This window comes from Salipaludibacillus aurantiacus (genome assembly GCF_900111295.1).
Classification (GTDB): domain Bacteria; phylum Bacillota; class Bacilli; order Bacillales; family Salisediminibacteriaceae; genus Salipaludibacillus; species Salipaludibacillus aurantiacus.
Window position 1 is genome coordinate 1 of record NZ_FOGT01000023.1, and the last position, 55,881, is coordinate 55,881.

48 protein-coding genes, 1 tRNA gene and 1 riboswitch are annotated in these 55,881 nt (G+C 44.4%); of the genes, 19 read left to right on the forward strand and 30 right to left on the reverse strand.

Features of this window, described 5'->3' with window-relative positions; genetic code table 11:
• Nucleotides 1-184: 184 nt before the first annotated feature.
• Complete coding sequence (locus BMW59_RS19490) at nt 185-1,834, reverse strand: glutamine--tRNA ligase/YqeY domain fusion protein (RefSeq protein ID WP_093055679.1); 1,650 nt, start codon at nt 1,832-1,834, stop codon at nt 185-187.
• 325 nt (nt 1,835-2,159) lie between these two features.
• Nucleotides 2,160-2,244, forward strand: a riboswitch (cyclic di-GMP riboswitch).
• 126 nt (nt 2,245-2,370) lie between these two features.
• Between BMW59_RS19490 and BMW59_RS19495 the strand changes: the two genes are divergently transcribed.
• Both BMW59_RS19495 and BMW59_RS19500 read left to right on the forward strand, forming a co-directional pair.
• Nucleotides 2,371-4,029 (forward strand): pyridoxal phosphate-dependent decarboxylase family protein, encoded by a 1,659-nt coding sequence (locus BMW59_RS19495; protein WP_093055681.1) that lies wholly within the window; start codon nt 2,371-2,373, stop codon nt 4,027-4,029.
• Nucleotides 4,023-5,708, forward strand: a complete 1,686-nt coding sequence (locus tag BMW59_RS19500; protein WP_093055683.1) for a methyl-accepting chemotaxis protein — start codon at nt 4,023-4,025, stop codon at nt 5,706-5,708. Before BMW59_RS19495 ends, BMW59_RS19500 begins: the two co-directional genes overlap by 7 nt.
• Nucleotides 5,709-5,864: 156 nt before the next feature.
• Here the strand turns inward: BMW59_RS19500 and BMW59_RS19505 are convergent, their stop codons facing one another.
• The 3 genes from BMW59_RS19505 to BMW59_RS19515 form a co-directional block, all read right to left on the reverse strand.
• Nucleotides 5,865-7,058, reverse strand: a complete 1,194-nt coding sequence (locus BMW59_RS19505) for a class I SAM-dependent rRNA methyltransferase (RefSeq protein ID WP_093055686.1) — start codon at nt 7,056-7,058, stop codon at nt 5,865-5,867.
• A 68-nt stretch (nt 7,059-7,126) separates the two neighbouring features.
• On the reverse strand, nt 7,127-7,951 hold the full coding sequence (gene fdhD / locus BMW59_RS19510; protein WP_093055688.1) for a formate dehydrogenase accessory sulfurtransferase FdhD: 825 nt from the start codon (nt 7,949-7,951) through the stop codon (nt 7,127-7,129).
• Between the two features lies 1 nt (nt 7,952).
• The gene (locus tag BMW59_RS19515) at nt 7,953-10,307 is read right to left on the reverse strand and encodes an FdhF/YdeP family oxidoreductase (protein WP_093055690.1); all 2,355 of its coding nucleotides are present in this window, start codon (nt 10,305-10,307) and stop codon (nt 7,953-7,955) included.
• A gap of 466 nt (nt 10,308-10,773) precedes the next feature.
• Here BMW59_RS19515 and BMW59_RS19520 point away from each other — a divergent pair, with 466 nt between their 5' ends.
• Together BMW59_RS19520 and queF are read left to right on the forward strand one after the other, a co-directional pair.
• Complete coding sequence (locus BMW59_RS19520) at nt 10,774-11,430, forward strand: queuosine precursor transporter (RefSeq protein ID WP_218142002.1); 657 nt, start codon at nt 10,774-10,776, stop codon at nt 11,428-11,430.
• Nucleotides 11,420-11,914, forward strand: a complete 495-nt coding sequence (gene queF, locus BMW59_RS19525; RefSeq protein WP_093055692.1) for a preQ(1) synthase — start codon at nt 11,420-11,422, stop codon at nt 11,912-11,914. Before BMW59_RS19520 ends, queF begins: the two co-directional genes overlap by 11 nt.
• A gap of 552 nt (nt 11,915-12,466) precedes the next feature.
• Here the strand turns inward: queF and yidC are convergent.
• From yidC to BMW59_RS19545, 4 genes are all read right to left on the reverse strand, one after another.
• Nucleotides 12,467-13,288, reverse strand: coding sequence for a membrane protein insertase YidC (gene yidC, locus BMW59_RS19530; protein ID WP_093055694.1), 822 nt, complete (start codon nt 13,286-13,288; stop codon nt 12,467-12,469).
• Entirely contained in the window at nt 13,234-13,596 is a 363-nt protein-coding gene (locus BMW59_RS19535) for a hypothetical protein (RefSeq protein WP_093055697.1), read from the reverse strand. Before BMW59_RS19535 ends, yidC begins: the two co-directional genes overlap by 55 nt.
• A gap of 88 nt (nt 13,597-13,684) precedes the next feature.
• Nucleotides 13,685-14,677, reverse strand: coding sequence for a Gfo/Idh/MocA family protein (locus tag BMW59_RS19540; RefSeq protein ID WP_093055699.1), 993 nt, complete (start codon nt 14,675-14,677; stop codon nt 13,685-13,687).
• Between the two features lie 31 nt (nt 14,678-14,708).
• Nucleotides 14,709-15,638 (reverse strand): acetamidase/formamidase family protein, encoded by a 930-nt coding sequence (locus BMW59_RS19545; protein WP_093055701.1) that lies wholly within the window; start codon nt 15,636-15,638, stop codon nt 14,709-14,711.
• A gap of 222 nt (nt 15,639-15,860) precedes the next feature.
• Between BMW59_RS19545 and BMW59_RS19550 the strand changes: the two genes are divergently transcribed.
• From BMW59_RS19550 to thrB, 3 genes are read left to right on the forward strand one after another with little or no spacing between them, the layout of a single operon-like run.
• Nucleotides 15,861-17,162 (forward strand): homoserine dehydrogenase, encoded by a 1,302-nt coding sequence (locus BMW59_RS19550; RefSeq protein WP_093055704.1) that lies wholly within the window; start codon nt 15,861-15,863, stop codon nt 17,160-17,162.
• Nucleotides 17,162-18,220, forward strand: a complete 1,059-nt coding sequence (gene thrC, locus BMW59_RS19555) for a threonine synthase (protein ID WP_177174447.1) — start codon at nt 17,162-17,164, stop codon at nt 18,218-18,220. Before BMW59_RS19550 ends, thrC begins: the two co-directional genes overlap by 1 nt.
• Nucleotides 18,217-19,137 (forward strand): homoserine kinase, encoded by a 921-nt coding sequence (gene thrB, locus BMW59_RS19560; RefSeq protein ID WP_093055708.1) that lies wholly within the window; start codon nt 18,217-18,219, stop codon nt 19,135-19,137. The genes thrC and thrB overlap by 4 nt, the downstream gene beginning before the upstream one ends.
• Nucleotides 19,138-19,233: 96 nt before the next feature.
• On the opposite strand, the gene BMW59_RS19565 is transcribed toward thrB, so the two are convergent.
• Nucleotides 19,234-19,309 (reverse strand) — tRNA-Arg (locus tag BMW59_RS19565).
• A gap of 144 nt (nt 19,310-19,453) precedes the next feature.
• Between BMW59_RS19565 and BMW59_RS19570 the strand changes: the two genes are divergently transcribed.
• Nucleotides 19,454-20,692: an NAD(P)/FAD-dependent oxidoreductase gene (locus tag BMW59_RS19570; protein ID WP_093055710.1), complete on the forward strand. Its 1,239-nt coding sequence runs from the start codon at nt 19,454-19,456 to the stop codon at nt 20,690-20,692.
• A gap of 235 nt (nt 20,693-20,927) precedes the next feature.
• Here BMW59_RS19570 and BMW59_RS19575 read toward each other — a convergent pair whose 3' ends face one another.
• A complete protein-coding gene (locus tag BMW59_RS19575) occupies nt 20,928-21,701 on the reverse strand; it encodes a Cof-type HAD-IIB family hydrolase (RefSeq protein WP_093055771.1) in 774 nt (257 codons plus the stop codon).
• 179 nt (nt 21,702-21,880) lie between these two features.
• Here BMW59_RS19575 and metA point away from each other — a divergent pair, with 179 nt between their 5' ends.
• The 3 genes from metA to BMW59_RS19590 all read left to right on the forward strand — a co-directional run bounded on the left by metA (nt 21,881) and on the right by BMW59_RS19590 (nt 25,855).
• Complete coding sequence (gene metA, locus BMW59_RS19580; protein WP_093055712.1) at nt 21,881-22,795, forward strand: homoserine O-acetyltransferase MetA; 915 nt, start codon at nt 21,881-21,883, stop codon at nt 22,793-22,795.
• A gap of 115 nt (nt 22,796-22,910) precedes the next feature.
• Nucleotides 22,911-24,368 (forward strand): alpha-amylase, encoded by a 1,458-nt coding sequence (locus tag BMW59_RS19585; protein WP_093055714.1) that lies wholly within the window; start codon nt 22,911-22,913, stop codon nt 24,366-24,368.
• Between the two features lie 77 nt (nt 24,369-24,445).
• A complete protein-coding gene (locus tag BMW59_RS19590; RefSeq protein WP_093055716.1) occupies nt 24,446-25,855 on the forward strand; it encodes a sodium/glutamate symporter in 1,410 nt (469 codons plus the stop codon).
• A gap of 108 nt (nt 25,856-25,963) precedes the next feature.
• Here BMW59_RS19590 and BMW59_RS19595 read toward each other — a convergent pair whose 3' ends face one another.
• Together BMW59_RS19595 and BMW59_RS19600 are read right to left on the reverse strand one after the other, a co-directional pair.
• On the reverse strand, nt 25,964-27,325 hold the full coding sequence (locus BMW59_RS19595; RefSeq protein WP_093055718.1) for an aspartate kinase: 1,362 nt from the start codon (nt 27,323-27,325) through the stop codon (nt 25,964-25,966).
• Nucleotides 27,326-27,977: 652 nt separating this feature from the next.
• Entirely contained in the window at nt 27,978-29,621 is a 1,644-nt protein-coding gene (locus BMW59_RS19600; protein ID WP_093055719.1) for a glutathione ABC transporter substrate-binding protein, read from the reverse strand.
• A 438-nt stretch (nt 29,622-30,059) separates the two neighbouring features.
• On the opposite strand from BMW59_RS19600, the gene nikC reads away from it, so the two are divergent.
• Genes nikC through BMW59_RS19620 form a run of 4 tightly spaced genes read left to right on the forward strand, consistent with a single transcriptional unit; the run spans nt 30,060 to nt 33,940 of the window.
• A complete protein-coding gene (nikC, locus tag BMW59_RS19605) occupies nt 30,060-30,956 on the forward strand; it encodes a nickel transporter permease (protein ID WP_093055721.1) in 897 nt (298 codons plus the stop codon).
• Between the two features lie 15 nt (nt 30,957-30,971).
• Nucleotides 30,972-31,892, forward strand: coding sequence for a nickel ABC transporter permease (gene nikB / locus BMW59_RS19610; RefSeq protein WP_093055723.1), 921 nt, complete (start codon nt 30,972-30,974; stop codon nt 31,890-31,892).
• A 31-nt stretch (nt 31,893-31,923) separates the two neighbouring features.
• The gene (locus BMW59_RS19615; RefSeq protein ID WP_093055725.1) at nt 31,924-32,961 is read left to right on the forward strand and encodes an ABC transporter ATP-binding protein; all 1,038 of its coding nucleotides are present in this window, start codon (nt 31,924-31,926) and stop codon (nt 32,959-32,961) included.
• Nucleotides 32,927-33,940, forward strand: a complete 1,014-nt coding sequence (locus tag BMW59_RS19620) for an ABC transporter ATP-binding protein (protein WP_093055727.1) — start codon at nt 32,927-32,929, stop codon at nt 33,938-33,940. The genes BMW59_RS19615 and BMW59_RS19620 overlap by 35 nt, the downstream gene beginning before the upstream one ends.
• A gap of 47 nt (nt 33,941-33,987) precedes the next feature.
• Here the strand turns inward: BMW59_RS19620 and BMW59_RS19625 are convergent, their stop codons facing one another.
• From BMW59_RS19625 to BMW59_RS19680, 12 genes are all read right to left on the reverse strand, one after another.
• Nucleotides 33,988-34,359 carry a hypothetical protein gene (locus BMW59_RS19625; RefSeq protein ID WP_143051263.1) on the reverse strand — a complete coding sequence of 124 codons (372 nt, stop codon included), beginning with the start codon at nt 34,357-34,359 and terminating at the stop codon, nt 33,988-33,990.
• Nucleotides 34,356-34,988: an FMN-dependent NADH-azoreductase gene (locus tag BMW59_RS19630; RefSeq protein ID WP_093055731.1), complete on the reverse strand. Its 633-nt coding sequence runs from the start codon at nt 34,986-34,988 to the stop codon at nt 34,356-34,358. Before BMW59_RS19630 ends, BMW59_RS19625 begins: the two co-directional genes overlap by 4 nt.
• A gap of 185 nt (nt 34,989-35,173) precedes the next feature.
• Entirely contained in the window at nt 35,174-35,575 is a 402-nt protein-coding gene (locus BMW59_RS19635) for a rhodanese-like domain-containing protein (RefSeq protein ID WP_093055733.1), read from the reverse strand.
• Nucleotides 35,576-35,749: 174 nt separating this feature from the next.
• Nucleotides 35,750-36,331, reverse strand: coding sequence for a CDP-alcohol phosphatidyltransferase family protein (locus tag BMW59_RS19640; protein WP_093055735.1), 582 nt, complete (start codon nt 36,329-36,331; stop codon nt 35,750-35,752).
• A gap of 20 nt (nt 36,332-36,351) precedes the next feature.
• The gene (locus tag BMW59_RS19645) at nt 36,352-37,377 is read right to left on the reverse strand and encodes an ABC transporter ATP-binding protein (RefSeq protein WP_093055737.1); all 1,026 of its coding nucleotides are present in this window, start codon (nt 37,375-37,377) and stop codon (nt 36,352-36,354) included.
• Between the two features lie 14 nt (nt 37,378-37,391).
• Nucleotides 37,392-38,195, reverse strand: a complete 804-nt coding sequence (locus BMW59_RS19650) for an ABC transporter permease (RefSeq protein ID WP_245733240.1) — start codon at nt 38,193-38,195, stop codon at nt 37,392-37,394.
• Nucleotides 38,192-39,103, reverse strand: a complete 912-nt coding sequence (locus BMW59_RS19655; RefSeq protein WP_093055741.1) for an ABC transporter permease — start codon at nt 39,101-39,103, stop codon at nt 38,192-38,194. The genes BMW59_RS19650 and BMW59_RS19655 overlap by 4 nt, the downstream gene beginning before the upstream one ends.
• A complete protein-coding gene (locus tag BMW59_RS19660) occupies nt 39,057-40,268 on the reverse strand; it encodes an ABC transporter substrate-binding protein (RefSeq protein WP_093055743.1) in 1,212 nt (403 codons plus the stop codon). Before BMW59_RS19660 ends, BMW59_RS19655 begins: the two co-directional genes overlap by 47 nt.
• Before the next feature lie 406 nt (nt 40,269-40,674).
• The gene (locus tag BMW59_RS19665; RefSeq protein WP_093055745.1) at nt 40,675-41,373 is read right to left on the reverse strand and encodes a TVP38/TMEM64 family protein; all 699 of its coding nucleotides are present in this window, start codon (nt 41,371-41,373) and stop codon (nt 40,675-40,677) included.
• A 24-nt stretch (nt 41,374-41,397) separates the two neighbouring features.
• Entirely contained in the window at nt 41,398-42,390 is a 993-nt protein-coding gene (locus BMW59_RS19670) for a sulfurtransferase (RefSeq protein WP_218142003.1), read from the reverse strand.
• Nucleotides 42,391-42,532: 142 nt separating this feature from the next.
• The gene (locus BMW59_RS19675) at nt 42,533-43,306 is read right to left on the reverse strand and encodes a heterodisulfide reductase-related iron-sulfur binding cluster (protein ID WP_093055747.1); all 774 of its coding nucleotides are present in this window, start codon (nt 43,304-43,306) and stop codon (nt 42,533-42,535) included.
• Between the two features lies 1 nt (nt 43,307).
• The gene (locus BMW59_RS19680; RefSeq protein ID WP_093055749.1) at nt 43,308-45,092 is read right to left on the reverse strand and encodes an FAD-dependent oxidoreductase; all 1,785 of its coding nucleotides are present in this window, start codon (nt 45,090-45,092) and stop codon (nt 43,308-43,310) included.
• A 637-nt stretch (nt 45,093-45,729) separates the two neighbouring features.
• Here BMW59_RS19680 and BMW59_RS19685 point away from each other — a divergent pair.
• From BMW59_RS19685 to BMW59_RS19695, 3 genes are all read left to right on the forward strand, one after another.
• Complete coding sequence (locus BMW59_RS19685; RefSeq protein WP_245733241.1) at nt 45,730-47,469, forward strand: sensor histidine kinase; 1,740 nt, start codon at nt 45,730-45,732, stop codon at nt 47,467-47,469.
• A gap of 1 nt (nt 47,470) precedes the next feature.
• A complete protein-coding gene (locus BMW59_RS19690; RefSeq protein ID WP_093055753.1) occupies nt 47,471-48,214 on the forward strand; it encodes a LytR/AlgR family response regulator transcription factor in 744 nt (247 codons plus the stop codon).
• 147 nt (nt 48,215-48,361) lie between these two features.
• A complete protein-coding gene (locus BMW59_RS19695; RefSeq protein WP_093055754.1) occupies nt 48,362-49,804 on the forward strand; it encodes a carbon starvation CstA family protein in 1,443 nt (480 codons plus the stop codon).
• Nucleotides 49,805-49,921: 117 nt separating this feature from the next.
• Here BMW59_RS19695 and BMW59_RS19700 read toward each other — a convergent pair whose 3' ends face one another.
• The gene (locus tag BMW59_RS19700; protein WP_093055756.1) at nt 49,922-50,269 is read right to left on the reverse strand and encodes a CHY zinc finger protein; all 348 of its coding nucleotides are present in this window, start codon (nt 50,267-50,269) and stop codon (nt 49,922-49,924) included.
• Between the two features lie 174 nt (nt 50,270-50,443).
• Here BMW59_RS19700 and BMW59_RS19705 point away from each other — a divergent pair, with 174 nt between their 5' ends.
• Nucleotides 50,444-50,959 (forward strand): acyl-CoA thioesterase, encoded by a 516-nt coding sequence (locus BMW59_RS19705; protein WP_093055758.1) that lies wholly within the window; start codon nt 50,444-50,446, stop codon nt 50,957-50,959.
• 58 nt (nt 50,960-51,017) lie between these two features.
• Here BMW59_RS19705 and BMW59_RS21920 read toward each other — a convergent pair whose 3' ends face one another.
• The 5 genes from BMW59_RS21920 to BMW59_RS19725 form a co-directional block, all read right to left on the reverse strand.
• Nucleotides 51,018-51,161: a hypothetical protein gene (locus tag BMW59_RS21920; protein WP_177174445.1), complete on the reverse strand. Its 144-nt coding sequence runs from the start codon at nt 51,159-51,161 to the stop codon at nt 51,018-51,020.
• A 146-nt stretch (nt 51,162-51,307) separates the two neighbouring features.
• Nucleotides 51,308-51,568, reverse strand: a complete 261-nt coding sequence (locus BMW59_RS19710; protein WP_093055761.1) for a hypothetical protein — start codon at nt 51,566-51,568, stop codon at nt 51,308-51,310.
• Between the two features lie 114 nt (nt 51,569-51,682).
• Nucleotides 51,683-52,423: a 3-oxoacyl-ACP reductase FabG gene (gene fabG, locus BMW59_RS19715; RefSeq protein ID WP_093055763.1), complete on the reverse strand. Its 741-nt coding sequence runs from the start codon at nt 52,421-52,423 to the stop codon at nt 51,683-51,685.
• 71 nt (nt 52,424-52,494) lie between these two features.
• Nucleotides 52,495-53,784 carry a GntP family permease gene (locus BMW59_RS19720; protein ID WP_093055765.1) on the reverse strand — a complete coding sequence of 430 codons (1,290 nt, stop codon included), beginning with the start codon at nt 53,782-53,784 and terminating at the stop codon, nt 52,495-52,497.
• Between the two features lie 37 nt (nt 53,785-53,821).
• Nucleotides 53,822-55,393, reverse strand: coding sequence for an acyl CoA:acetate/3-ketoacid CoA transferase (locus BMW59_RS19725; RefSeq protein ID WP_093055767.1), 1,572 nt, complete (start codon nt 55,391-55,393; stop codon nt 53,822-53,824).
• Between the last annotated feature and the right edge of the window lie 488 nt (nt 55,394-55,881).

Genomic DNA, 55,881 nt, shown 5'->3' on the forward strand with positions numbered 1-55,881 from the left:
GGGAACAAGTATTGGTCTCTCCTCTACAATAGGAGCTTTTTTTGTGTTTGTAAACTTAAAATTACAATATATTCCATTCGTGCAAGGCTACTGGGTCAGACCCCCCAGCTATTTCCATATCCCCGCATTAAAAAAACCCGGCGGGACGCCTTCTTGACGTACCGCCGGGGCTCGGCCATTTCTCTTATAGCTTGAAGGAGCTTTTTAATTCAACAATGCGGTTGAATACAAGTTTATAGGCAGTTGTTTCTTTAGGGTCCACGTTAAAGTAGCCGTGGCGGAAAAATTGGTATTTGTCGTGCGCTTTTGCTTCTTCCATGTTCGGCTCAACGTACCCGTGAGCCACTTCCAGCGAATCAGGGTTCACGAAATCCAGGAAATCGTCTCCGCTTTTTTCATCGTCGATCAGAGAGTTATAAAGCCGGAATTCAGCTTCTTTCGCATGCGTTGCTTCTACCCAGTGAAGGGTCCCTTTAACTTTACGGCCAGTAAAGCCAGTGCCGCTCTTCGTCTCAGGATCATATGTGCAGTGAAGCTCCACTACGTTCCCTTCGTCGTCCTTTATCACTTCATTACACTTAATAAAATAAGCATGCTTAAGGCGTACTTCGTTGCCCGGGAACAGGCGGAAATATTTTTTAGGGGGGTTCTCCATAAAGTCGCTCTGTTCAATATAGATTTCACGGGAAAAAGGAATTTTCCGAGTGCCCATTTCCGGATTTTCAGGATTGATATCCGCATCGAGCCATTCCACTTCCCCTTCCGGATAGTTGGTAATGACGACTTTGAGCGGCCGGAGTACGGACATAGTGCGGGGAGAGGTCAGCTTTAAATCTTCCCGGACAAAGTGTTCAAGCATCCGGACATCGACTAAATTGTCAGCTTTAGAGACACCGATCTCCCGGCAGAATGTTTTAATTGATTCCGGAGTAAATCCGCGGCGGCGCAGGCCTGAAATCGTCGGCATTCTAGGGTCATCCCACCCGTCTACATAATTCTCATCTACGAGCTGCTTCAGCTTCCGCTTACTCATGACTGTATTCGTTAAATTTAAGCGGGCGAATTCAATTTGTTTTGGTTCAGCATCGATCTCACAATTTTCTACAACCCATTCATAAAGCGGACGCTGGTCCTCAAACTCAAGCGTGCAAATTGAATGGGTCACCCCTTCAATCGCATCTTCGAGCGGATGTGCAAAGGAGTACATAGGGTAAATACACCATTTCTCTCCTGTGTTGTGATGAGGAGTGTGGGAAATACGGTAGATGACAGGGTCTCTTAAATTAATATTCGGAGAGGCCATATCAATTTTCGCCCGAAGGACTTTTTCCCCGTTGGCAAATTCACCGTTTCTCATTTTTTCAAAAAGCTCAAGGTTTTCTTCTGCACTTCGGCTTCTTGATTTGCTTTCTTTACCAGGCTCTGTCAGTGTGCCCCGGTACTCGCGGATTTCTTCCTGAGAAAGGTCTTCGACATAAGCAAGTCCTTTTTTAATTAAAATCACGGCCTGGTTATACATCTCATCAAAGTAGTTGGATGCATAACGAAGTCCTTCCCATTCATAACCGAGCCACTCAATATCTTCTTTAATAGCGTCTACATACTCCTGGTCTTCTTTCAAAGGGTTAGTGTCATCAAAACGAAGATTAGTTTCACCGTTAAACTCATCAGCCAGTTCAAAGTTCAAAACAATTGATTTAGCGTGGCCGATATGCAGATAGCCGTTAGGCTCCGGCGGGAACCGGGTCACGATATGGTCGTACGTCCCTTCCGCTAAATCTTCCTTAACAATATGTTTAATAAAATTAGACGAATTGTTCGGGTTTTCACTCATATATAAGTCACCTTTCTGCCTGCAAATTTCTACTAATATTCGTTATATCATAAATAGGTACGGATATCTATCCATGCCGCCAGTTTTAAGAATATAAATGATAATTTATTTCCGGCCGGATTCCACTTAAAGAAACGGGTTCGCCAGATAATTTAGTCACCTGATCATTCTCCCCCCCTCCTCAAATAATTCCAAAAACCCAACAAACAACTAAATCCTGCATTAAAACCGTGACTTTTGTACTTATATTAAAGATGTAATATTTTAATACTAAAAAATATTGATTACTTTTGAACTACATGGTAAATTTTATTATGTTCAGTGTGTAACATATTGGCAAACCGGCTGAAAAGCAGGGACCCAAAGCTTCAGGTCTAATGCTTATAAAGCTAAAATTGCAAGCTGAAAAAGCAAACAAGTCACTCAGCTTTTCCAAGTTGTTTTTACAGCATTTCCAGTTTTACCGGCAGAAATGCTTTTATTTTTCAGAGGACTGGCATACCAGAGCCTCACATTAAGAAAGTAGGGAGATTCATATGAAAACGATAGAAGATGTACAAAAGCTTTTTCCGAGTGAAGATGGAAACGCCGGGGACCGGCACGCATTCGTTCAGATGCTTGCCGCTCTTGTAGAAAATATGGACAGCTTAAAGTCCCCCGATCAGGCGACCCTAAAAGGAGACAATTCCAGGCCCGGTAACTTTTACAGGAACCTGACCGGGACGTCTGTCGTTCCTCAAAAACCCGGCAGCGTCAATGACCTCATTGGCAGTTTAACGAAACTGATGGAAGGCCACCCTTATCATTCCCGTTATTTTCTTACTAATGTACTGCCCATGGCCAGCATTCCCGGCATTATCGGACAATTCACCGCTTCTCTTCTCAACGGAAACAATTTGTGGGACGTTTACGGACCTGCAGGGGCGGAAGCTGAAACAAAAGTGATAGCAATGATGTCCCGTATTGCCGGTTATGATCCCCTCTCGAGCTGGGGATATACGACATGGGGAGGCCAGGGGGCCGTATTTACAGGGCTTAGACTCGCCATTGCCAAACATTCGCCCAAAGCAATCGAAGAAGGCGTGCCAGGAAACCTTTATGTTTTTTCTTCAGAGCAGGCTCATTACAGTCTGTTAAAGTCCGCTGAAGCAACAGGCATAGGCAGGAACCGGGTCATTAAAATAAAGACAAAACATGATCATTCAATGGACGAAGCGGATCTGGAAACAAAGATGGAAGAAGTCATTGCTAACGGCGGTATTCCCGTTTATATCGTCGCTACTACAGGGACGACTGATAATTTTGGCATAGACAATATCGAAACAATTAAATCAGCTGCAGACAAGGTGATGCAACGCTTCTCTCTTCCCTCCCCGCATATTCATGCGGACTCAGCCCTTGGCGGCTTTTACGCTTTCTTTAACGACTATGATTTCTCAGAAAACCCGCTGAATGTCGAAAATGATACTGCAGACGGCCTCCAGCAAATAGCCTCCCGGATGAAGCATCTGCATTTAGCCGACAGCCTGTGCTTCGATTTTCAAAAGCTCGGACAGACTCCCTATGTAACCAGTCTGTTTCTCGTCAAAAATAAACAGGATCTGTCCCTGATAGATTTGGATGCGGCAGAATCTCCTTACGTAGGCGACCGGGGATACGGGGACTACCATACGAGTTACACGCTTGAATGCTCACGGATGGCGAGTTCCATCTCCATTTTAGCCGCCCTGGAATTATTCGGTAAAGAAGGATACCAAGTGCTTCTCGCTAACTATGTGAAAGTTAATTTAAGGTTCCGAAAGGCTTTAACAGACTCCTTCCCGGCCATATCTGTCACTAATCCCAATAACCCCGGTCCTGTCACCGCTTTTCGCCTGTACAGTCCGGAGCACAACTGGGAAAAGGAGCTGGCCGGGTGTATGACAAAAGAAGAAATTACGGCGACTAACCTGCGGAATGAAGCCCTATTCGAGTATTTCGGCCTGCACCGGTCACACATCTTCCTCGGGGACACTAAAAAATTCGATTTAGTTCCTTGCAGAGACAGCGTTGATCTGATACCTGTCTATGTGACCAAACTGTTTACCATTTCGCCTTACACTAAAACAGAACATATTCCTGCAATTATTGATTTTATCGCTCAGGCTGCAGAGGCAACCATTAATAAAAAATTCGAGGTGACCGTCCCATGTTAAAACGCACGCCATCACTGTTTAAAAAAATTCTTTTGGGTATTATGCTGCCCATGCTGACTTTTGCCCTGCTATTCAGTGGGATCATTTACTTTTTTTCCGGTTATTTGATTGATGAATACGTCATTCCCAGTTTTGAAGAAACACTGTCAGCCCATATGGACATGTTTACTGATGACGTTGACAGTGATTTGATTGCGGCCGCACACAGCGGAGATACCGCTGCGTTAACAGAGCTGCAGGCCCAGTTAAACGCCTATAAAGATTATACAGGGGTGGAGAACGCCTACATCCTGGGCCAGGAAGGCTCTGACGAATATATTATCTCTTTAAGTGATTACGAGGAAACGATGGAAAGTTATCCTTTTTCGCCCGAAATGCATGCAGCGATGGAAGGTACACCTTCCATGAGTGAGATTTATGAAGACGAGTTCGGCACATTTAAATCCTTTTTTATGCCAGTCAGCGGAACAGATGCGATTTATGGGATCGATGAAGACGCCTCTTTCATAAACCAGGCTTATACCATTATTCTGATTATATCTTTGCTGCTTGGTGCAGGTATGATTGCGGCATCAATGATCATTTCGTTATTTATTACACGAAAAATCAGTAAGCCAGTATCAGCTATGACAGTTCACGCTGAAAAAGTGGCTAAAGGTGATTTAAGTGTAGAAGATATTAAAACAGAATCTAAAGACGAACTTGGCCAGCTTGCCCACCACTTTAATCAGATGGTAGCTGACCTTCGTGAAATGATTCAGCAAGTCGACGATCAGGCCACCCAGGTCGCTTCCACCTCCGAAGAACTGTCAGCCAGCTCGGAAGAAACGAGCGTCTCTGTCAATCAGGTGACCGAAACTATTCAGATGATTGCTTCTTCATCCAATGACCAGCAAAGCCGGATGGAAGCTTTAAATGAAACGTCTCAGGCATTATCGGAAGAAATGAACGCGGTCACTTCAGAAGCGGTTTCCACAGCGGATATTAGCGAAAAAACTTCCCGGGCAGCGAAAGAAGGCGTGTCATCCATTGAAAAAGCGCTTAGCCAGATGACCCAGATAAATGATCATGTGAGCGAGTCGGCAGATGTCGTTACAAAGCTTCAGGAAGATTCACGGGCAATTGGGGAAATTGTTACTATCATTACGAGTATTGCCGACCAGACAAACCTGCTTGCTCTTAATGCATCCATTGAAGCGGCACGGGCAGGAGAAAATGGGAAAGGCTTCGCCGTTGTTGCTGACGAAGTCAGGAAACTTGCCGAAGAATCGGGCGATGCAGCCAACCAGATTAAACAGAAAATTGAACAAGTCCAGGAGCAGGCGGTCACTTCAGTGGAAGTTATGACGAAAGGTTATCAAGCTGTTAAGGAAGGATCATCAGCCGTTAATGAAGCCAGCCACTCATTTGCTCTGATTGAGCAGTCGGCTGAAGAATCATCGGTGAAAGTTCACGGCATTCAGGAGGCAATTAAGCGAATGGACGCGGCCCTCTCTGAGAATGTTGAGACCATTGCCGAATTGGCCGGATTAGCCAACAATGTGTCCGGTAATATTCAGAGCGTCTCAGCTACAAGTGAAGAACAGACAGCCATAATGCAGGAAATTGCCAGTGCTTCTGACTCCTTGTCAAAAATGGCTGAGCACCTTCAGAAATCCATTCAGCGTTTTGAGATGTAAAAGGTCCGCCGGCTGGGAGATAAAAAATAAAGGAATGGCCCTCGTGTGGGTCATTCCTTTTAAACCTTAACTAACTCAGCTGTTCTCCCGGTTTACTTTCATCTATGGCTCTTCGACAAGCCTCTGGGAGCCCTTGCCTTCGTTCACCTAAAGATATTATTTTTTAACTCTTTCAATAAACAGCACTTTTAAATAATTTCCTTCAGGATAAGCAGGGTGTACCCGGTAATCTTCCGGAAGCGAAAACGTACCGGTTATTTTATACTTCTCACCCATTTCCTTGAACGCTTTGTCGACGAAGCTCCTGAACTTCTTAGGGCTGACTCCTGCGTGGTTTGTAGACGCCACAATGACCCCGTTTTCTTCTGTGATTGCAATGGCTTCCTGCAGAAGATTGACATAGTCTTTTGCAGCACTGAAAGTGAATTTTTTCGACCTGGCGAAGCTGGGTGGATCCAGAATAACCATTCCGAACCGGTCCCCTCTCCTTTCAGCCCTTTTAAAATATTTAAACACATCTTCCACTATAATGTCATGAGCTTCGTAATCAAGGCCGTTCAGGCTGAACTGTTCGATTGTTTTAGGCAGACTCCGGTTAGCCAGGTCCACACTCGTTGTTTTTTGAGCTCCTCCCAGAGAAGCAAAAACAGAAAAAGCGCCCGTATAAGAGAAAGTATTAAGCACCGTCCGCCCTTCAGCGTATCGGTCCTGTATCGCTTTCCGGACGTCGCGCTGATCCATGAACACACCGACCATTGCTCCTTCATTCAGATAAACCGCTACATTGACGCCGTTCTCCTGAACGACCAGTGGAAATTCTCCCCGTTCCCCGGTGACAAAATCATCGTCTTCTACATATTTGCCATCAGTCGCGAATCGTTTTTTCTCATAAATTCCCCTGCAATCGGTGTGTTTCAGTAAGGCATCGACGACTTCGGATTTAAAGCGGTAAATGCCTTCGCTGTACCAGTTGATCAGGTAATAGCCGTCAAAATAATCGATGGTCAAACCGCCAATCCCGTCTCCTTCACCGTTAAACAGCCGGAAGGCCGTAGTGTGCGGGTCTTCAAAAAAGGAACGGCGCTGCCCGGCAGCTTTAATGATTTTCCTGTCGAACAGCTGCTGGCCAATCGTGTCGTTCTGACTGTTTGTAAGAATCCAGCCGACACCTTTATTTTGGCGGCCGTAATACCCTTTACCTATATACGTGCCTTTTTCATCCACCACATTCAGGCACTGGCCTTCTTCGGTCAGCACCTGAGGGTTGGCGATCGCTTCCTTCATCAGTAACGGATAGCCTGATTGATATTTGTTTGAAAATCCCATTTTTATTTTTACAGTCGTTTCCATCGTTCGAGCCTCCATTCATTCACGTCTATCATACAGAATTTTTACCGTAAATGGAATCGCGGAGCGGCTCAGCTGGTAATCCTCTCAGGGTGAGTATACACATTAAAGCGGCCATTTCGGATAAACCCGGCCGTCGTTATACCCAGGTCATCTGCCAATTCAATCGCGAGAGTGGTAGGTGCCGATTTTGATAAGACGATTCCCACGCCGATTTTGGACACTTTCAGTAAGACTTCGGATGACAGTCTGCCGCTGAAAACGATTAGTTTATTTTTCAGCGAAAGGCGATGCTTTAAACAATGCCCGTATATCTTATCTAGTCCGTTATGGCGGCCGATATCTGAACGGGTGAGCACCAGCTCTTCAGGTAAACAGAGGGCGACGTTGTGCAGCCCGCCTGTCTGCTGGAAATCCGTTGAGGCCGCCTGCATAGTTTCCATCAGATTAAAACATTGGGAAGCTGTTACGGTTGTACGGCTGACCACCGTCTTAGCTGTCTTCACATCATTCTGGAAATAGAACTGCCTGCTTTTGCCGCAGCAGGAGCCAATATACCTTTTGGATACAGCTTTCTCATTCAGCTGGTTCGTATGATAAAGCTGAACGTACACAAACCCCTTTTCCTCAATGACTGACAAGGATTTAATATCGTCCATCGTTCTGATCATACCTTCCGAGGCTAAAAAACCGACAGCCAGTTCTTCTACGTAAGAAGGCGTACAGAGAAGGGTCGCGAACTCTTCCCCATTGACTAGTATGGTCAGCGGAGATTCTGCGGCGATTACGTCCTCTTTTTCAGAGAACTGATTTTTCTCGTAGGAAATAATCGGCCGTTTTTTCATAATATTATGTGCTTCTTTGTTGTATTTGGACAATTCTTCGCGGCGTATCATATTATCCTATCTCCGTTTCCAATTCCTCGATGCGCTTCTCGACATATTTAGTATCTTTATGGGCATGGTACGTTTCTGCTTTTTCAACAACGACAGCCGTGTTGTACTCCGGGATACCGGCGTACTTCTCATAAACACCTTTAGGAATCAGGACGTTGCCTTCAGGCCAGTAAACCTGTATGTTTCCTCTTCGTGTATTCGCAAACCGGACCCTTCCGTGAAAGGTGCCGAACTGGTTATAAACCACCACAGCTTCTCCTTCTTTTAATGAAAGCTGATTCGCATCCTCTTTATGAAGGAGGACATCGTAGCGGTCTGCAGAATTATTCGGATCCGTCGCTGAGTATACCATCGAATTAAACTGCTTTCCTCGCCTCGTAGTTACATAAAAATGTCCTTCAGGTTTACGAAGTTCCGGCAGTTCGATGGGAAGTAAATTTCCTTTCCCGTCAGGTGTCGGGCACTCCCCATCTTCGCAAAGCCAGGCGCCGCCCCACTGGAATACATCTCCTTTTTCCTTCAAGTGCTGAATACCGTCATAAACTGAATGCGCTTCAGCAATTTCATTTCTTATAGTCTGGGCGTCAGGAAAATCTATGAGATGTGCCTGCTCCGGTTTCACCCTTTTAGCCACCTCTGTGTAAATTTCCCATTCCGGGCGCGCCTCTTCCATTCTCGGCCCTTTAATCTCTGGTGAAAAATAGACCATCCGTTCAGTCGAGGTAGATGTGCCACCACCAGGCTGTTCATAGCGGGTCATTGCCGGGAGCACGATTACTTCTTCTTTAGCGTCTACAAGAGTGGAAGTATTCAGGATGATATCCTGGTGAACCCTTAAATCAACACTTTCAAGGCACTTTTTAACGAAATCCGGGTCGGGCATCGTTTCAAGGAAGTTGCCTCCTGATGTGTAGAACGCCCGGAGCTTTCTGGGATGATTTTCAGGGAGGACGGCGTTTTCCAGTGAGACACCGACAATATCACCCTGCCAGTCTGGAATTTTAAAGCCCCAGGTCTTTTCAATCCTTTTCCTCGTTTTAGATGAGTCAAAATCTCCCCCTGGAAGGGAAAACGGGTCGGCTCCCATTTCACCTGACCCCTGGACGCCGGAGTGTCCGCGTATTGGCATAACCCCGCACTTTTCCCGGCCGATGAAGCCTTTAAGCATCGCAAGATTCGCTACCTGGGATATATTATCGGTTCCGAACCGGTGCTGGGTCAGTCCCATCGACCACACAAACACGCCGCTTTCTGATCCGGCAAGCAGTTCTGCAAACTCTCTCATTCTACTTTTGGTCAGTCCGGAGGACGTCTCAAGTGTCAGCCAGTCTTGCGCTTCTACGTGCTTTTTCAATTCAGAAAAACCATGAGTGTGCTCATTAATAAAATTCCGGTTAATCGCTGACCCCGGATGTTCCTTTTCCATTTCAAACCAGTGTTTCATGACGCCGTTCATAAACGCAATATCACCGCCAATATTTACCTGATATACATCGTCAGCAAGCTTCGTGCCGAACAGCGCGCTGTCAGGAACAGACGGGATCCAGTAGTTAGCCATCGAAGGCTCCCAATATGGGTTTATGACGATGATCTTTGTGCCTTTCCGCTTTGCCGCATACATATACTTTGTAGAAACAGGCTGATTGTTTGAGGCGACGGATCCCCAGAATACCAGTACATCCGTGCCAAGCCAGTCCTGATAGTTGCAGCTCGACGCCCCTATTCCCAGCGAACGCTTTAAAGCCGTCTTACTCGGCGAATGGCAAATTCGCGACGCATTATCTATATGGTTCGTACCAAGAAACCGTGCGACTTTTCCTGCGGCATAATACGATTCATTGGTAATACCTCTAGCAGTTAAAAAGAATGCCAGCTGTTTAGGGTCCACAGTCTTCAATTTTCCTGCAATTCTGTCGAGTGCCTCATCCCAGGAAATACGGGAAAACTTTGATTCCCCGGGTTTTCTGGAAAGAGGGTACGGAATCCGGCCCAGCTGCCTCAATTCTGAACTCGACCTTTTCCTGAGCTCAGAAATATCCTGATGCAATATGCTTTTATCGATGGCAGGCATCGTATTCAATCTGAGGACATTCAGCCTTGTCGTACATATATGCGGACCGGCAAGCGTCTGATCTTTCAGGCCAGCCACTCCGAGCGCGCACCCGTCACACACTCCCTGTGTCAAAATACGCGTGGCATACGGCAAATTATCTTTATTCTCCCAGACGACTTTCGCCGTATCCCGGATATGTTTCGGCTTTACTTTCCCCAGTCCGAATGGAACCATACTCACCCAGTGTTTCGGATCCGGCATTTTAGGAAGTTTCACCGGTCCCTGGTGCTTTGTCTTACCCATCACGCTCACCCTTTCTCTGTATCTAAGAAAACGCTTACAATTCATTTTATTAAAAGGCACTGTTAAAGAAGAGTGCTGGTGTACCATTTTACACTCACAATTTACATAAGAAGTCTCTTTGGTTATCAACCGGCTTCTTTAAAGGTTCTGCACCAATGGCTTTAACAGTTCTTCGGTAAAAGAGGCGGTCGGCTATTAGCGATATTACCACCATACCTATGGTGTTAATTATATCATCTTAAACTGGAAATTTCTTAAATTAATACTTTTACTTTATACACTAAACTATGCTAAAGTATAGGTTTGAGCGGAGTTCGCAACCATCCTCCGCTATAAAAAAGAAAACTAGGAGATGATGATATGAAAGGATTATTAAGTCTTGCAGCCCGCCAAACTGCAGGCTATTTATGGTTGAACCTTAGAATACATTTTGCGGCGCGCGCGTATTGGAACCGGGGTGCCTGCGTTGAATAAGCAAGATAAACTGCTCCTTCTTACCGGAATATTTTTCACAGCCCTGTTTGTCTCAAACGTCATTTCGGTGAAGCTGTTTGCTCTCGGCAGTATCGTCATAACGGCCGGTATCCTGACTTATCCGCTCACGTTCCTGATTACTGACTCCATTTCAGAAGTCTATGGAAAGCGTACGGCTAAAAAAGTTGTTTTAATCGGGTTATTTACGAATTTACTGATGCTCGTATTTTTCTTTGGAGCCATCAATCTGCCGGCTGCGGGCTTCTGGGATATGCAGGCTGAATTTGAGATGATATTAGGCGCTGTCCCGCGCATGGTTGCTGCGTCTCTTATAGCCTACTTTATTTCACAGCTGTTTGACGTCCATCTGTTTCATAAACTGAAACAGCTCACGAACGGCCGGCATTTATGGCTGCGGAACAACGGAAGTACGTTGAGCAGCCAGCTCCTCGACTCGGTTATCTTTATAACCATCGCTTTTGCCGGAACCATGCCTGTTGGTGCTTTACTCACAATGATTGTCACCCAGTATTTTGTTAAGCTTGTCATCGCCATAGGCGATACACCTTTAATCTATTTAACTGTGAAATGGCTGAAAAAAGACGATAATGAAGCCGTTCAAAAGGAGGAAGTATCTTATGTCTCATAAGCATAGCCGCGAGGAAGAAGTTCACTTATTAGGAAACACTAATGTTGAATATAAAATGGATTATGACCCGTCAATTCTGGAAGCCTTTGAAAACAGGCACCCTCACAGGGATTACTTCGTCAAGTTTAACTGCCCTGAATTTACAAGCCTGTGCCCAAAAACCGGCCAGCCGGATTTTGCTACTATTTATATCAGCTATATTCCTGACAAAAAAATGGTCGAAAGCAAGTCGCTGAAACTGTATTTATTCAGCTTCAGAAACCATGGGGATTTCCATGAAGACTGCATGAACACCATCCTGGATGACCTTGTCAAATTAATGGACCCACGATATATTGAAGTTTGGGGCAAATTCACCCCGCGGGGCGGCATCTCAATAGATCCGTATGTGAATTACGGAAAGCCCGGCACAAAATGGGAAAACTTCGCTGAAAATCGTCTTTTACAGCACGATTTATACCCTGAAAACATAAATCACAGATAATTTACCGTTTTAGGGTTTATAGGGGGGCTGAAAAGATTGCAGCGGTGAGCCGGGGCAAGCCGACTGCCAGCTGAACCGAGGGGCTTGCCGGCCGCTAGCAGGTTGATCCGCCGCTGGGCCAGGATTACCCTGGCGAATTAGTTGAAAATATAAGTAAGTTTAGTCCTCTCTTCCGTTGGTTGAGAGGACTTTTTAGTTTGGGGAGAAAATAGTGCGCGCAGTATCAGCCAGGTAGCACCCACGTATCACCCACCCCAACGCTGCTCTTCCTTACGCCTTTTTCCTCGCTTTTTCTCACTGAGCCGTTTGTATCACCCACTTAACTGTTACTCGCGTATCACCCACCCCAACGCTGCTCCTCCCTACGCCTTTTTTCTCGCGTTTTCTCCCTGGACCGTTTGCCGCACCCACCTGCCTGTTACTCGCGTATCACCCAAGTCACCCACCCCACACCCGCTCGTTCCCTCTGCCCCTGTGAAAGCCCCGCATACCACCGCTCATAAATAAAAAACACCTGCAAAAGCTGAAAAGCTTTGCAGGTGCGGGTAATTGTTATTTAGGTTCTACGGCCGTTTTGAAGGCTGGCTGTTTTTCCCGGTATATCCATTTGAATAAGACGGTTTGGAAAATAAGGAACAATCCCCCAACCGACCAGTACAAAGGAAGAGCTGCAGCGACATTAAAGGAGAAGACCCCCATAATCGCCGGGGTAACATAGCCGAGCATTGCAAGCTGCTTTTGCTGGGCCGAGTCGATTCCAATTTGCGATACTTTAAACTGCACGAAGTAAACAGCAGCCGCCACAAACGGCAGGATCATATCGGTAGCACCTAAGTTAAACCAGAGAAAATTATGCTGGGCAATTTCAGGTGTCCGCATGATCGCATAGTAGAATCCAATCAGGATCGGAAACTGGATCAGCATTGGAAGACAGCCCATAGACGTCAGCGGGTTGAAATTATGCTTTTCATACAGAGCCATCATTTCCTTTTGCATTTTCTGTTTATCTTCGGCTGAATTTTTATCCTTGAATTTTGCCTTAATTTCGTCCATTTCCGGCTGGATGACGGCCATCTTTTCCCTCATGAAAAGCTGGTTTTTATGCTGCTTCATCATCAGCGGCATAAGGGCAAGTCTCAACAGGAAGGTCATGAAAATAATGGACAGTCCGTAATTGCCGTTAAAAATGCCAGCGAGAAACTTGATGGCAAAGGAAAACGGGTAAATCACATAGTGATTAAAGACCCCGGCTGTTTCAGCATCTATCGGTTCCATATTTGCCTGGCAGCCGCTTAATGTTAAAAGTAAAAGAACGCCGATTAAAACAATCGGACTATATTTTTTAAGTCTGGTGAATACAGAGTTTTTTTCCATGTATATCCTCCTCGATGTGTTTGTAGCTTATCAATCGAGAAGGAAAGGTAGTCTCCATCGTCTTCCGGCCCCTCTTTCCGCCCCATCATTCGGGTTAGCCAGGACAGGCGGTCGACCCTGAGGTCCAAGAGCATATTTGACGGAGCAAGGCGGCTGTGCCACGAGTGCAGCTGCTTCTGGGTCAGTGACCGGTTGGCAGCCGCTGATTCATGAGACATAAACTGAATCAGGTGTGCGCCTGCAAAGGTCATATATAAACTTATTGTTAATAAAACCGGGACGAGATCCTGGGAAAATTCGAACATCATCTGTATTCACCTCCTTTTCGTACGTACCAAATAAGGTTATTATCGTTGATTCAACTTGAAAAGTCAAAGTCGGTTTAGTGACAATCGTTTAGAGACGTGAGTCATCAGCAGGAAAGCGTACCTTTAACTGGTCTCTTGCTGATGTCATTACCTCTGATGTAAGCTTTGAAGTGTCAAGCGAGTTAACTGCGTCCGCACCGGGAAGTCTGTGAATTTTATTATGGAATACTTCGATTTCATAAACCATGTCCGGCTTGTCCTGCAGCACTCGTACATTCTCCTCTGACCCGTCCAGGTATTGAATCTTAAGAGAGCTTAACTTTTGGATATGGTTAATAACGATCGTTCCTTTTTCACCTTGAATCTCTGAAGGAAGAGATGAATTGGTGATTTTCGAGTACATAGCTACAGCTTCCATTTCAGGATAAGCCAGAATCACTGTCCCTTCCCCATCCACTCCTGAACTCAGTTTAATCCCCGAAGCTCTAACCTTGTCCGGCTTTCCGAACAAGTCAACAATTGGATAAAGGCAGTAGAGGCCAATATCCATTAATGCGCCGTTTGAAAATTGCGGGTTAAATGCGTTCAATACAGTTCCTTCTTTAAAAGCGTCGTAGCGTGACGAATACTGACAGTAGCTTGTAACCATCCTGCGGACCGGCGCCACTTTCCTGACAGCTTGTTTCAGATTCTGAAAATTAGGCAAAGCCGTACTTTTTACAGCTTCCATTAATATAACCCCATTCTCTTCTGCCGCACGGACCATCTGTTCCACTTCCTTATGGTGGGAAGCCATTGGCTTTTCGCATAACACGTGTTTTCCGTGCGCCATAAACAGGATCGCCTGTTCAGCATGAAGCGATGTGGGACTGGCAATATACACAGCATCAATTAACGGGCTTTTTGCCATCTCTTCTATTGTGGTGAAAACCTCTGCCCCGCCGTATTTATCCGCGAACGTTTCAGCCCGTTCTTTCGTCCGGGAATAAACAGCGGCCAGCTGAAAGCTTTCTAAAGTTTTACCGGCTTCAATAAACCATTCTGTAATAAAGTTTGTTCCTATTATTCCATACCTGACCATACTGGTCTCCTTCCTTATGTTATGTGGACAACTATTTAAATATGTTTAACGGCAGATAAGCTGAGACTAAATAATGAGGCACGTCCACCACTTCGCTCAGTTTTAAATCCACAGCGACACTGCATAACGCATAGGCTTCCACATCACTCAGGCCGTACTTCATGACGAGGTGTTCAATCATATATGTGACAGCTTTTTTTGTGGCCGTCATTAAATCTTCTCCGTAGCCGGTCGTGGCGAAATACCCTTTTGATTCCGGCCCCGGGTTTAAAGGACCAGGCGTTTCAAATTGCGGTTCACTTATTTGCTTTCCTTTATGGAGTTTAAAGCGGAGCTGAATATCCATTGGAGCTTCAATGGCTGTGCCGCACACTTCCCCGTCGCCCTGGGCGGCATGTGTATCGCCTACTGAAAAAAGGGCTCCTTCTGTCCAGACGGGCAAATACAGCTTTGTTCCTCTCGTTAAATGCCGGATATCCATGTTGCCTCCATTTTTCCTTGGCGGTACCACGCTGTAAGCCCCCTTTTCAGGCAGGGCTACGCCAATCGTGCCTGGAAACGGAGCAATCGGAATCTCTATTCCGGAAAGAAATTCTGCTTTTCCTTTTTTTAAGTCCCAGATTTTTAAATAAGGATCCTGAAACTGTTCGTGGAGAAGGCCAAATCCCGGTATGACCGCTGTCCACCCCCAGCTTTGCGGGCCAAATCCTTCGATTTCCACTTCCAGCGTATCCCCCGGCTGTGCGCCATTAACGTAAACGGGGCCATTTACAGGGTTTACGCGCTCGAAGTCGAGCCCTGCCACATCTTCTTTTACAGACTTTGAGTTAAGCTGTCCCGCGGAACTGTCTGTCACTTCAAAATTCAGGCTTTTACCCGGTTCCACAGAGTAAACGGGCTCAATAGAGTTGTCCCATGTAAAATGGTGGCAATGACGGTGAATCGTATGATTATGACTCATCACTTATCCGCTCCTTTATTTCGAAAATAGAAATAATTTCTATTTAATAATATCACAGGAATTCAGATATTCCAGAATGAAAGCGCAAACACGTTCAATTATGAACTTTTTAATGATTTTTTAGATTAAAACTGTTGTATTAGCTCCAAAACCTCTCTATAATGTCCTGTATACAAATACAAATGTACTTTAAAAGAAGACGTTTTCAAGGGGGAGTGTCATATGAGAAAAGAAATGAATGTAGGCTTACTTGGTTTTGGGACAGTCGGGACGGGTGTCCTGCAAATTATCCAGGACCATCAGGATAAATTAGCGCATCAGCTTGGCTGTGCGGTTAATGTAAAAAAAATTCTCGTCAGTAATTTAGAAAAGAAACGGGACGTTAATGTGGAATCCGGCCAGCTGACAGTGGATCCTCAGGAAATCCTTGACGATCCGGACATCGACGTGGTGGTCGAAGTTATGGGCGGAATTGATGATGCTAAAAGCTATATCAGACATGCTCTGGAAAACCGGAAACATGTGGTTACAGCCAACAAAGACCTTATGGCAGTCCACGGAAGCGAACTTCTTGAATTAGCTGATAAACAAGACTGTGATTTATTTTATGAAGCGAGTGTGGCTGGTGGTATCCCTATCCTCCGTACGCTTGTTGAAGGGCTTGCTTCCGACCGGATTACAAAAATGATGGGAATTGTGAATGGCACAACAAATTACATTTTGACAAAAATGTCAAAAGAAGGACGCGTCTATAACGAAGTGCTTAAAGAAGCTCAGGCGCTTGGCTACGCTGAAGCAGACCCGACTGCAGATGTAGAAGGCCTGGATGCGGCCCGTAAAATATCTATTCTCGGAACGCTTGGCTTCTCTATGAACCTTAATCTTGATGATGTAGATGTAAAGGGAATAACTGATGTTACGAGCGAAGACTTGTCTTACGGCGATCAGCTGGGCTACACAATGAAGCTTGTCGGCATAGCGAACCGCTGTGAGGACAAAGTGGAAGTAAGTGTCCAGCCGGCACTTGTTCCTCATGATCACCCGTTAGCAGGCGTTGATGATGAATACAATGCTGTCTATGTTTACGGTGAAGCCGTTGGCGAGACAATGTTCTACGGCGCCGGAGCAGGACAGCTGCCAACAGCTACAGCAGTAGTGTCCGACCTTGTTGAAGTTTTAAAGAATAAACGGCTCGGCGTGAACGGAAACAGCGTCGTTATTCCCCAGTTCGATAAAAAACTGAAAAAAGACGAAGAGATTTTTTCAAAATACTTCCTGCGTATTCACGCGAAGGATGTGCCCGGCACCTTCTCAGCTCTCACTTCACTGTTTGATGAATATGGTGTGAGCCTGGAAAAGATCCTGCAAGTTCCTCTTAACGACGGGAAACTGGCGGAAATTATTCTAGTCACTCATGGGGTGTCAAAGAAGAACTACGAAACTGTGCTTGAAAAACTAAACGACACGGATGTCGTGGTAGAAGTTAAAAGCAGCTACCGTGTGGAAGGGGAAATTAAAAAATGATGTGGCGTGGACTATTAGAAGAATATAAATCATATTTACCTGTTAATGAAAAAACACCTATGCTGTCACTGCAGGAAGGGAATACACCCCTTTTGCCGCTTAAAAACCTCTCGGAAAAACTGGATATTGACCTGCACGTGAAATACGACGGTGCTAATCCGACCGGTTCATTCAAAGACCGCGGCATGGTTATGGCAGTGGCAAAAGCCAAGGAAGCCGGCAGTGAGGCGATTATGTGCGCTTCTACAGGCAATACTTCCGCTGCTGCAGCCGCCTATGCAGCGCAGGCAAATATGCGCTGTCTCATAGTTATCCCCGAAGGTAAAATTGCCATGGGCAAACTCGCCCAGGCAGTTGTTTACGGGGCCGAGATCTTCAGCATTGAAGGTAATTTCGATAACGCTCTGCAGATGGTGCGCAGTCTTGCAGAGCAATCACCCATTACACTCGTAAACTCGGTAAACCCCTACCGGATAGAGGGCCAGAAAACAGCAGCTTTTGAAATTTGCGATGCACTCGGTGCAGCGCCTGATGTGCTGTCCATTCCCGTCGGAAACGCAGGGAACATCACAGCTTACTGGAAAGGATTCTCCGAATATCACGCTGAGAAAGGGACCGGCCTCCCTCAAATGCGGGGCTTTGAAGCTGAAGGCGCCGCAGCTATCGTGAAAAATAAGGTGATTGACTCCCCTGAAACAGTCGCTACCGCTATCAGAATCGGCAACCCGGCAAGCTGGGATAAAGCCGTGAAGGCCGCTGAAGAATCTGCCGGAAAAATTGATTATGTCACAGATGAAGAAATTGTTGATGCTTATAAGCTTTTAGCCCGTGAAGAAGGTGTATTTGCTGAACCGGCCTCAGCCGCTTCGATCGCAGGCTTAAGGAAGCAGCTGGCCACAGGTGAAATCAAAAAAGGCTCACGTGTCGTGGCTGTCTTAACGGGTAACGGACTGAAAGATCCAAATACGGCGATTGATACTGCTCCAGTCAAGCCTGTGGCACTTCCGAACGAGGAGTCTGTGGTTATCGACCATATGTTAGGGCGTGTGAAGCAATGAGTAACTCACCTTTCACGATCCGTGTGCCGGCCAGTACGGCCAATTTAGGTCCCGGATTTGATTCTGTTGGCATGGCACTGAACAGGTATTTAATGTTGACAGTGGAACCGGGAGACACATGGCGTTTTGAAGCCCAATCAGATAATCTTGAAGGAATTCCTGCTGGTAAGGATAATTTAATTTTTAAAATAGCTGACTGGATCGCGGACGAATACGGGGAAGATCTTCCTTCGGCCCATGTGAAAATGGACAGTGACATCCCTCTCTCCCGTGGCTTTGGCAGCAGCGCCACCGCTATTGTGGCTGGAATCGAGCTGGCCAATCAGCTGCTCGGGCTGGAGTTGCCGGCTGATGAAAAAGCACGCTGGGCCAGCCAATATGAAGGCCACCCGGATAATGTCGCACCGTCTGTTTACGGCGGCCTGATTATCGGGAGCCACCGTGACGAAGAGACAGATATTGTTCTGGCAGGCACACCGGATATCGATCTGGTCGCAGTTATTCCGGACTATGAGCTGAGCACAAAAGAATCCCGCGATACGCTTCCAAAAGAGTTCTCTTACCGGGATGCGGTGGAAGCCAGCAGTATCAGCAACGTTCTCGTAGCAGCCATTCTGCAGGGGAACTGGGAGCTGGCAGGAAAGATGATGACAAAAGATCTGTTCCATCTTCCTTTCAGGATGCCGCATATCCCTGAATGGCAGAAAGCGGCAGAACTAACCGGAGAGCTCCCTGTCTATGGAGCTACTCTAAGCGGTGCCGGTCCGATCGTCCTGTTTTTTGTACCGCGCGGATACGGCAAAGAAGTGAGGCTGCAGCTCAGAGGGCATTTCCCTTCACACTCGGTAGAGCTGCTTGAAGTCGACCGGGACGGTGTCGTTGTCTCTGCCCACGCTGTCTCTTCAAACCAGCTGTAAGCTGCGGCAGACAGAAGAGCACCATTCATAACGCATTTAATAAGAAAACCTCGATCAGCAGTGTGCTGTCGAGGTTTTTATTATGTATTTAAATGATGGCGGCCCCGGCAGGAATCGAACCTGCGACGCAAGGTTTAGGAAACCTACGCTCTATCCACTGAGCTACGGAGCCGGATGACTTTATGTAAAAGGTCCACCCAATATTATATAATAAATCCTCCAAATTAGAAAGGAAAACTTTTATTCCAAAAAATGGGGGGACAGTCCCCCCATTTTTTTACACATACTAAACTGAGACGAAAGGAGTGAGTTGTTTATGAATCTTCAGTCGGGAACGTATTACTGGCCTGAAACTATGCCGGACGCGCCGTCCTACTCTGAATTGGGTGAGGATTTAAATTGCGATGTGCTGGTTATTGGAGGCGGTTCTTCGGGGGCTCAGTGCGCGTATTATCTCGCTGATAAACGCCTGGATGTTGTTGTGGTTGAGAAAAACAGAATCGGCCACGGGAGTACGGCGGCTAATACTGCCTTAATCCAGTATGCGGGAGAAAGACTGTTCGGGGATTTAATTAATGCATTTGATACAGACTATATTGCCCGCCATCTTCAGCTTTGCCGCGATGCTATAAACGAGATCGAAGAGGCGCAGACTATGTGCCCCGCCCCTTTCGATTTTAAACGGCGTAACAGCCTCTACCTTGCAAGTGCCGAAAAGGATACCCCAAGGTTAAAGAAGGAAGCAGACCTGCTGAAGAAACACGGTTTTCCGCTCGATTTCTGGCTTAAAAAAGACATATCAGACAAATACCCTTTTTCTAGGGATTCGGCCATTTATTCATACGGAGACGGGGAACTTAACCCGTTTAAGTTTACCCACAGCCTGTTTCAATATGCCTTCCGGAAAGGCACCGCCATTTTTGAAAAAACAGAAGTAAACGGGATGGAACATAAAGCTGACAAAGTGACTGTCAGGACTAAAAACGGGTACTTTATTCATGCAAAAAAGGTGATTATTTCCTCAGGGTATGAAGGCACTGATATTAAAAAAGAAAAGAACACGGCCTTCGTCAGTACTTACACTGTCACTACAAAGCCCATCGCAGACTTTTCAGGGTGGCATGAACGGTCCCTCATCTGGGAAACAGCCCGTCCATATACGTTTATCAGGACAACCGCCGATAACCGGGTAATTATCGGAGGTCTGGACGAAACAACCAATTATCCTGAGGTACGGGACAGTAAACTTATTAATAAGCGGGATCTTCTTATTGAAGAATTTAACAGGTACTTCCCTTCAATTCATGTGGAGCCGGATTATTACTCGGCAGCTTTTTACGGAGGAACCCATGACGGTCTTCCAATTATTGGCGAGTACCCTGAATTCCCCCATACCTTCTTCCTCTTTGGATTCGGAGATAACGGTACGGTTTACAGCATGATTCTCGCAAAACTGATTACGGAAAAAATAATTTCTGGAAAATCAGCAGATGCCCAGCTTTACGCCCAGGACCGGCCGATGAGAAAAAAGCCTGCCGGCGCACCTTCTTCTTAATTAGATGTGTACGACGAGGTCCGCTTAAAACATTTTGCCCCCGGATGCCAGACACAGCTTCCGGGGGCTTTTATCCTGACGATTGGCCTGAGTCTCCATGAAAGCCCCCAGAGGACTGACAAATCCATTTAAAATGACACATCGGCCCTCTTCCCCTGGATGGAGAATGTAATGATAATTAACAGGGACAAACCAAAAAAATAAGCTGCTTCACAGAGGAAGCAGCAGACTTAAATTATAATAACCCCATATGTTTTAAACCATGTACAATGCCATCATCATCTACATCTTTTGTTACAAATCCTGCCGCTTTCTTCACTTCCGGCAAAGCATTTCCCATGGCCACACTGTTATCTGTAAATTGAAGCATTTCTAAATCGTTTGGACCGTCACCGAAAACATACACATCTTCTCTTTTCATGTTCAGTCGATTCATCACAGCTTCAATACCTTTCGCTTTCGAACCTCCCGAAGGCAGAACATCCGTCGAGAATTCATGCCAGCGGATGAAATCAAACGCTTCAAACCTTTCCTCATAAGGCTGCTGCTCATCTGCTGTACAAAATAATAACGCCTGGTATATTTCCCGTTCTTCTAAGTAGGCCGGATCGTAAGCAGGATGTTCAAACTTCAGAGAGCCAATACTCGTTTCAATATGAGGGTGGTAAGGGATATTGGCTTTCATATCTTCATGATCCATATAAACAACAGGGTGGTCACTCTCTACCGCTGCCTCAGTAAAACGGGCTAATTCCTTCTTGTTTAGAGGATTTCTTACAATAGGATCGCCCTCTAATGCCACGTACTGGCCGTTAAAGCTTATAAAAGTATAGATTCCGAGCTTCTCGCGCAGCCTTTTATACATAAAAGGCGCCCTTCCAGTAGCTATAGCCACATAATGCCCCTCGTTTTTCAGCTGTTTTACCGCCTGTTCTGTTGTTGCAGGCAACGCCTTATCATGGTCGAGCAAGGTCCCGTCAATATCAAAAAAAATCAGTTTTTGTCCCATTAATTTCCTCACCTTCTCCTCTCCTCTGATGCAATGCCCTCATTATAAGTGAATTTCCTCACATGAGGCAAGACTTCATGTGGTCTTTCAGGCAAAAACCATTGTAGATTTTGTTTCAACTGTTATAATAATGTTTATGAAAATTCTAAACGTTCAAACATGTGCAGGAGGTGTTCCCAATGCCAATTAATATACCAAAACAACTGCCGGCCGGAAAAGTCCTTGAAAAAGAGAATATATTCATTATGGATGATGAACGGGCAGTTACACAGGATATTCGTCCTTTAAATATCGTCATCCTTAACCTTATGCCTGAAAAGCAGAAGACTGAGGCCCATCTGCTGCGGCTCTTGGGGAACTCCCCCCTACAGGTAAATATTACCTTTCTTAAAACAGTGACATATGCGCCAAAAAATGTCAGCCAGTCCCATATGGAAGAGTTTTATGCTGACTTTTCCAGCATCCGTCACCGGAAATTTGACGGAATGATCATTACCGGGGCACCAATTGAACACTTTCAGTTTGAGGAAGTGAAATATTGGGAAGAGATGACAGAAATCATGGATTGGGCAGATGAGCACGTCACATCCATTTTGCATATTTGCTGGGGAGCCCAGGCTGCACTTTACCATCATTTTGGAATTAATAAGTTTCCACTGCGTGAAAAATGTTCAGGCATTTTCCGCCATCGCATTTATAACGGTGACAAGCATATTGAACTCCTCAGAGGATTTGATGATGAATTTATTGCGCCCCATTCCCGTTACACTAACCTTCCAGAAGAAGAACTGCGTGACCATGAAGAACTGGTACTTCTCGCCTCTTCAAAAGAAGCAGGTCCTTTCCTGATTATGTCGAAGGACGGCAAGCATATTATGGCTACCGGTCACTTGGAATACGATACAACCACGCTTAAAGAAGAATATGAGCGGGATTTGGACCGCGGGTTAAGCGTACGTATTCCAGCCCATTATTTCCCGAATAATGACCCTAACGAAGAGCCGCTTAACAGATGGCGCTCCCATGCTCACCTGCTCTTTTCGAACTGGCTCAATTATTACGTGTACCAGCAGACACCTTTCGAATGGGAATAGCCCCTTTTGTGAGCCAAAGGATTAGACGTGCTTCTATCGCCTTTTCACTTTAGTACTTTGCTTTAAAAAAGTCCATTGTATATGTTTTAAAATAAAACGAAACAGGTGATAGACTATGACAGAGCGTAATCGTACGATGATGCAGTTCTTTGAGTGGCACCTCGCTAATGACGGGGATCACTGGAACAGGCTCGCAATGCTTGCTCCAGAACTAAAGAAGCATGGAATAGATTCTGTATGGATCCCCCCTGCTGCAAAAGCAATCACGCAGGCTGATAACGGCTATGGGATTTATGACGGATATGATTTAGGAGAGTTTGATCAGAAAGGGACCGTCAGAACGAAATACGGAACTAAAGATGAACTGCTTAAAGGCATAGACGCCTGTCACGAGGAAGGGATCAGCGTATATGCCGATGTGGTTATGAATCATAAGGCTGGCGCTGACGAAACTGAAATTTTCCACGTCATTGAAGTCCATCCCGACAACCGCTATGAAGAAATTTCGGACCCGTTTGAAATTGAAGGATGGACGAGGTTTCACTTCCCCGGCCGTCAGGGGGAGTATTCAGCTTTCACCTGGCATTTCTATCACTTTAATGGGACTGATTATAACGATGCAGAAGACGAAACCGGGGTGTACAGGATTCTAGGCGACCATAAGCATTGGAACGAGCAGGTCGATGATGAGTTCGGCAATTATGACTATTTAATGTTCGCTAATATTGATTATTATCACCCTGAAGTAAGAGATGAAATGATGTACTGGGGGAAGTGGTTTGCCGAAACCACACGTGCTGACGGATACCGTCTTGACGCCATTAAACACATAAACCATGAATTCATAGCTGACTTTGTCGCTGAAATGCGTGAGGAGTTTGGAGATGATTTTTATTTGGTAGGGGAATTCTGGAATCCGGATTTGGAGGCTTGCCAGAATTATCTGGATATCGTAGATTATCAAATTGACCTGTTCGATGTCCCTCTCCACTATAACTTTCATGAAGCTTCACATGCAGGAAGAGATTATGATTTAAGCCGAATTTTTGAAAATACTCTGGTCGGGACGCACCCCGACCATGCTGTCACTTTCGTGGACAACCATGACTCACAGCCTCATGAAGCTCTTGAATCGTGGGTTGAAGACTGGTTTAAACCTCTTGCCTATGCTCTTATCCTCTTACGCCTGGACGGGTTTCCGTGCGTGTTTTACGGGGATTACGTTGGAATAAACGGCGACCATCCTATTGCCGGAAAAAAAGAGCTTCTTGATCCTTTAATGGATGCCCGGTACCGATACGCGTATGGAGAGCAGCATGATTATTTTGATCATGGCAATACGATTGGCTGGGTTAGGCTCGGCGATTTGGACATTCCTGGTTCAGGATGTGCGGTCGTCTTATCCAATGGTGATGACGGCCATAAGGAAATGTTTACAGGGGAACACCGGGCTGGAGAAGTGTGGACAGATATGACCGGCAATATTCCGGATGCGGTCCATATTGATTCAGAAGGCTACGGTGATTTCCCAGTGATAGGCGGTACGGTGTCTGTTTTTATAAAACAAGACTAAAATTGTGTGTAAAAATCTCTTAATCTGTCTTCTGCTTCCTTGTTTTTGGGTACTATCACCCTAAGGAGGGAAATAGAATGACTGCTGAACAAATTGGTTTTGCTTTTATTATTTTGGGTCTTTTTATCGTTATTGGAAAATGGATCCGGGTTTATACCCCATTATTACAACAGCTTTTTTTACCATCATCTATTATTGCAGGGATTATTGCCTTACTGGTCGGTCCAGAAGTGCTTGGGCGGATAGTCGGGTTATTCACCGCAGAGGATAATATATTTACCCAAGGGCTGATCAATGCAGCAACCCTTGAAGTATGGGGAACACTGCCCGGGTTATTTATTAATATTGTCTTCGCTACGTTGTTCCTTGGTAAATCTTTGCCAAGTTTAAGTAAAGTATGGCACATCGGGGGTCCCCAGGTGGCCATGGGTCAAATGGTTTCCTGGGGTCAGTATGTGATTGGCCTTCTGCTCGTACTGCTTGTTTTGACGCCCTTCTTTGGCGTAAACCCTTTAGCTGGCGCACTGATCGAGATCAGTTTTGTCGGCGGTCACGGAACGGCAGCCGGCCTCGGGGGCACGTTCGCTGAATTAGGATTTGAAGAAGGACAAGACCTCGCTGTAGGTCTGGCAACGGTCGGTATTCTTACCGGTGTTATCGTTGGTATTGTGCTCATTAACTGGGGGGCACGCTCAGGACGGGCTAAACACGTCGGCGGAGCGGCTAAGTTCTCCAGTGCCGGCCGAAACGGGATTGTAGAATTAGACAACCGTGACTCCGGCGCTGATATGACGACACGCCCGGAATCAATTGAACCTTTATCTCTTCATCTTGCCTATGTAGGAATTGCTATTCTGATCGGCTGGCTCCTGCTTGAAGGCCTTATTCTTCTGGAAGCTTTTACATGGGGAGCATGGACAGACACTTACTTAATGATTTATGTGCCGTTATTCCCCCTTGCCATGGCAGGAGGAATTATTACCCAGGGCTTCTCGGATAAATTCGACAAATTCAGGATTATCGACCGGAAGATGATTAACCGGATCGGCGGATTCTCGCTTGATGTCCTGATCATCAGTGCGTTAGCGACTATTTCTTTAGCCGTGATCGGAGAAAATATTGTCGCATTCGTCTCTTTAGCGGTAGCAGGTATCATCTGGAACGTCTTTGCTTTCCTTGTACTTGCTCCTAAAATGATCCCCTCTTACTGGTTTGAGCGTGGAATAGGGGATTTTGGGCAGGCAACAGGTATTACGGCTACGGGGCTTTTATTAATGAAAGTCGCTGATCCGGAAAACAAAACGCCTGCTCTTGAAGGGTTCGGGTATAAACAGATTTTATTTGAACCGTTTGTAGGCGGCGGTCTCTTTACGGCAGCATCCCTGCCGCTGATTTTCCAGTTCGGCCCGACAGCTATCCTTATTTTATCTACTATTGTCACGCTTTTCTGGTTAATTTTCGGTTTACTGTATTTTGGAAGAAAATAGGTTAATAGGTTCTTGCATGAGGGTCTGAGCGGCTCGTTTCCGCCAGGCATTTAAAAAGGATCTGCCCTAAAAAGTTAAACTTTTAAGGGCAGATCCTTTTATTGCTTGTTACTGTTTCACCGGAGTGAAGTACGCATGGTACAGACTATGAACCGCCAAGTCTGCCTTATCTGCATCAACTCCGAACATCATGCTTACTTCGGATGATCCTTGGTTTATCATTTTAATATTAACTCCTGCTTCCGATAATGCGGCTGTAGCCATCGAGGCAACGCCTACCGTCTGGTACATCCCTTCACCAACTACCATTACCATTGCCAGGTCACGTTCTACCTGTACATCTTCAACGGACAGTTCAGTCCGGATCCTATGGAGAATCCTTTCTTCCTTGCCGTTCTTCAACTGGTGGTCCCGCAAGATAACTGACATATTGTCAATGCCCGAAGGTGTGTGCTCAAAAGAGACCCCTTCTCCTTCCAGTATTTCCAGTAGATGCCTTCCGAAGCCTACTTCCCTGTTCATTAAATACTTTGTAAGGTTAATACTTAGAAATCCTTTATCGCTTGCAATTCCTACTACCGGCAAACCTTCATGGGAACGATCAGAGACGATTCTTGTCCCTTCAGCTTCCGGATGGTTAGTATTCTTAACACAGACCGGAATTTTTTTCTTTACGACAGGCTGCAGGGCCTCATCATGAAAAACTGAAAAGCCTGAATAGGCGAGCTCCCGCATCTCCCGGTAAGTTATCTCTTTCATCTCTTTTGGATACTCTACTAAATTTGGGTTCACACTGTAAATCGAATCAACATCGGTGAAGTTCTCGTAAACTTCCGCTTCAGTCCCTGCGGCGACAATAGACCCTGTTATATCAGAACCTCCTCTTGGAAAGGTAACGATATGGCCCATTTTTGAATAACCGAAAAACCCGGGGATCACAAGAATACCGCTGCGGTCTCTTAATTTAGACAGCTCCTCGTATGCTTCCGGCAATATTCTCGCATTCCCCGGCTCGTCTGTAACTATGATTCCTGCTTCATCCGGAGACACATAATGGGCCTCTTCTCCAAGCTGGTTAAAAAAAGCTGCCATAAGCTTGGCATTCTGATTTTCCCCGCTCGCCTTCAAAGCGTCCAATAATCTGTCCGGGTCATCTTTATATGACGCAATTAAATCTTTTAAATGGCCTTCAATTTCTGATAATAATCCGCGGTCCAGATTAAGTTCTTCCACAATATCTGCAAATCGTTCCACGACTTGTGATAACGCGTTTTCCTTATTGTTACCTTGGATAACCTCATTAGCCAATGTAATCAGCAAGTCAGTTGTTTTAATATCATCCGTATTTCTTTTTCCCGGGGCCGATACAACTACTACCTTACGCTGTTTATCAGCTAGAACTATATTAGCAACCTTCTTAAATTGAGTTCCATTGGCCAGCGAGCTTCCTCCAAATTTAACTACTTTCATCTGTCTAAAACTCCTTCTGCACAGTAATTTTGTCCTCTCTAAAAATACAATTGTGTTTTATCAGTAGAAATGTAAAATAAGTATACTAGATTCATCTTCTCCCGGCAATAGATAGAGGTAGAAAATCAGCTGCTTCAATTTCTTTCTGTTGTATTTGATGTTTTTGAGAACTATTTAAGGAGGTTTAGTCACCGTGCGGTCCTGCAGTACCTGGCTAGAAAACGGAGGCACAAACGCACGGCACCTGTTTTTGGGGGTATTTTATGCAGTTTCTGGATCCTTTCCCAGGGTTTACTTAACGTATTAAGATGAGGATGGACTTACTGATTTGCCGTCGGACTTATCATATGAGGCGAGGCAGTCTAAACCTCTTTGTTAGATGCACTCCTTCCCGTGATTTTATGCGCTTCCGAAAGCAGCACGACACCCGAGTGGCCCATATACCCAGAATATGAGACAGGCCTTACAAACTTAATCTACTTTATTGATGTTTCCCCTCTCTCCTCACTAGTGATGCAGTCCTCCCGGCCGCACCGCTTCGCATTCAAACTGCGCACAAGACTGGCTGCTCAGTGTATACTGTTTCTTCCGATTACCCGCACATAAAAAAACGCCTGGAAGCATAAGCTTCCAGACGTAGAACTTAAAGTGATTAGTTTTCAATAGTGACGTCTTGCAGCTGGTACAATCCGTTTGGATGTTTCCAGAAGCCTTCAACTTCGTCACGAAGCCCTACAAGATAAGTTGTGTGGTATAAGTAAAGCATAGGTGCTTCCTCAACGAGGATTTCCATTGCCTGCTTATAAAGGTCTTCACGTGTTTCAGGGTCTGCTTCCTGACGAGCCTGGTCTAACAAGTCATCCAGTTCATCATTTGCCATGAATGAACGGTTACCTGCAGAACCTTGGTTGTTAGAGTGGAATAAAGCATACATACCATAGTCAGCGTCAGCTGTTACAGTAACCCAGCCAAGAATAAACATATCGTGTTCACCTTCAGCTGTGTTATCGAGGTAAGCGCCCCACTCAAGTACTTCAATTTCCACGTCGACACCGATAGCAGCTAAATCCGCTTGAACTAGTTCAGCGACGTCCATACGCTCACGGCTGTCGTTTGTCCAGATTGTTGTAGAGAAGCCATCTTCGTAGCCTGCTTCAGCAAGAAGTTCCTGTGCTCTCTCAGGATCATAAGGAAGTCCTTCAACGTCATCAGTGAAGCCGAATACCTGCTCACCGATCGGTCCTACCGCAGGAGTTGCCGTACCTTCCATAACCCCTTCAATTAAGTTGTCTTTGTTGATTGCCATAGAAATCGCTTGACGGACTTTAGGATCGTCAAACGGCTCTTTCTCCATGTTAAAACCGATGTACGATAAGCTTAAGCTTTCCTGTTCATACACATTAATGCCATCAGTATTATTAATGCGGTCTTTATCACTTGGGCTTACCGGGTAGATAATATGTGCGGCGCCAGTTTCCAGCTCACCGACACGGGTAAGGTCTTCAGGAACCACTCTGAAGGTGACAGAATCAACCTTTGCTTCTTCTCCCCAATAGTCTTCGTTTTTAGTAAGTACGACTTCATCGCCCGGGCTCCAGCTTTCAAACTTGAAGAAGCCGGTACCAACAGGGTTTTCATTAATATGGTCGCCAGGCTGACCGCCGTCCTCCATATTTGCGTAGTCTTCTTCAATACTTTCCATACTCATAATTCCGCCGCCGGTATGGGCTAAGTGTGAAGGAAGCGGAGCGAACGGATATTCAGTCTGGAATTGGACAGTATAATCATCTACTACGATAACTTCCTCGATCATTTCATATAAGAAAGCACGCGGTGAAGCCACATCCGGATCACGGACACGGTCGAAGTTTGCTTTAACAACTTCGGCGTTGAACTCACTCCCGTCGTGGAATGTCACATCCTCACGAAGTGTCAGCTCCCATAGATCCTCTTCAACAGCTTCCCACTCTGTAGCTAAAAGTGGTTCAACTTCTCCCTCTTCGTTTTGAGTAAGAAGAGATTCATAGATGTTTGTTTGCACGTTACTTGAAGGCACATCATTTGAACCGTGCGGGTCCATTGCTTCAGCATCAGAAAGAGTAGCGATAATAAGATCATTCCCCTCTGCTAATTCTTCTGCTTCTCCTTCACCGCCATCATTCTCGGCGGCGTTATTTCCGTTGTTGTCCGGATCAGCTGTTCCACCGTCATTATCCGGCTCACTTGCACATGCGGCAAAAGTCAAAAGCATAGATAATGACAAAAGTCCGGCTTTAATAGACTTACTTTTAAACATGTTGTATCCCCCTTAAATATATTTTTATAAAATACTGCTATTTATAAACTACAACAACCGTCCTAAAAAAACAAGACGGAAAAATCTTAAAATTTAAATTTTTGGAATATATAATTTCACCACTTTAAAGAGACAAAGGGAATTTGTCTTATTTTGGCACTCAAAGATACTCTGTTATCGGATTATAAGCGGTTTTGACGGACCGGCTCGAATAAAGTATAATTTTATTCATATTACTGTATGAATATAGTATTCTTTAAAATTATAAAAAACCTTGTGAAAAATTGAAAGAATGATATAATTTCCCCGTACTCGCTTTTTATAAACGTATTTGCAGCTTAAATTTTTAGAATATTCACCTTTTACTAAGAGTTGTGAACTATTTCCTGTATATTCATATTTAAGTATTTCTATTAAATGAAAGAGAGGTTTAAGAGTATGGCAGAAACAACAGTTAATGCGTCGACACAAGAAACAAAACGTATTAATCCGCAGATTGAAAATATGAAAACGATGTGGAGGAAGCTGAAAACGAACAGGATTGCTATGGCCGGCGGTATACTGATTTTATTCTTTATTGTCGTCTCCATAATTGGCCCTTATTTTACAAGCCTGGATCCTAACGCACCGGACGTCAGCAGCCGTTTACAGGGACCATCCTCTGAACACTGGTTCGGTACCGACCACCACGGCAGGGATATTTTCACCCGGATTATCCACGGGATGTCTATCACTTTGTATATCGGCTTCTCTTCTGTAGCAATTGGAATGGTTGTCGGAGTGCTGATTGGTATCATAGCCGGGTATTACGGGAAACGTACAGACGCTATTTTAATGCGTATTATGGATGTTTTTCTTGCCTTCCCTGGTATCCTTCTTGCTCTCGGGATTGTGGCTGTATTAGGCGGAAGTATTAATAATGTTATTATCGCGATAGCCATTTTCTCAATACCTGTATTTGCGAGGATTGTAAGAGGATCTACCCTGGCCGTTCGAAAACTGGAGTATATTGATGCAGTCAGAGCATTGGGTGCTTCTGATTTCCGAATTATTTTCAGACATATATTACCGAATATTTTGTCTCCTATTATTGTGCAGGCGACACTTAGAATAGCCACAGCCGTATTAACAGCGAGTGGACTGTCCTTCCTGGGGCTCGGGGCTCAGCCGCCTACTCCTGAATGGGGCGCCATGCTCGCAGCGGGAAGAAACTATATGTGGGAACATCCTCATATTGCTCTGTTCCCCGGCCTGGCAATCGTTGCAGTTGTATTAGCTTTTAACTTATTTGGTGATGGCGTACGGGACGCTCTCGATCCAAAAATTAAATCGTAAGAGAGGTGAAGCCCTTTGTTAGTTTACACAATTAGACGTTTATTTCAGACCATTCCTGTTATTATAGGCGTAACTTTAGTTGTATTTTTTATGATGCACCTCATACCGGGTGATCCTGCTCAAATTATTGCCGGTGAACGGGCAGATGAAGCACAAGTTGAACAGATGCGTGATCGTCTCGGATTAAACGATCCGTATTATGTGCAGTATACGAGATTTGTTACTGACGCCGCTCAAGGCGACCTTGGAAATTCCGTTCGAAGCGGACGGGCTGTAAGCAGTGAAATCGGTGCAAGATTCTGGATTACTGTGGAACTGGCATTTTACAGCACGTTGTTAAGTATTTTTATAGGGTTAATTGCCGGTATTGTTTCGGCCACAAGAAGGAATTCATTTTTGGATATGTTTATTATGATATTTGCTTTATTCGGTTTATCGATGCCTAACTTCTGGCTCGGCCTGATGCTTATCCAATATTTTGCTTTAAACTTTGACTGGCTTCCTGTCTCAGGCTGGGGTTCTCCTCAACAGCTGCTTCTCCCTGTTATTACTTTGGGAACTGCCGGCGCGGCTATTATTGCGCGTATGACACGGTCTAGTATGCTTGAGGTCATTCACCAGGATTATATTCGGACAGCACGGGCCAAAGGAGTTAAAGAACGGTATGTTATCTATAAACATGCGTTAAGAAACGCGCTTATTCCTGTTGTAACTGTCGTTGGTCTGCAATTCGGTGTCCTGCTTGGCGGGGCTGTACTGACTGAGACCGTTTTTGCCATTAACGGACTGGGCAGATTTGTAGTCGAAGCCATCCGAATGCGTGACTTCCCTATTGTTCAAGGCTCAGTGCTTGTATTAGCAATGTTATTCGTTTTTGTTAACTTCCTCGTAGATATTTCCTACAGGGTGCTTAACAAGCGAATTGAATTAGATTAACGGACACCGTAACTGAAAGGTGGGAAAAAAGTTGGGAAACCCGAAAACAATTATAGATGTTAATGAGTTACAAACTTCATTTTTTACGAGTAAAGGCGAAGTGAAAGCAGTTGATGGCGTGAGTTTTGATGTGCCCAGCGGAAAGACTCTCGGGATTGTTGGAGAATCCGGATCAGGTAAAAGCATTACCTCTCTTTCCATCATGCGGCTCCTTGAAGACCCGGGAAAAATAAAAGGCGGGAAGATTACTTTTCAGGGGGAAGACCTTTTATCCAAATCGGAAAGTGAGATGCGCCGCATCAGAGGGAACCGTATCTCTATGATTTTCCAGGAACCGATGACTTCCCTTAACCCTGTTTTTACAATTGGAGACCAGATTGCTGAATCTTATATGATTCATGAAGGTCTTTCTAAAAAAGAAGCTCTGAAAAAATCATTGGGAATGCTGGAACTCGTTGGAATTCCATCTCCTAAAGACCGGTTGAAGGCTTACCCTCATGAATTATCAGGCGGTATGCGTCAGCGGGCAATGATTGCGATTGCCCTTGCCTGTAACCCTGAACTGCTTATAGCGGACGAGCCTACAACAGCACTTGACGTAACGATTCAGGCGCAGATTTTAAGGCTGATTAACAATCTGCAGGAAGAGCTCGGCATGTCGATGATGCTTATTACTCACGATCTCGGTGTTGTGGCAGAAACCTGTGATTACGTGGCTGTCATGTATGCCGGTAAAATTGTAGAGTACGCCGATGTGGAGACGTTATTTAAATCTCCAAAACACCCATATACAGTCGGCCTGCTTAAATCTCTGCCGCGACATGATATTGACCAGGATGAACTGGAAGTTATTAAAGGGATGGTTCCAAGACCGGATCAACTTCCGCAGGGCTGCCGCTTTGCACCAAGGTGCCCGTTTGCGAGAGACCTATGCAGAGACCATTTGCCTGCTTTAGATAATATTGATGATAAAAACCAAGTCCGATGCTGGATTTATTCAGAAGAATGGGACGGACCGGAGGTGAATGTACAAGATGACTACGGAACTGCTCAAAGTAAACAATCTTAAACAATATTTCCCTATAAAGGGAGGAATTTTCGGCCGCAGAGTTAACGACGTAAAAGCGGTTGACGATGTCAGTTTTGCGGTAAAGCCTGGTGAAACGTTAAGTATTGTGGGGGAATCCGGCTGCGGGAAGTCAACGACAGGCAGAGCCATTCTTCGCCTTGATGAGCCGACTTCAGGCGAAGTGACGTTCCAGGGAAAAGATTTGCTGTCTTTAAGTAAGTCAGAAATGAGAAAAATGCGTAAAGATCTGCAAATTATTTTTCAGGATCCATATGCTTCCATTAACCCTCGTCAAACTGTACGTCAGGTCTTAAACGAAGCAATGGAGATTCAAAATGTCCTTCCCAAAAATAAACGGGAAGACCGTATGCTTGAGCTTATGGAAACAGTGGGACTTGGAGCACACCAGCTGGACCGTTTCCCTCACGAATTCAGCGGCGGACAGCGTCAGCGAATCGGGATTGCCCGGGCACTGTCTGTTGACCCTAAACTGATTATTTGTGATGAGTCTGTATCGGCTTTGGACGTGTCCATTCAGGCTCAGGTTCTGAACCTCTTGAAAAAGCTTCAGAAAGAACTGGATTTAACTTATTTATTTATAGCGCACGACTTAGGGGTGGTACGCCATATCTCTGACCGTGTACTCGTTATGTATCTTGGGAAGGTTGTCGAGATTGGCGATAAGAAATCACTATTCGATAATCCTAAACATCCTTATACGAAAACATTGTTATCGGCGATTCCTGTTCCTGATCCGACGAAAAAGAAGGAGCAGATCATCCTTAAAGGAGATGTGCCTTCACCAATTAATCCGCCTTCAGGCTGCCGCTTCCATACACGCTGTCCATTTGCGACTGACAAGTGCATAGAAGAAGTACCTGACCTGCGAACTTCTCCTGAACATATGGTGGACGGCCACCAGGCAGCGTGCCACTACATTGAAGAAATTGAATCAGGCGAAATGAAGCCTAACTATTAAACAATTCAAGCCCGGTAACGGAAAATAAATTCCGTGCCGGGCTTTTCTTAATGAAGACTGTCAGCTAACTTTTCTTCAAAATATAAGATTCTCGTTTTCGTCTCAAAAGGGGTGTCTACTTCTTCAAACTCTACGTCATTTTCTTCAATTGCCTTAACCGCTTCCTGGGGAGAAATAGTATTATCAATCATCCCGTAGCCAGTTAAATAAGTCAGCTCTGTCAGTACAAGAGCATCATAAATTTCCCCTTCTCTTTCTACGTTTTCAACAAGTCGGCTCTTTTCAGCCACAGGTATAATGACTTCATGGAACGTAAGTAGTTCCTGATCATCGAGAAAAAGTTTTGTATGTTTTGCCCCTGCAGCAAGAACGTTTACTTTTACGGGAGTTTTTAATGGATAATAAAATACTTTCATCATTCCCTCCCCCTTTCACCGCTTAAAGCAAGTGTTTCAGCTAATTGACTTGCCTGTTTTTTTGATTTCATCAGCCGGTCATTTACTTCCTCAGGAAAAGTACTTGTTCCTTCTATGAAAAGGTGATAATAATCTTTGATGCCTGTAAGCCCGAAAATTGTCCTTAAATAGCTGTCGCCGTGTTCTAAGAATTTCAGCGGGCCTTCTGAATAAACGCCTCCTCGTGATTGGACGTGAACCATTTTTTTATGCTGCATGAGCCCTTCAATTCCAGCTTCAGTAAAACGAAATGTTTTCCCGGGAATGATCAGATGGTCCACATACGCTTTTACTTGCGAAGGAAAACTCATATTCCACAAGGGTGTAACGATGACTATTATATCCGCCTTTAAAAACTGCTCTACGTAAGGATTCGAAACAGATTCTTCTTCTCCTGAGCCCTCTCCGTGCCGTTCCCAGAGCGCTAATTCTTCTCTCTTTAACGGCGGCAAATCTGCATCAAACAAATCAAGCTTTTCCACTTTTTCTGCCGGCCGGTGTTTTAAATATTCAGCCAGAAAATAGTCTCCCAGCTGCAAACTGTACGACTCCTGCACTTGTTTCGGGTTTGCTGTTACAAATAATAGACTCATTACAACCTCCCATAAAGCTTTTATCTGTCTTGCTGAATTTACCTGTAAACTCTTCTTTTAAAGCCATTATACCTGCTTCAGGGCCCGGTTAATAGCGGTTCGGAAACTGGCTTACCTGCGTATGAAAAAGAGGCTGTCCTCAAAAGTCTGACTTTTGAGGGCAGCCCCTGGTCCACGGTCATCATTTATTCAACTTTCTCTCCTTCATAAGAAGAAATGCCGCCCATCACAATTGTTAGGTTATCCGCATCAAAGCCTTGCTCAATCATCGATTCACCGACTTGAATACTACGGTTCTGTGTATTGCAAAGAATAACAATTTCCTGATCTTCAGGAAGCATGGACGCGTCTTCCATCACTTCATTCATCGGAATATTTTCAAATCCTTGTATGTGGCTCTCAGCAAATTCCTCTTCTTCACGGACATCAACATAAAATTTATCCTCTTCCATGCCTTCTTCAACTTCAGCTTGCAGCTCTTCTGCCGACATTTCATTCATATCCCCGGTTTCTGCATCGGAATCAGAACATCCGGCTGCGGCCGCCATAATAAAGAGCCCAGTAAATAAAATTAATAAATGCTTCATCTCAATAGTCTCTCCTTAGATGCCTTCTTAAAGGCTGATGTATTAAAAGACAGGTAGTAACACAGAGAGATTATAACACTTTTTAAATTCTTTTTATAATAATAACTATGGCAGACAAGCGTCAATTGAACAGACAAGCCGCTGACGCCAGGACAGGTTCTTACAGGGCTTGTCCTATTTAAGTATCTTCCCTGCTTCTGTTAACCGCTGAACCGCAGTGAAGATTTCCACACCAAGAAAAATAAGGCCGATCGCAATCAAATAATCAGGAAAAACAATCATCAATGAAAAAAGTATAAAGCCTTCAGTCCGTTCAGCCAGTCCAGGCTGGTAATAAAATGTTTTAATACCGCTTTTTTCAGCTACAGCCCCGACCGTTAAGAATACTGTCATACAAAATATAATTGAGACGCTTAACAGAAGCAATACCCACATAGCTTCGGGAAAACGAAAGGCAAGGCCAAGAATGACACTGATTTCAACGAGCCGGTCAAAAGTGACGTCCAGAACAGTTCCAAAAGGCGAGGTTTTAGTTTTACGGGCCATCGTTCCGTCCACCACATCCAAAAATCCTGAAAACCATAGCACAGCAAGTGCCAGTATAGACTGATCTAAATAGATAAAAACACCGGAGCTTACCCCGATAATAAATGCGATTACTGTGACGTGGTTTGCGGTGAGGCCAATCTTCAGAAATAGGTTTGCCGACTGGCTGATGGCAGGCTCTACCAGATGGCGGGCTTTCGTATCAAGCATGACTTCCACTTCCTTTTTCCCTATCGGGAAATCTTTTGTTCATTTTTTTGAGACTGTATACGCCAATTCGATTTCTTACCAGTGTCACACGCTTCAACACTGGGCCGCTTATAACAGACATGAACAGCCTCTTTATCACTAAAATGACTGTTTGACTGGATGACTACAGACTGCTTCAGATCAGGTATATAAACGTGGTAAAACGTTAAACCGTATTTAAAAAATTTTGACTGGATGATTCCCTCTGCCTTTTGTGAATCACTGGCAAGAAGTCTGCTTACAGGCCGAAGGGAAAGTTTTCCCGCAGAGATAAATCTGCCCTCCACATAAAGGCCTTCAGAAAACATTTCAGCCACTTCTTCGTTATCCGGATGCTGGTAAACCTCTTCAGGAGAACCTATTTGCTGAAACCGGCCATCTTTCATAACTGCGATTCTATCCCCCATGATCATCGCTTCATCTCTGTCATGAGTGACAAAGACAGCAGTTACTCCTTCTTTTTTCAGAAAGTCCCTGACCCAGGTTCTGATGGAAGTACGCAGTTCAGGGTCCAGGCTGCAGAATGGCTCATCAAGCAGAACAAGGGACGGATTGACAATAAGAGCTCTGGCAAGGGCCACTCGCTGCTGCTGCCCTCCGGAAAGCTGATTAGGATACCGGCCAGAGAGCTTTTCCAGGTCCACTTTTTCAAGCAGGTTCATCCCCCGCTCGATCCGTTCTTTCTTAGCTTTTTTATTCTTCCCGTATTTTAAACCGTAAGTCACATTTTCCAAAATTGATAAGTGAGGAAACAGCAGCGGCTGCTGAAACATAAGCACGACTGGACGCTGTTCTGCTTTAATATTAGTCATATCCTTTCCGTCTATATAAATTTTCCCTGACGACACTCTGGAAAGACCCGCTATAGAACGGAGAAGAGTCGATTTCCCGCATCCTGAAGGTCCGACGAGACTGACAATATCTCCTTTATTCACTTCTATATTTAAATGTTGGAATACCGTCAGATCAGCAAAGACCTTTGAGACATTCTCCAGTTTCATCAGCATAAGCTGATCCCTCCTTAAGGTTTACGGATAACAAATAAATACCCTTTTATTATAGCTTCCCACACGATCAGAAAAGCAATCGGCAGGAGTGCAAACAAGACAGAAAATCCTGCCACCACCGCTTCATCGGCACTATTAAAATAAGGGTAATAAATCATTGGTAAAGTAAGCACTTTCCCTCCCCCGATAATCGCTGTCAGCACGTACTGGCTGAGGGAAATAACGAAGACAAGCACTGCGGTGCTGCGCAGACTTGGCAGGATCAGAGGGACAACCACCGTCCAAAACGTTGTCCACCGCCCTGCGCCGAGAACTGCACTCTGTTCTTCCCAGTCAACGGACAGCCTGTCAAACCCTGCTTTCAGCACTCTCACTGCATAAGGGAGAGTTGGAAGCAAATGTATTAATATGACACCGGTTATTCTGTCTGTCAGCCCCAGCCGGATCATAGTTAAATGCATACCCATAGCAATCGCCAGGACAGGAATTAAAATAGGCATCATAAGGAGAGCTTCCACTACTCCTTTCCCTTTGAACGAAAATCTGCTCAAGGCGTAAGCCGAGGGCACAGCGATAAGAAAATTTATCAGCACGACGCTAACCCCAACAGCTACTGTAACGTAAAGTGATCTGGAAAGTGCCGGGTCCCTGAACATCACTTCCCAGGCCCGCAGACTGAACTGGTCAGGGCTCCATTCCGGCCAGGACCAGCCAAAACTCACGCTTTTTATGAACATGAGGACCACAGGGGCGACAAAGAGCAGAATGCACCCTGTAAACCACACCGCCTGCACCGCTTTTTTTCTGTAAAAAATCATGCTTCTTCCCTCCTCATCGCCCAACGGCTCCGCCATCTCTGAGCGAAAGTCAGGATAAAGAAGGCTGCAGCAAGTGACACTGCCGAGAGAAAGACCATCATTGCATGAGCCAGCGGCCGATTTACCCAGGCAGCCTGGTAAAACCAGTCATAAGCAAGCACCGGGATCATTTTCGGGTAAGTAACACCGAGCAGGGCAGGCACTTCAAACGCGCCTAGTACAAATACAAACAGGATCAGAAATACTTCCAGGGAAACTGGCCAGACCCATGGAAATTCCACTGTTTTAAAAACTGTCCAGCCGTTCCCCCCTAGCGTCCGGCTTACATCTTCATATCTCATATCCATTTCCTGATAAACAGGGAGAAGCATAAGAATGACAAAAGGAATTTCTTTCCATATATAAGTTAGAATCACACCTATATAGTATGGGTCATTTACAAAGAGAGGAAACTGGCTCATATTCTCAAGCCATCCTGACTGGAATGCCACCGAGGAAAACCATCCGCTCGGAGCGAACAATAAAAAGACTATATAAGCAGCCACAAAGTGCGGGATAAGCATAGGAAACCAGGCGATAAATTTCCAGTGGTCCTGTTTAAACAAGCGGACCAGGCGACGTGTCATCCAGATACCAATCACCAGAGACACAGCTGTCGAAATAAAGGCCACCCAAACACTCACTGCCAGGGCATTCAGAAAAACACCTTCCTGGAAAAGCTGCTGGTAATGGTAGTAAAACGGCTGGCCTTCTTCCACAGCTACACTGCTTTTTGCCGCGTTATAAAGACCGTAACCTACAAAGAAAAAAACAACGAGCAGGCTTGGAAGCAAATAAAAATAAGGTTTCAGACTGGTTAACTTACTGCTGGACAACTTCTCGTTCCCAATGTTCCAGAATCCAGTCATGGTATCTCGAGTCGAGTTCCGGAAGAATATCCTCTGACTCTACGATTGCCGGACCGGTTATTTGCTCCATTTCCTGTACCTGCTCCTCTGAAATACTTTCAGCATTCAAAACTGTACCCTCTCCCCACATGGAAGGATCTAATTTTTTAATCTGGGCTTCAGGAGAAAGCATAAAGTTTATCGCAATCATCGCAGCCTCTGGTTCAGGACTGTTGAATGGAATAGATAAATAGTGGGTATTGCTGATCGACCCCGGTTCCAGCACAACAGTCTCTGTTGCTTCAGGAAAAATGCCGTCTTCGATAAGGCTTTCAGCACGGTGCTCATTAAAACCCATTGTAAATGCTACTTCCCCGTTTGAATAAAGCTGATCCAGATGTGAGAGTGATTCAGGATAAGTCTGTCCGTTACGCCAAAGTGACTCTTTAAACGTACGAAGAGTATCAAAAACCTCATCCTTGTTTTCTTCGAGCCACCCTTCATTAAATGTTTCCAGCTCTTCAGGATCGTCTGCCACATGGTACATAACATGGCGGACAAAGGCATTTCCTGTAAAATCATTCACGCTGGGATAAGTAAACTCGCCTGGGTTGTCGATTGCCCACTCAATCAAATCGTCCATCGTCTCCGGCGGATTCTCTACCCTATCGGCATTGTACTGAAAAGCAAACTGAACATTTCCCCACGGTGCCTGGTGTCCATCAATTTCTGTCCCCATATCGAAATGGACGAACGGCGCATCGCCACCGATGTAGTCTTCCATGTTTGGCAAATGTGAAGTAAATTCCCCGTATAACAAGTCGTTATTTTTTGCGTTTCTGAAATTTTCGCCGTTTATCCAGAGAATATCTGCCGAACCTTCATTTTGGCCTGCTTCTTTTTCCGTCATAAGTTTGGATAAGAAGTCAGGCGCATCCATCGGATAGCGTGTAAGGGTAATATCATATTCCTGTTGAAGGTGAGGAGCGACAAATTCATCAAGATACTGGTTAACTCCGTCATCTCCCCCCCACATATAAATGCCGATTTCCGAACCTTCAGCTTCACTGACTATATCATCCCAATCTTTACCCTCTAAACCGTGTGCCGCGTCCTTCTCCTGATCCTGGCCGCATGCCAGCAGCACAGACGCCATTAAACCTATAACCGGTATCACTTTTTTCATCTTTTCACACTCCGCTATAAAAATTTTTATTTTCAAAACATATAAAGTTATTTAAGTTTATGCTTTATCTGAAGCAGCCCATACCCTATTTATTTTCAAGTGCTTTTTGAGATGAGTTATTAAAGCTTTAAATTAAAACGAAGAGGGAGCACTTTAAAATATATAAAACAGTATAACTCGTTTATAAAGTTGAATAAGTAAGCCTGCTTACAACTGTGTGTGGTATTTAAAGCGTCTGTCGCCCTTATAGAAAAGAGTGTCAAACCTGTTTCCATATCTTTCTCACAAAGTATATTCTATCACATACACACCAAATATTAGTGAACATCTCGTGTCTTAAAACAAGAAGCGTTCGATGAGCTCGAACGCTTCTTTATAAAGCTTAACTAAGTTTTATACGGCGTCCTTAAGACGTTTCTTTTAATTCATCCATATCGATACCTTTTTTCTTGGCAAGGTATTTAGGAATAAGAGATACAAGGAAAAGAATAATCCCTGCGGCCGCAAATTGCAGCATTAAGTTTAACGAAATACCTTCCCGTACAATTTGTCCTGCCATAAACGCGTAAATAAACGCTCCGGGAGCCATCGTAATAAGCGATACACCGGTATACTTGGCAAAACCTAAACTCGTGAGGCCGTAAGCATAGTTCTGAACGTTAAAAGGGAACACCGGCACAAGCCGTGTAAGAATTAGGAAACTGACCCCGTTCTTTTCTACGCCCTTATCAATTTTATCGAAAATAGCATTACCTTTAAATTTCTTTAAAATCATGTCACGGGCTAAATATTTTGCTACGAGGAAAGCTGCAGCCGCACCGAGAGTGGCGCCGATAAGCGATAAAATTCCTCCAATGACAGGGCCAAATGTGATCCCCGCTACAATTGTAAGCACTGCTCCCGGAAGCATAAACACTGCAACGGCAACAAACACAAGTACAAATATCACATACCCCAGCATTCCAAAGCTGTTAATGAACTCCTGCATCGCTGCGACATCCTGAAGGCGGTCCATAATGCCCGTCTGCCATGCGATTAATATGACTGCTCCAATAGCTGCCAGTAAACTGACGAGTTTAATGGCTGATTTATTTTTTTCACTCACATTCTTCACTTCCTTTCCTGGTGATTAAAAATCACCGTTTTCTGTTCTGTCGATTACGTCCTGGTTACCATCTTCGTATGCGTGGTAAGACCATTCAATCCAGGAGCCGTCGTAGTTTTTCGCGTTATCATAACCCATTGCATGGGTAAGCACAAGCCATGTGTAGGCAGATCTTACGCCTGACTGGCAGTAGGAAATGACTGTCTGGTCACCGGCTATGACGTCTCCGTAAAGCTCTTCAAGTTCATCCATTGACTTAATTGTGCCATCTTCTGCAGTGGCTTTTGAGTACTCAATGAATAAGGAATCTTGAATTTTACCAGGGCCATAAGCACCGCTGAGTGTCGTATTTCCTTCTTCTTCATCCAGACCACGCGTATCCAATACTAAATAATCTTCACTGTCTGCTGCTTCGATCATTGTATCAAGTGAGGCGTTGAATGCTTCCTCGTTAAAATCAGGTGCAGTATACTCTGTTTCCGGACGGTCGCCTGGCTCCATAGCGTCTCCTGTTTCAAATCCTTCACCAATCCAGACATTGATACCGCCATCAAGGAATCTTACGTCTTCATGACCCATCATTTTAAGCTGCCAGAAAACTCTTGCAGAGTCGTGCTGGTCGTTTGCTGCATAAGTGACAATTGTTGTATCTTCCTCTACGCCGAATGAGCTTAACAGGTCTTCCATTTCTTCTTTAGTATTAGCCATACCGCCGTAAGGGTAAGATTCTGTGCCTGAGTAATCAGGGCGCCATACTTCAAAGGATCCCGGGATCGCCCCGCCTCTTTCATCCATCGTGCCGATTACAACAACATCCTGAGACTCATCTTCCATTAGGTCTTTTAATTCGTGGGCTGTAACAAATACTTCAGGGTTGGCATATTCACTGATTTTTTCCTGCTGTGCGGACATGTCTACCTCCTGTGCGTCAATACCGGTAATTGAAAAATAAACAATAACGCCTACAAGCAGTACTGCAAGTGCACCAAAACTTCCAAACTTCATTTTTTTACTCATTGTAATACCCTCCTCTTAAAATATGGTTCAGTTGCTCAATAATTCACAAATAATAGCTTTTATATTTGGCTCTGTTAAACTTTGTTGCATTTTAACAGAGCCTTTTATTTAAGGCATGGCCTGTCACAGGATGGGGACAGACTTATGCTTTAACAACCTGCTTAACTGCATTTTTAGATTTATAGCGGTTAATCCACGATTTAGCTGGGCTGGACAGGACATCTTCAGGGGCAGGTGCATCGTCGTAAACAACAGGTCCCCATAATAAATCAAGAATATGAAAGGCCTTCTTTCCAACTTTCATCATTGATGATCGGCAAGCGGCACAATAGACAACCACATGGTCTGATTCAAAGTCGTCTGCCCGGCGCTGCATTACACGTGTTGCTAAATCAGGGTTTGCCGGTACTATCATTCCGCCAAAGCCGCAGCAGCGGGCATTTTCTCTTGAGTGTTCAGTTTCTTCGACTCTGTAACCCAGCTCTGACATAATCCAGCGTATTCCATCCTGGATCTCTTTTTCATACCGGGTAGAACAGGAATCGTGAATTCCGAAGACAACGTCGCTGTCTTTCGCTTTCCCGCGAACTTCTTCAGGAAGGCCGATCTTAGGAAGAAGCGTCCACAGTGATTCGACATCTGTATGATCGCTCGTTTCCTTAATCGTCTTGTAACAGTTCTGACAGGCGACTATCATTGTCTCTATACCTACATCATCAATATCTTTCTGAAGACCGGCAAATCTTTCCTTGAACTTTTCTTCCTGTCCGAGGGCTTTAGTGCCTTTCCCGCAACACTTCTGCACCCCTCCAAGGTCGGGGTAAATTTGTTTTAAATATTCCATTGTTTTTTTAACGCCTTCAGGTGTGTATGAAGGCAGTGAACAACCTGGCATGAACCCCATTTTTTCAGTCATGTTACCTCACCCCTTTAACTTTCGTACAGAAGATTTTAGAGAAACCGAGTTTTTGGTGCATTTCAATGGCTTTGTGTCCTTCCATAGGGGACTTGCCATCGTTATGGAGAATGAAATCTTTCCTCATCCCCATAAATGTTTCACCGATCTTAAAATCGTTCGGACACACGTGAGTACAGCCGCCGCACATGTTACAGGAGTATGGAATGATCGGATCGATTTCTCCCTTTTCAAGAAACTCTCCGAAAATATCCTGAGGGCATTCTCCGTAATCGTTCATCATCAGGCATTCGGTCATACAGAGTTTACATTCGCATTGCAAACATCTGGATGCTTCCTTTTGAGCCTGTTCATCTGTATATCCAAGATCAAAAGCTTTGAAATCGCGTTTTCTTTCTTTAGCAGATCTGTGATTGCCCGACGTTCTTGGAAGGTTTTCAGTTCCTTTAGGAAGCGGAACGTCCAGTCTTGTTTCAAAGCTGTATTCCAGCTTGAAGTTCCGGCCTTCAGCCAGATCTTTTTCTTTCATGAACCTGTCGGCTGATGCGGCTGCTTTACGTCCGAGCGCCATAGCCTGGACGACAATAGCGCCGCCGCTTGCATCTCCGGCTGCGAATACATCCGGAAGATTTGTTGCTAACGTGTCAGGATCTGTCACGTAGCGGCCTCCGCCTTTCTGTTCAAGCTGGCCGTCTGTAATGTCTTCTACTTGCTGACCTGTCGCAAAAACAACTGTATCTATTTTTACTTCTTGTGTTTCTTCTGAAAATTCAGGAGCGAAACGCCCGTTTTCATCAAACACTGATAATACTTTTTTCAAGCGCAAGCCTTTAACCTTGCCGGCTTTATTTTTAAGAATCTCATCTGTCCCCCAGCCGTTAATGAATTGCACATCTTCTTCCTGTGATTCATCGATTTCCTCCTGGCTTGCCGGCAGGCTCTCCAGCTCTTCCAGGCTGATGAGCAGCACTTCTTCCGCTCCAATGCGCCAGGAAGACCTTGCACAGTCCATTGCCACGTCTCCTCCGCCTATTACAGCGATCTTCTTGCCTGCTTTTGGAAATTTATGAGTCAGGCTAATGTCTTTTAAATAGTCGACTGCATTGAAGACCCCTTCTGCGTCTTTTCCGGGAACGGGCGGGATGGTCCCCTTATGAGCACCGTTTGCTACAATAACAGAGTCATAGTCTTCTCTTAATTGAGAGAATGTGACGTCTTTACCAATCTCGATACCCATTTTAAATTCGACGCCTAAATCTACTAAATAGCTGTATTCGAAATCAATCACTTCACGCGGAAGGCGGTATTCAGGAATCCCTACACGCATCATTCCGCCTACGACATGCAGCTTGTCATAAATGACAACCTCGTGGCCTGCTTTGCGGAGGTCGATTGCTGCCTGGGCACCTGCAGGGCCCGCACCGATAACTGCTACTCTTTTACCGGTAGGTTCACCGACTGAGTCTTCCCAAAGCTCTTTGCGGTCAGCTCTTTCCGCCGCGAAACGTTTTAAGCCGGCAACTGAGAGCGGCTGGCCAAACTCTGAGTTTCTTCTGCAGTCTGTCTCACAAGGATGGGCGCAGATTCTCCCAAGAGTATTAGGAAGAAACAGCTTTTCCCGAATCGTTTTTAATGCTCCTTCGTAGTCACCTTTACCAATTTGTGCGATGTACTTCTTTACATCTGTGTGCATAGGACAGGCCGCTGTACAAAAAGCGTCTTCATGCCCCATGCATCCGTCAGTAATATGTGAAGCTTGCTCCAACACATTTTTTTTGAATTCCATGACTCTCACCTCTCATTCGATTTGTGAAGAAACTTCACAAAAACTTCACTATGTGAAGTTTTTCACATGATGTTTGCTTAAAAAAACGAAGGTCTTTCCCCCGCAACATCTGTAACAGTTCTTCTTATGGCTGGAAGTTACATAAATTATTTGATCATATAAATTAAAAATAAGTCCGTAACCTTTGCCAGTCTTTTTGATTTGTTGGCAGAGGCATTCATTCTTCCTGACTATTCAGTATAAAACATAAAGGTTATGTTCAATGCAGAACTTGAAGGAACAATAATACCTCCACCTTTAATTTAACAAATTTAATAAACGTATAACGATGAAAAATTCGAATAGTCTGTGACAGAGATGTAGACAAATTTCAACACAAGGTAAACTGAGTGAAGTAGTCGGCTTTAGACTGTTGTATTATAAAGGAAGTTATTATATAACACAAAAGTACTTATTTAGTCTGTTTTGTAAATCTGTTCCAGAAATTCTGAATATCTGTTTCAAAAAATAAGTGATAGTGATTTTGGACCCTTAGGGAAAATTGAGAGCCCCGCTATTTCTATATTTATCCTAAATCTCTTTTTTCTATCTCAGGTATAATAGATTCTATAACCTTTTATATATAATGGGGGATTTTATGGAGTTATTTGTTATTATGCTGGAACGGTTAGGTATTATAGTGATGGTCGCCTTCTTAATGACAAGAATTCCCTTTTTCCGTCACCTTATAGAACGACACCAGGTGACGCTGGCTCAACGTATTAGTATCACTCTTATGTTTGGCTTTTTTGGGATCATAGGAACATACACAGGAGTAGTAGTCTCTCCTGGGGAAGCCAGTTATGTGATGTGGGTATCGGAATTAGCTCAGGAAGAAGCTATAGCCAACTCCCGAGTTCTCGGAATCGTTGTCGCCGGTCTGTTAGGTGGCTGGAGAGTGGGGGTTGGAGCAGGGTTAATTGCAGGAGGGCATCGTTTCCTGCTTGGAGGATTTACAGGGTTTGCCTGCGGTATTTCCGCAGTCATTGCTGGTGTAATAGCTGGTATAGCTCACCGCTATATGAAAAAAGGGTCCAGCCTTTCTTTACCGCTTACTTTTTTTGTCGGCGTTTTAAGTGAAACGATTCAGATGACTATTATTCTTTTAGTTGCCAGGCCCTTTGACCAAGCTCTTGCTCTCGTCGAACTTATCGGTTTGCCTATGATTCTTGCGAATGGGGTAGGCGCTGCTGTTTTTGTATTAATTATACGCAGTGTCATTAAAGAAGAAGAAAAGATGGCGGCAGTCCAATCCGGCCGCGCTTTAAATATTGCTGATAAAACGATGATTCATATGAGAAAGGGTTTAACGCCTGAATCGGCCAAACAAACATGTGAAATACTTCTTCAGGAAGTTAATGCTTCAGCAGTTTCTATGACCAATCGCTCAACTATATTGAGTTACCGCGGAAAAGGAGCAGATTATTATGAAGAGGGCGAAGATATTAAAACGGAAGCGACTAAAAAAGTCCTGGAAAACGGAAATATATTCCAGGGTAACCGACAGGAAATTGATCAGCATCAAAACCTTCCTTCCGATATTAAAGCAGCTTTGATTGTTCCTTTAAAACAAAAAGAAGTCATTGCAGGAACGTTAAAATTTTATTTTCATTCTGAAAAAGAAATTACCGTATTAGAAAGAGAATTAATTCAGGGGCTGGCGACCATGTTGAGTCATCAGCTTGAACTGGCGAAAGTTGAGGAGTTAGAAAAAATTGCGAGAGAAACTGAAATCAAAGCTTTACAGGCACAAGTCAGTCCTCATTTTCTTTTTAACACTCTTAACATCATTGTTTCTATGATCAGGACTCACCCGGAAAGAGCAAGGAAACTGCTCCTTTCACTATCAAGTTTCTTTCGGCAGAATTTGGCCGGTACGCATAAATCCTGGTCCTCCTTAAATGAAGAACTGAAACATATTAAATCTTATTTAGAAATTCAAAAAGCGAGGTTTTCCAGTGCCCTCGAAGTAAAATGGGAAGTAAATAACGATCTTCTCCATAATCAAGTTCCCACTATGACTCTTCAGCCATTAGTTGAAAACGCGATTAATCATGGAAAGATTTCCAGTGATCATTCTTTGACAGTTACTATTAGTATTGAAGAAAGGAATGGACATGTGCTGGTTTCCATAAGCGACAATGGCAGAGGAATAGACAGCGAAAAATTAGCCTATTTAACTAAACGGCCAATGGAATCTGAAAAAGGGTCAGGCATAGGATTATACAATGTTCATAACCGATTATCTAATATGGTTTCACCTGATTCAGCATTGAAAATTGTTAGTGAACCTTCCATAGGTACAACTATCTCATTTCAACTTGAAAGGAGATTTTAATATGACCAGACAAACTATCCGCACGTTATTAATTGATGATGAACCTTTCAGCAGGGATGAGCTAAAGCATTTACTTTCCTCTTATTCTGAAATCGATGTGGAAGGAGAAGCTCAGTCTGCCCAAGAAGCCCTGGAAAAGATTATAGAATTGGAGCCTGATGTCATCTTTTTGGATATTGAAATGGGAGATAAAAACGGCATAGAACTAGCTTCTACTGTTCAAAAGCTAAAAAAGGTGCCTTTAATTGTATTTGCCACCGCTTACCCCGATTATGCGGTGAAAGCCTTCAGAGTTCAGGCTATGGATTACGTTTTAAAACCTTTTGATGAAGAACAGATACACGAGACAGTCATTAGGTTACGGGACGCCCTGAATAACGCGCCTTCCCCTTCACTGGGAGGGGCAAGTGAGGAATTCGGCAAACTGGCAGTTCAGCAGGAGGAATCGATTTATTATCTGGCGCCTCGGGAAATTGAATATATTTACAGGGAAGGCGGAGTGACCAAAGTCTCCAGTCAACAATGTGAGTATGTCATACGCTATCCATTAAGAGAAATTGAAGATAAGCTGCAGGATTACTCTTTTTTCAGAACCCATAAAGGGTTTATCGTTAATTTAAATCACGTGGAAGAGATGAGACCCTGGTTTAACGGGGCGTATCAATTAAAACTTAATAATGTAACCGAACTGATTCCTGTCAGCAGAAATTATGTCAAACAGCTGCGCGCGCGTCTTGAACTGTAACTGCTGATTAACATCTTACAACGCTTTTTCGACACTTTATTCATCATTTTAAACATTATAACCGTCATAATACCTTTAAACGATCATTTCACTTTATAATAAAATCAGCTTATGAAAGCCCATACATTTTAAAGTGAGGTGGATGACGTGATTACTTTTTTACTTGCAATAGCAATTTTAATTGTCGGTTATTTTACTTACGGAAAGTTTGTTGAAAAAGTATTTGGTGTCAAAAATGAGCGCATGACTCCCGCGATGAGCCAGGGAGACGGTGTTGATTACGTTCCGATGGGAACTAAACGAAACTCATTGATTCAGCTATTAAACATTGCAGGCGTCGGCCCTATATTCGGGCCGATTATGGGGGCTCTTTACGGTCCCGTTGCTTTCCTTTGGATTGTATTCGGGGCCATCTTTGCAGGAGCGGTGCATGATTATTTAACGGGAATGATTTCTATCAGGAACCGCGGAGCGCATTTACCTGAGCTTGCAGGAAAATTCCTGGGTAAAGTAATGAAACATGTCGTAAACGGGTTTTCGGTATTGCTGCTGCTTTTGGTCGGCACTGTGTTCGTTACTGCACCGGCGGCTTTGATCCATAACATGGTTCCAGGCTGGGTAACCTTAGGAATGATCATTGGTTTAATATTCCTGTATTATATTGTTGCAACAATGCTTCCTATTGATAAAATCATTGGCAGAGTTTATCCGTTATTTGGAGGACTTTTACTTATTAGTGCGTTGGGGATTGGGGGAAGTCTCGTGCTTACAGGCGCTCCAATTCCAGAAATGACTTTGACTAACATGCATCCTGAAGGATTAATGATTTTTCCGTTATTATTCTTAACTATTTCGTGCGGTGCTTTATCAGGTTTTCATGCGACACAATCACCTATTATCTCACGGACAACCCAGAGAGAAAAAGACGGGCGCAAAATCTTTTACGGCATGATGATCACAGAAGCCGTGATTGCTATGATCTGGGCAGCGGCGGCAATGAGCTTATTTTACGGGACAGATTTAAGTGCGCTCATTAATGAAGGCGGGCCTGCTGCTGTAGTAAGTGAAGTATCCCTGATGATGCTTGGGGGCATTGGCGGGACTCTCGCTGTTCTTGGTGTCATCGTCCTCCCTATTACGTCAGGAGACACGGCATTCAGAAGTGCAAGAATGATTATAGCCGACTATTTTAAAATAAAGCAGATTAAAATTAAAAACAGACTTCTAATCGCTTTACCTTTATTCTTTATGTCTTTGGCACTTACTCAAATTGATTTTACATTATTATGGCGTTATTTCTCATGGGCCAATCAGTCTACAGCAATGATTGCTCTGTGGGTAGGAGCGATGTATTTAGGTATCCAAGGGAAGAATCACTGGATTTCCAGTGTGCCAGCTGCTTTTATGACGATGGTCACTTTTACTTACATCTTAAATGCACAAATTGGATTCGGATTATCTATGCCTCTCTCTTATGCTTTGGCTGCACCAGCAACTGCGGTGGTCATCTTATTGTTCGCTAAAAAGCTGAATAAAGAACGTTCATTAAACGTCATCGAAGCGGATGCACGTCCTGAAAAAGCAGCTTAAACTAGCGGCTAGAACAACGCTTTCAGTTTTGTTTCTTATAAAGAATTGCCGGTTCTCAGTTATTTGAGAACCGGCTTTTTTCATTAATTCCGGTCTCTGTCTGTTAAAGGTAAGTCGTTAATTTCCAATGGAGTTTGGTCTTTCAAAATACAAGTGGTGGTGAGTTTGGCATCCCGGGTTAAATGATTTATTGCATGCAGGACAGTGAGTCGAAGACTGCATATACTGCTCGATTGTAAGCTCAGTACCGCATGCGCCGCAAAGAACAGCTTTTTGCCAGAATTCTTCTGCAGGCCACCTTTCTACAGAGTGGCCTGCTGTTTCATGATGGCAATGGATACACGGGTAATACGTGCCGCAGCACTTAAATTTTATAGCGATTCTATCGCGCTCGGAATGGTAATGGGAACAGCGGGTTTCCGCGTCTACAACTTTTCCCTTCACAATGACATCGTGGATTTTCATAATAAGCCTCCTCTATAAGGTTTAAAAATATGGCCATGCTGGGGGTCGGCCATGCTGGGGGTCAGTCCCCCCATTTATTGGGAATTACTCACTTGAGGTCGTTTACTTGATAATTGCGAGCAGGATGGTATACTTTTTTAAATCTACATTAATCATACTGGAGGGTTCTACACCATGAAAGCAAAACCTTGTAAAGATTCCAGGGTTATAAAAACGGGACGAGTGTTCCCTCAGGATACAAATAACCATGATACCCTTTTTGGCGGGAAACTGATGAGGGACATTGATGATGTGGCCTCAATTTCTGCTGCAAGGCATTGCAGGAGGGAGTGTGTCACAGCTTCTACTGATTCAGTGGACTTTCTGCACCCTATCCGTCAGACTGATTCAGTGTGCCTTGAATCGCATGTCACCTGGACAGGTAAAAGTTCAATGGAAGTCTTCGTTAAAGTGATCGCAGAGGACCTGCTGACCGCAGACCGCCGTGTAGCCGCTACAAGCTTTCTCACGTTTGTTGCATTGGATGAGGAAGGCAAACCAGCTGGTGTACCGGACGTTATACCTGAAACAGAAGAAGAAAAATACCTGCACGACACGGCTCCTGAACGGGCTAGAGTAAGAAAAGAAGGCAGAAAAGAAAGTAAAAAACTAGCACAAATCCTGTCAGAGTTAAAGCCTTGGGACGACTGACCATGAAAAGGGAATTAATGGGGGGGCAGACCCTCCAGGAATTTACATATTAAGTTTTTTAATTTAACCTGACAGTCAGGTACCCAATAATAAAGCCTGTAAAAATTACTATTATAATCAGGCTAATGACATACTGTAATAATTTAGACCCGGATTTGCCGTTTCTTCCTTTCCCTGTTCTTTTCGGAGTACGATCACTCACTTGTGACACTCCTTTTGTAATATTAGTATAGAAGAAGGAAATAAATTGGGGGACAGACCTCCCAGTAATTTACAAATAAAACCGTGCGGCTTTTACTTTGCCCGCACGGTTGTTTTAATAATCAGTTAGAAGACGGTCTTCTTTAGTTATCCGTCGTCTCCATCGCCGTCTAATTCATCCACAAAATCTTCGTTAATTTCTATATTTATGGAATCCTCGCCATTATCCCCATTGCCGTTTCCTCCACCGGCACCGTCATCGCCGCCTGGAAGCATAGGTAGAAGGTAGTTGACTATAAAAAACAAAATAATAATTGTAATGATCGTTATAAAAGCATACTTAATAAATGTTGCGCCAACTTTGCCCGGCTCTTCTTTTTTTTCGACGCGCTTATAGTCATCACTCACATGTAACACTCCTTTATCATTCTCTTAGTGTGAGTGATACCCTATCAGGCAAGACTGAAACATACCAGGCTTTAATGTAAAAAAATGGGGGGACAGACCCCCCACTTATTTCCATTAAATGACGACGCCGCCGTCGACGGAGAGGACCTCCCCTGTGATAAAGCGGGCTTCGTCTGATGCGAGGAACAGATAAGCGTTCGCGATGTCCTCTGGTTTGCCCAGATCTTTCAGCACGGATTTGTCTTTCATCATATCGAGAACTTTATCCGGCATTTTTTCTGTCATTGGAGTCAGCACAAATCCTGGTGCTACAGCGTTGACACGGACATTAAAGCGGCCAAGTTCTTTAGCCCACGTTTTTGTCATGCCATTCACACCCCATTTAGTGGCGGCATAGTTTGTCTGTCCGAAGTTTCCATACGTGCCGACTACGGAAGATGCATTTAAAATGACGCCGCCGTTCTGCTCTTTCATTACAGCTGCAGCTGCCTGGGAAATATTGAATACACCTTTTAAGTTAACATCTATTACTCGGTCCCACTGGTCTTCTTCCATTTTTAACAACTGGGCATCAGCAGTAATTCCTGCATTATTAACGACGATATCTACACTGCCGTAAATTTCTTTTGAATAGTCAATAAGTGATTTTACCGCTTCCCGGTCTGTGACGTTTACAGATTGAGAGACCGCTTTTCCTCCGTCAGCCTCAATTTCCTGAACAACCTGGTTAATATCCTCTTCATTTAAGTCAGCTACTACAACATTCGCTCCTTCTTTTGCAAACGTTAATGCTGTCGATTTCCCGATTCCTCGTCCTGCTCCTGTCACGATAGCTGTTTTCCCTTGTAATCTCATGAGTTCAACCTCTCCCTTTTTTCTTATAAGAATGTTTGTTAGTTACCCTTGAAACTATTACTCTCTATTTTTTACAGCAGACCAATCATAGAAACCAGAATGGCCACGACAACTGATAAAACTGGAATGAGTGCGCCTACAACGAAAATATCTTTATAAGAATCTTTATGTGTCATTCCTGTAATAGCAAGCAATGTCAGGACGGCACCGTTGTGCGGCAGGACGTCCAGGCCGCCGGATGCAATGGAAGCAACTCTGTGAAACGCTTCCGGTGGAATACCTGTATTCATGGCAATCTGATAGTACTGTTCCCCAAGCGCTTCTAGCGTAATTCCCATACCTCCGGAAGCTGAACCGGTCGCCCCGGCAAGCACGTTAATTGCTGCTGCCTGGGAAAAAAGCGGGTTTCCCGGAATGCCCATAACAAGTTCCGTTAACCTTTCAAACCCTGGAACTGCCCGTACGACAGAGCCGAAGCCTACCGCGGCACTTGTATTAATAATTGCTATTACAGATCCGCTGGCACCGCCGTTGATTGCTTTTGTAAAGCCTTTGAATTTAGAAATATTGAAAAGCATAATAGAAACAATCCCGGTAAGTAAGGCGACTACAATATCCCAGTTCAACACATTTAATGTGAAGACGACGAGGACAAGCGGCAGGAAAGACAAGGCCACATGTGGAACTTTTCCGTTATCATCTTCCGTAGTAACTTTCTTGTCTTTCGGCTCGGTATACACTTCACCTGCAGCTGTAAGTTTCTTTTCTCGCCAGCGGAGATATAAGTACCCTCCAACTGCCATGACCACTGCCGCAGATAAACCCATTACAGGAGCAGCCATCGCATTGGTTCCATAATACTCAGTTGGAATCAGGTTTTGAATTTGCGGAGTACCGGGGATTGCTGTCATTGTAAAGGTAAAAGCCCCTAAGGCGACTGTCGGCGGGATAAGCCGGCGCGGGATATTAGCTTCCCTGAACAGAGCCAGCGCCAAAGGATAGACTGCAAACACAACAACAAACAAACTAACACCGCCGTAGGTTAAAACGGCCGCAGACACGATAACCCCTAAAATGGCCCGCTGAGTACCGATAATCTTCGTTAACCCCATGGCTACCGACTTTGCCATTCCAGTATCTTCCATTAGCTTCCCAAAGATTGCCCCTAGCATAAATACCGGAAACCATGTTTTGGCGAACCCTACAAACCCTTCCATATACGTATTTGTATAGGCGTCAAGAAGATCAAGCCCGCCAGTCAGTGCGACAACCCCTGCTGCGATCGGTGCGACCCAAATAATTGACCATCCCATATAGGCCAGTACCATAATTAAAATTAATCCAAGTAAAATTCCTAACAATGGTTTCTCCCCCTTAGAAAAATCGTTTTAGTAATAATTAACATAAAACAGCTTTACCATTGGCACTCCCTAACTTCATTTTTTCTTCCTTAAAAATGCTTATATCCATCGGCTTCAGTTCATCTGAAATAATTGGTTTGAAATCCATTTGACCGAGAATATCTTTATCAAGATCCACCCCTGGAGCAATTTCAGTAAGAACGAGTCCTTTAGGCCCCAATTCGAAAACAGCGCGTTCTGTTACATACATAACCGGCCGGTTTAATTCTGACGCATACGAACCGCTGAACGTGATTTGCTCCACATCCTTAATAAATTTTTTGATTTTTCCTTCCTGCACAATTTTCATTTCACCATCCTGAATGTCTACTTTCAGTCCTCCTGCAGTAAATGTTCCGCAAAAGACAACCTTTTTCGCATTCTGGGTAATATTAATAAATCCTCCTGCACCCGTAATTTTGGTGCCAAATTTACTTACATTAACATTTCCTGATTCGTCCAGCTGGGCCAAACCTAGAAAAGCAAGGTCTAAACCGCCGCCGTCATAAAAATCAAACTGGTAAGGCTGATCGATGATGGCATCCGGGTTTGTAGAGGCACCAAAACTCAATCCCCCAGCAGGAATACCGCCGATAGGGCCGGATTCAAGAGTGAGTCTCATTTGATTAATGACGCCTTCTTCACTGGCAACAGAAGCTACCCCTTCAGGAACCCCTATCCCAAGGTTGGTAACAGCGTTCGGTATCAGTTCCATAGCAGAACGGCGGGCGATAATTTTACGCTCATTTAATGGAAGTGGCTTCAATTTATCTAAAGACATTTTAATTTCACCGGAATATGTCGGATTATATTGTTCATGGAAAGTCTGCATATGGTTTTCCTGCTTTGCTTCAACGACTGCATCTACAAGAATTCCAGGTATTTTCACCATGCGAGGGTCCAGCGTTCCGTTTTCGACGACTTTCTCTACTTGAAGAAGTACAATGCCTCCGCTGTTTTTAGCTGCCTGCGCCATCGACAGGACTTCAAGTGTCGCTACCTCTTTTTCCATTGTGGCATTCCCCAATTCATCAGCATATGTTGCGCGGATCACTGCCACATGAATCGGAAAGGAATGGTAGAATAAATATTCTTTATCATTAAATGTCATCAGCTCTACCATATCTTTTGTCGTGTGGTCATTAATTTTCCCGCCATCGTTACGCGGATCAACGAATGTTTTCAGTCCGACATGTGAGATTGTCCCCGGTTTTCCGGCTGCAATGTCGCGGAACATATGTGTAATCACACCTTGCGGCAGATTGTAAGCTTCTATTTTATTATCGATTGCCAGTTTTTGAAGTTTTGGGGCAAGCCCCCAATGGCCGCCTATGACTTTTGAAACAAGGCCTTCATGACCGAGGTGGTTCAAACCTCGCTCTTTACCGTCTCCCTGACCTGCAGCATACACTAATGAGAGGTTTCTGGGTGCTCCCTTTTCCAAAAAGCGTTCCTCAAGAGCCTGGGTCAGTTCCTCCGGATGTCCGTTTCCAACGAATCCTCCTGTGGCCACCATGGCACCGTTTTCAATTTTACTTACCGCTTCTTTTGCAGTCATTACTTTACTCATGATTCTCAACCTCCGCTTCATTTCCACATACTTCAAAGGTTGAATATTTAAAAGTATATAGAAATGAGATTTATAATTTTTTATCTGCTTAGTTATGTTGCAAGATTGATGCCAACTTTTTTGTCGAAAAATAAGAGGTTAATGAGTTTCAAGCTGATACTGCAAAGAGGCATGTTGTATGCGTTTTCATGGAATTTTCATACAATTGTCACTTTTACTTAACAGTTATAACTAAGTGTACACTTTAATGTAATTAATTCTTTACACATTATAAAGCTATCTTAAGGAGTGTTCATTTTAATTTACAATTTTTAATGTAAGCGCTTTTTTGTTTATAAATTTGTAAAAAATCCAGAAAAATTTTTAACGCTGTAAAAAAATGGGGGGGTCAGACCCAGTAGCCTTGCACGAATGGAATATATTGTAATTTTAAGTTTACAAACACAAAAAAAGCTCCTATTGTAGAGGAGAGACCAATACTTGTTCCC

Coding starts and splice junctions, on each gene's coding strand:
- BMW59_RS19490 (WP_093055679.1), bottom strand. CDS start 1,834: ATGAGTGAAAACCCGAACAATTCGTCTAATTTTATTAAACATATTGTT.
- BMW59_RS19495 (WP_093055681.1), top strand. CDS start 2,371: ATGAAAACGATAGAAGATGTACAAAAGCTTTTTCCGAGTGAAGATGGA.
- BMW59_RS19500 (WP_093055683.1), top strand. CDS start 4,023: ATGTTAAAACGCACGCCATCACTGTTTAAAAAAATTCTTTTGGGTATT.
- BMW59_RS19505 (WP_093055686.1), bottom strand. CDS start 7,058: ATGGAAACGACTGTAAAAATAAAAATGGGATTTTCAAACAAATATCAA.
- fdhD (WP_093055688.1), bottom strand. CDS start 7,951: ATGATACGCCGCGAAGAATTGTCCAAATACAACAAAGAAGCACATAAT.
- BMW59_RS19515 (WP_093055690.1), bottom strand. CDS start 10,307: ATGGGTAAGACAAAGCACCAGGGACCGGTGAAACTTCCTAAAATGCCG.
- queF (WP_093055692.1), top strand. CDS start 11,420: ATGTCTCATAAGCATAGCCGCGAGGAAGAAGTTCACTTATTAGGAAAC.
- yidC (WP_093055694.1), bottom strand. CDS start 13,288: ATGGAAAAAAACTCTGTATTCACCAGACTTAAAAAATATAGTCCGATT.
- BMW59_RS19535 (WP_093055697.1), bottom strand. CDS start 13,596: ATGATGTTCGAATTTTCCCAGGATCTCGTCCCGGTTTTATTAACAATA.
- BMW59_RS19540 (WP_093055699.1), bottom strand. CDS start 14,677: ATGGTCAGGTATGGAATAATAGGAACAAACTTTATTACAGAATGGTTT.
- BMW59_RS19545 (WP_093055701.1), bottom strand. CDS start 15,638: ATGAGTCATAATCATACGATTCACCGTCATTGCCACCATTTTACATGG.
- BMW59_RS19550 (WP_093055704.1), top strand. CDS start 15,861: ATGAGAAAAGAAATGAATGTAGGCTTACTTGGTTTTGGGACAGTCGGG.
- thrC (WP_177174447.1), top strand. CDS start 17,162: ATGTGGCGTGGACTATTAGAAGAATATAAATCATATTTACCTGTTAAT.
- thrB (WP_093055708.1), top strand. CDS start 18,217: ATGAGTAACTCACCTTTCACGATCCGTGTGCCGGCCAGTACGGCCAAT.
- BMW59_RS19570 (WP_093055710.1), top strand. CDS start 19,454: ATGAATCTTCAGTCGGGAACGTATTACTGGCCTGAAACTATGCCGGAC.
- BMW59_RS19575 (WP_093055771.1), bottom strand. CDS start 21,701: ATGGGACAAAAACTGATTTTTTTTGATATTGACGGGACCTTGCTCGAC.
- metA (WP_093055712.1), top strand. CDS start 21,881: ATGCCAATTAATATACCAAAACAACTGCCGGCCGGAAAAGTCCTTGAA.
- BMW59_RS19585 (WP_093055714.1), top strand. CDS start 22,911: ATGACAGAGCGTAATCGTACGATGATGCAGTTCTTTGAGTGGCACCTC.
- BMW59_RS19590 (WP_093055716.1), top strand. CDS start 24,446: ATGACTGCTGAACAAATTGGTTTTGCTTTTATTATTTTGGGTCTTTTT.
- BMW59_RS19595 (WP_093055718.1), bottom strand. CDS start 27,325: ATGAAAGTAGTTAAATTTGGAGGAAGCTCGCTGGCCAATGGAACTCAA.
- BMW59_RS19600 (WP_093055719.1), bottom strand. CDS start 29,621: ATGTTTAAAAGTAAGTCTATTAAAGCCGGACTTTTGTCATTATCTATG.
- nikC (WP_093055721.1), top strand. CDS start 30,060: ATGGCAGAAACAACAGTTAATGCGTCGACACAAGAAACAAAACGTATT.
- BMW59_RS19620 (WP_093055727.1), top strand. CDS start 32,927: ATGACTACGGAACTGCTCAAAGTAAACAATCTTAAACAATATTTCCCT.
- BMW59_RS19625 (WP_143051263.1), bottom strand. CDS start 34,359: ATGATGAAAGTATTTTATTATCCATTAAAAACTCCCGTAAAAGTAAAC.
- BMW59_RS19630 (WP_093055731.1), bottom strand. CDS start 34,988: ATGAGTCTATTATTTGTAACAGCAAACCCGAAACAAGTGCAGGAGTCG.
- BMW59_RS19635 (WP_093055733.1), bottom strand. CDS start 35,575: ATGAAGCATTTATTAATTTTATTTACTGGGCTCTTTATTATGGCGGCC.
- BMW59_RS19640 (WP_093055735.1), bottom strand. CDS start 36,331: ATGCTTGATACGAAAGCCCGCCATCTGGTAGAGCCTGCCATCAGCCAG.
- BMW59_RS19645 (WP_093055737.1), bottom strand. CDS start 37,377: ATGCTGATGAAACTGGAGAATGTCTCAAAGGTCTTTGCTGATCTGACG.
- BMW59_RS19650 (WP_245733240.1), bottom strand. CDS start 38,195: ATGATTTTTTACAGAAAAAAAGCGGTGCAGGCGGTGTGGTTTACAGGG.
- BMW59_RS19655 (WP_093055741.1), bottom strand. CDS start 39,103: ATGACTGGATTCTGGAACATTGGGAACGAGAAGTTGTCCAGCAGTAAG.
- BMW59_RS19660 (WP_093055743.1), bottom strand. CDS start 40,268: ATGAAAAAAGTGATACCGGTTATAGGTTTAATGGCGTCTGTGCTGCTG.
- BMW59_RS19670 (WP_218142003.1), bottom strand. CDS start 42,390: ATGAGTAAAAAAATGAAGTTTGGAAGTTTTGGTGCACTTGCAGTACTG.
- BMW59_RS19675 (WP_093055747.1), bottom strand. CDS start 43,306: ATGACTGAAAAAATGGGGTTCATGCCAGGTTGTTCACTGCCTTCATAC.
- BMW59_RS19680 (WP_093055749.1), bottom strand. CDS start 45,092: ATGGAATTCAAAAAAAATGTGTTGGAGCAAGCTTCACATATTACTGAC.
- BMW59_RS19685 (WP_245733241.1), top strand. CDS start 45,730: ATGGAGTTATTTGTTATTATGCTGGAACGGTTAGGTATTATAGTGATG.
- BMW59_RS19690 (WP_093055753.1), top strand. CDS start 47,471: ATGACCAGACAAACTATCCGCACGTTATTAATTGATGATGAACCTTTC.
- BMW59_RS19700 (WP_093055756.1), bottom strand. CDS start 50,269: ATGAAAATCCACGATGTCATTGTGAAGGGAAAAGTTGTAGACGCGGAA.
- BMW59_RS19705 (WP_093055758.1), top strand. CDS start 50,444: ATGAAAGCAAAACCTTGTAAAGATTCCAGGGTTATAAAAACGGGACGA.
- fabG (WP_093055763.1), bottom strand. CDS start 52,423: ATGAGATTACAAGGGAAAACAGCTATCGTGACAGGAGCAGGACGAGGA.
- BMW59_RS19725 (WP_093055767.1), bottom strand. CDS start 55,393: ATGAGTAAAGTAATGACTGCAAAAGAAGCGGTAAGTAAAATTGAAAAC.